The sequence below is a fragment of the Actinomadura meridiana genome (genome assembly GCF_039537545.1).
Taxonomy (GTDB): Bacteria; Actinomycetota; Actinomycetes; order Streptosporangiales; family Streptosporangiaceae; genus Spirillospora; species Spirillospora meridiana.
In genome coordinates this window covers 565,166-621,273 of record NZ_BAABAS010000005.1, presented here as the reverse complement: position 1 = coordinate 621,273, position 56,108 = coordinate 565,166, and the positions used below count along the sequence as shown (strand labels likewise).

At 71.7% G+C, this 56,108-nt stretch carries 55 protein-coding genes and 1 riboswitch (2 of these 56 running past the window's edge); of the genes, 24 read left to right on the top strand and 31 right to left on the bottom strand.

Annotated features, from left to right (window positions below):
* A protein-coding gene (locus tag ABD808_RS12100; RefSeq protein WP_344894566.1) for a metallophosphoesterase family protein crosses the window boundary here: on the bottom strand, positions 1–375 show its 5' end (the start). It extends 393 nt beyond the left edge of the window; 375 of the gene's 768 nt are visible here — the first part of the coding sequence; it begins with the start codon at positions 373–375; its stop codon lies beyond the left edge, outside the window.
* 103 nt (positions 376–478) lie between these two features.
* Positions 479–1,174 (bottom strand): copper homeostasis protein CutC, encoded by a 696-nt coding sequence (locus ABD808_RS12095; protein ID WP_344894563.1) that lies wholly within the window; start codon positions 1,172–1,174, stop codon positions 479–481.
* A gap of 280 nt (positions 1,175–1,454) precedes the next feature.
* Here ABD808_RS12095 and ABD808_RS12090 point away from each other — a divergent pair, with 280 nt between their 5' ends.
* Complete coding sequence (locus ABD808_RS12090) at positions 1,455–3,260, top strand: AMP-dependent synthetase/ligase (protein ID WP_344894560.1); 1,806 nt, start codon at positions 1,455–1,457, stop codon at positions 3,258–3,260.
* 104 nt (positions 3,261–3,364) lie between these two features.
* Here ABD808_RS12090 and ABD808_RS12085 read toward each other — a convergent pair whose 3' ends face one another.
* The 6 genes from ABD808_RS12085 to ABD808_RS12060 form a co-directional block, all read right to left on the bottom strand.
* Complete coding sequence (locus tag ABD808_RS12085; RefSeq protein ID WP_344894557.1) at positions 3,365–4,543, bottom strand: DUF1996 domain-containing protein; 1,179 nt, start codon at positions 4,541–4,543, stop codon at positions 3,365–3,367.
* Between the two features lie 68 nt (positions 4,544–4,611).
* The gene (locus ABD808_RS12080) at positions 4,612–5,175 is read right to left on the bottom strand and encodes a DUF4142 domain-containing protein (protein WP_344895380.1); all 564 of its coding nucleotides are present in this window, start codon (positions 5,173–5,175) and stop codon (positions 4,612–4,614) included.
* A gap of 179 nt (positions 5,176–5,354) precedes the next feature.
* On the bottom strand, positions 5,355–6,869 hold the full coding sequence (locus ABD808_RS12075) for a ferredoxin (RefSeq protein WP_344894554.1): 1,515 nt from the start codon (positions 6,867–6,869) through the stop codon (positions 5,355–5,357).
* On the bottom strand, positions 6,866–7,702 hold the full coding sequence (locus tag ABD808_RS12070) for a ferric reductase-like transmembrane domain-containing protein (protein WP_344894551.1): 837 nt from the start codon (positions 7,700–7,702) through the stop codon (positions 6,866–6,868). Before ABD808_RS12070 ends, ABD808_RS12075 begins: the two co-directional genes overlap by 4 nt.
* Positions 7,703–7,712: 10 nt before the next feature.
* Positions 7,713–9,599, bottom strand: coding sequence for a hypothetical protein (locus tag ABD808_RS12065; RefSeq protein ID WP_344894548.1), 1,887 nt, complete (start codon positions 9,597–9,599; stop codon positions 7,713–7,715).
* Between the two features lie 231 nt (positions 9,600–9,830).
* On the bottom strand, positions 9,831–10,442 hold the full coding sequence (locus ABD808_RS12060) for a TetR/AcrR family transcriptional regulator (RefSeq protein WP_344894545.1): 612 nt from the start codon (positions 10,440–10,442) through the stop codon (positions 9,831–9,833).
* 73 nt (positions 10,443–10,515) lie between these two features.
* On the opposite strand from ABD808_RS12060, the gene ABD808_RS12055 reads away from it, so the two are divergent.
* On the top strand, positions 10,516–11,706 hold the full coding sequence (locus ABD808_RS12055; protein ID WP_344894542.1) for an MFS transporter: 1,191 nt from the start codon (positions 10,516–10,518) through the stop codon (positions 11,704–11,706).
* On the opposite strand, the gene ABD808_RS12050 is transcribed toward ABD808_RS12055, so the two are convergent.
* The 6 genes from ABD808_RS12050 to ctaE form a co-directional block, all read right to left on the bottom strand.
* The gene (locus ABD808_RS12050) at positions 11,707–12,201 is read right to left on the bottom strand and encodes a penicillin-binding transpeptidase domain-containing protein (RefSeq protein ID WP_344894538.1); all 495 of its coding nucleotides are present in this window, start codon (positions 12,199–12,201) and stop codon (positions 11,707–11,709) included.
* Between the two features lie 256 nt (positions 12,202–12,457).
* Positions 12,458–13,582, bottom strand: coding sequence for a glycosyltransferase family 4 protein (locus ABD808_RS12045; protein WP_344894535.1), 1,125 nt, complete (start codon positions 13,580–13,582; stop codon positions 12,458–12,460).
* A 67-nt stretch (positions 13,583–13,649) separates the two neighbouring features.
* Positions 13,650–15,284 (bottom strand): cytochrome bc1 complex cytochrome b subunit, encoded by a 1,635-nt coding sequence (qcrB, locus tag ABD808_RS12040; protein ID WP_344894532.1) that lies wholly within the window; start codon positions 15,282–15,284, stop codon positions 13,650–13,652.
* The gene (gene qcrA / locus ABD808_RS12035; RefSeq protein ID WP_344894529.1) at positions 15,281–16,408 is read right to left on the bottom strand and encodes a cytochrome bc1 complex Rieske iron-sulfur subunit; all 1,128 of its coding nucleotides are present in this window, start codon (positions 16,406–16,408) and stop codon (positions 15,281–15,283) included. The genes qcrB and qcrA overlap by 4 nt, the downstream gene beginning before the upstream one ends.
* A complete protein-coding gene (gene qcrC / locus ABD808_RS12030) occupies positions 16,405–17,316 on the bottom strand; it encodes a cytochrome bc1 complex diheme cytochrome c subunit (protein WP_344894526.1) in 912 nt (303 codons plus the stop codon). Before qcrC ends, qcrA begins: the two co-directional genes overlap by 4 nt.
* A gap of 85 nt (positions 17,317–17,401) precedes the next feature.
* Positions 17,402–18,055 carry an aa3-type cytochrome oxidase subunit III gene (ctaE, locus tag ABD808_RS12025; protein WP_344894523.1) on the bottom strand — a complete coding sequence of 218 codons (654 nt, stop codon included), beginning with the start codon at positions 18,053–18,055 and terminating at the stop codon, positions 17,402–17,404.
* 93 nt (positions 18,056–18,148) lie between these two features.
* Here ctaE and ABD808_RS12020 point away from each other — a divergent pair, with 93 nt between their 5' ends.
* The gene (locus tag ABD808_RS12020) at positions 18,149–18,571 is read left to right on the top strand and encodes a hypothetical protein (RefSeq protein WP_344894520.1); all 423 of its coding nucleotides are present in this window, start codon (positions 18,149–18,151) and stop codon (positions 18,569–18,571) included.
* Positions 18,572–18,595: 24 nt separating this feature from the next.
* Positions 18,596–19,645 carry an anthranilate phosphoribosyltransferase gene (gene trpD, locus ABD808_RS12015; protein WP_344894516.1) on the top strand — a complete coding sequence of 350 codons (1,050 nt, stop codon included), beginning with the start codon at positions 18,596–18,598 and terminating at the stop codon, positions 19,643–19,645.
* Between the two features lie 3 nt (positions 19,646–19,648).
* Here the strand turns inward: trpD and ABD808_RS12010 are convergent, their stop codons facing one another.
* From ABD808_RS12010 to ABD808_RS12000, 3 genes are all read right to left on the bottom strand, one after another.
* The gene (locus tag ABD808_RS12010) at positions 19,649–19,936 is read right to left on the bottom strand and encodes an Lrp/AsnC family transcriptional regulator (protein WP_344894513.1); all 288 of its coding nucleotides are present in this window, start codon (positions 19,934–19,936) and stop codon (positions 19,649–19,651) included.
* A 222-nt stretch (positions 19,937–20,158) separates the two neighbouring features.
* Positions 20,159–20,908 carry a rhomboid family intramembrane serine protease gene (locus ABD808_RS12005; RefSeq protein WP_344894510.1) on the bottom strand — a complete coding sequence of 250 codons (750 nt, stop codon included), beginning with the start codon at positions 20,906–20,908 and terminating at the stop codon, positions 20,159–20,161.
* Positions 20,909–20,913: 5 nt separating this feature from the next.
* Positions 20,914–22,752: a DEDD exonuclease domain-containing protein gene (locus tag ABD808_RS12000; RefSeq protein WP_344894508.1), complete on the bottom strand. Its 1,839-nt coding sequence runs from the start codon at positions 22,750–22,752 to the stop codon at positions 20,914–20,916.
* Between the two features lie 279 nt (positions 22,753–23,031).
* Here ABD808_RS12000 and ABD808_RS11995 point away from each other — a divergent pair, with 279 nt between their 5' ends.
* From ABD808_RS11995 to ABD808_RS11980, 4 genes are all read left to right on the top strand, one after another.
* Complete coding sequence (locus ABD808_RS11995; RefSeq protein WP_344894505.1) at positions 23,032–24,309, top strand: NYN domain-containing protein; 1,278 nt, start codon at positions 23,032–23,034, stop codon at positions 24,307–24,309.
* Between the two features lie 319 nt (positions 24,310–24,628).
* A complete protein-coding gene (locus tag ABD808_RS11990; protein ID WP_344894502.1) occupies positions 24,629–25,549 on the top strand; it encodes a C40 family peptidase in 921 nt (306 codons plus the stop codon).
* A gap of 348 nt (positions 25,550–25,897) precedes the next feature.
* A riboswitch (cyclic di-AMP (ydaO/yuaA leader) is annotated at positions 25,898–26,092 on the top strand.
* 107 nt (positions 26,093–26,199) lie between these two features.
* Entirely contained in the window at positions 26,200–27,510 is a 1,311-nt protein-coding gene (locus ABD808_RS11985; protein WP_344894498.1) for a gluzincin family metallopeptidase, read from the top strand.
* Complete coding sequence (locus ABD808_RS11980) at positions 27,507–28,937, top strand: M48 family metallopeptidase (RefSeq protein WP_344894495.1); 1,431 nt, start codon at positions 27,507–27,509, stop codon at positions 28,935–28,937. The genes ABD808_RS11985 and ABD808_RS11980 overlap by 4 nt, the downstream gene beginning before the upstream one ends.
* A 16-nt stretch (positions 28,938–28,953) precedes the next feature.
* Here the strand turns inward: ABD808_RS11980 and ABD808_RS11975 are convergent, their stop codons facing one another.
* The 4 genes from ABD808_RS11975 to ctaC form a co-directional block, all read right to left on the bottom strand.
* Positions 28,954–30,246, bottom strand: a complete 1,293-nt coding sequence (locus ABD808_RS11975) for a L,D-transpeptidase (RefSeq protein ID WP_344894492.1) — start codon at positions 30,244–30,246, stop codon at positions 28,954–28,956.
* 134 nt (positions 30,247–30,380) lie between these two features.
* Positions 30,381–30,791 carry a cytochrome c oxidase subunit 4 gene (locus ABD808_RS11970; RefSeq protein WP_344894489.1) on the bottom strand — a complete coding sequence of 137 codons (411 nt, stop codon included), beginning with the start codon at positions 30,789–30,791 and terminating at the stop codon, positions 30,381–30,383.
* A gap of 3 nt (positions 30,792–30,794) precedes the next feature.
* Positions 30,795–32,462, bottom strand: a complete 1,668-nt coding sequence (ctaD, locus tag ABD808_RS11965; protein ID WP_344894487.1) for an aa3-type cytochrome oxidase subunit I — start codon at positions 32,460–32,462, stop codon at positions 30,795–30,797.
* Complete coding sequence (ctaC, locus tag ABD808_RS11960; RefSeq protein WP_344894484.1) at positions 32,459–33,250, bottom strand: aa3-type cytochrome oxidase subunit II; 792 nt, start codon at positions 33,248–33,250, stop codon at positions 32,459–32,461. Before ctaC ends, ctaD begins: the two co-directional genes overlap by 4 nt.
* Positions 33,251–33,431: 181 nt before the next feature.
* On the opposite strand from ctaC, the gene ABD808_RS11955 reads away from it, so the two are divergent.
* Positions 33,432–34,610 (top strand): cysteine desulfurase family protein, encoded by a 1,179-nt coding sequence (locus ABD808_RS11955; protein ID WP_344894481.1) that lies wholly within the window; start codon positions 33,432–33,434, stop codon positions 34,608–34,610.
* Positions 34,607–34,921: a sulfurtransferase TusA family protein gene (locus ABD808_RS11950; protein ID WP_344894478.1), complete on the top strand. Its 315-nt coding sequence runs from the start codon at positions 34,607–34,609 to the stop codon at positions 34,919–34,921. Before ABD808_RS11955 ends, ABD808_RS11950 begins: the two co-directional genes overlap by 4 nt.
* A 49-nt stretch (positions 34,922–34,970) precedes the next feature.
* Here ABD808_RS11950 and ABD808_RS11945 read toward each other — a convergent pair whose 3' ends face one another.
* Together ABD808_RS11945 and ABD808_RS11940 are read right to left on the bottom strand one after the other, a co-directional pair.
* Positions 34,971–35,957, bottom strand: a complete 987-nt coding sequence (locus tag ABD808_RS11945; RefSeq protein ID WP_344894475.1) for a carbohydrate kinase family protein — start codon at positions 35,955–35,957, stop codon at positions 34,971–34,973.
* 163 nt (positions 35,958–36,120) lie between these two features.
* A complete protein-coding gene (locus ABD808_RS11940) occupies positions 36,121–36,483 on the bottom strand; it encodes a HesB/IscA family protein (protein WP_344894472.1) in 363 nt (120 codons plus the stop codon).
* 217 nt (positions 36,484–36,700) lie between these two features.
* Here ABD808_RS11940 and nadA point away from each other — a divergent pair, with 217 nt between their 5' ends.
* Entirely contained in the window at positions 36,701–37,855 is a 1,155-nt protein-coding gene (gene nadA, locus ABD808_RS11935; RefSeq protein WP_344894469.1) for a quinolinate synthase NadA, read from the top strand.
* On the opposite strand, the gene pspAB is transcribed toward nadA, so the two are convergent.
* From pspAB to ABD808_RS11915, 4 genes are all read right to left on the bottom strand, one after another.
* Entirely contained in the window at positions 37,852–38,418 is a 567-nt protein-coding gene (pspAB, locus tag ABD808_RS11930) for a PspA-associated protein PspAB (protein WP_344894466.1), read from the bottom strand. The genes nadA and pspAB overlap by 4 nt on opposite strands.
* A 3-nt stretch (positions 38,419–38,421) precedes the next feature.
* A complete protein-coding gene (gene htpX / locus ABD808_RS11925) occupies positions 38,422–39,339 on the bottom strand; it encodes a zinc metalloprotease HtpX (RefSeq protein WP_344894463.1) in 918 nt (305 codons plus the stop codon).
* A gap of 99 nt (positions 39,340–39,438) precedes the next feature.
* Positions 39,439–39,717, bottom strand: a complete 279-nt coding sequence (gene pspAA / locus ABD808_RS11920; RefSeq protein ID WP_344894460.1) for a PspA-associated protein PspAA — start codon at positions 39,715–39,717, stop codon at positions 39,439–39,441.
* The gene (locus ABD808_RS11915) at positions 39,714–40,499 is read right to left on the bottom strand and encodes a PspA/IM30 family protein (protein WP_344894457.1); all 786 of its coding nucleotides are present in this window, start codon (positions 40,497–40,499) and stop codon (positions 39,714–39,716) included. Before ABD808_RS11915 ends, pspAA begins: the two co-directional genes overlap by 4 nt.
* A gap of 150 nt (positions 40,500–40,649) precedes the next feature.
* Between ABD808_RS11915 and ABD808_RS11910 the strand changes: the two genes are divergently transcribed.
* Together ABD808_RS11910 and ABD808_RS11905 are read left to right on the top strand one after the other, a co-directional pair.
* The gene (locus tag ABD808_RS11910; protein ID WP_344894454.1) at positions 40,650–41,219 is read left to right on the top strand and encodes a DUF3043 domain-containing protein; all 570 of its coding nucleotides are present in this window, start codon (positions 40,650–40,652) and stop codon (positions 41,217–41,219) included.
* A gap of 253 nt (positions 41,220–41,472) precedes the next feature.
* The gene (locus ABD808_RS11905; protein ID WP_344894451.1) at positions 41,473–42,474 is read left to right on the top strand and encodes an aldo/keto reductase family protein; all 1,002 of its coding nucleotides are present in this window, start codon (positions 41,473–41,475) and stop codon (positions 42,472–42,474) included.
* A gap of 54 nt (positions 42,475–42,528) precedes the next feature.
* Here ABD808_RS11905 and ABD808_RS11900 read toward each other — a convergent pair whose 3' ends face one another.
* Positions 42,529–42,735: a hypothetical protein gene (locus tag ABD808_RS11900; RefSeq protein WP_344894448.1), complete on the bottom strand. Its 207-nt coding sequence runs from the start codon at positions 42,733–42,735 to the stop codon at positions 42,529–42,531.
* A gap of 37 nt (positions 42,736–42,772) precedes the next feature.
* Complete coding sequence (locus tag ABD808_RS11895; RefSeq protein WP_344894445.1) at positions 42,773–43,660, bottom strand: DsbA family protein; 888 nt, start codon at positions 43,658–43,660, stop codon at positions 42,773–42,775.
* 64 nt (positions 43,661–43,724) lie between these two features.
* Here ABD808_RS11895 and ABD808_RS11890 point away from each other — a divergent pair, with 64 nt between their 5' ends.
* The 8 genes from ABD808_RS11890 to lipB all read left to right on the top strand — a co-directional run bounded on the left by ABD808_RS11890 (position 43,725) and on the right by lipB (position 52,879).
* The gene (locus ABD808_RS11890) at positions 43,725–44,669 is read left to right on the top strand and encodes a bifunctional adenosylcobinamide kinase/adenosylcobinamide-phosphate guanylyltransferase (RefSeq protein ID WP_344894442.1); all 945 of its coding nucleotides are present in this window, start codon (positions 43,725–43,727) and stop codon (positions 44,667–44,669) included.
* Positions 44,666–45,430 carry an adenosylcobinamide-GDP ribazoletransferase gene (locus tag ABD808_RS11885; RefSeq protein WP_344894439.1) on the top strand — a complete coding sequence of 255 codons (765 nt, stop codon included), beginning with the start codon at positions 44,666–44,668 and terminating at the stop codon, positions 45,428–45,430. The genes ABD808_RS11890 and ABD808_RS11885 overlap by 4 nt, the downstream gene beginning before the upstream one ends.
* 56 nt (positions 45,431–45,486) lie before the next feature.
* Positions 45,487–46,965 carry a leucyl aminopeptidase gene (locus ABD808_RS11880; RefSeq protein WP_344894436.1) on the top strand — a complete coding sequence of 493 codons (1,479 nt, stop codon included), beginning with the start codon at positions 45,487–45,489 and terminating at the stop codon, positions 46,963–46,965.
* Between the two features lie 198 nt (positions 46,966–47,163).
* Positions 47,164–48,555 (top strand): dihydrolipoyl dehydrogenase, encoded by a 1,392-nt coding sequence (lpdA, locus tag ABD808_RS11875; RefSeq protein WP_344894433.1) that lies wholly within the window; start codon positions 47,164–47,166, stop codon positions 48,553–48,555.
* 36 nt (positions 48,556–48,591) lie between these two features.
* Complete coding sequence (gene sucB, locus ABD808_RS11870; protein WP_344894430.1) at positions 48,592–50,103, top strand: 2-oxoglutarate dehydrogenase, E2 component, dihydrolipoamide succinyltransferase; 1,512 nt, start codon at positions 48,592–48,594, stop codon at positions 50,101–50,103.
* 228 nt (positions 50,104–50,331) lie between these two features.
* Positions 50,332–51,219, top strand: a complete 888-nt coding sequence (locus ABD808_RS11865; protein ID WP_344894427.1) for a TIGR01777 family oxidoreductase — start codon at positions 50,332–50,334, stop codon at positions 51,217–51,219.
* Positions 51,220–51,319: 100 nt separating this feature from the next.
* On the top strand, positions 51,320–52,057 hold the full coding sequence (locus tag ABD808_RS11860; RefSeq protein WP_344894424.1) for a Type 1 glutamine amidotransferase-like domain-containing protein: 738 nt from the start codon (positions 51,320–51,322) through the stop codon (positions 52,055–52,057).
* Between the two features lie 45 nt (positions 52,058–52,102).
* Positions 52,103–52,879 carry a lipoyl(octanoyl) transferase LipB gene (gene lipB / locus ABD808_RS11855; protein WP_344894421.1) on the top strand — a complete coding sequence of 259 codons (777 nt, stop codon included), beginning with the start codon at positions 52,103–52,105 and terminating at the stop codon, positions 52,877–52,879.
* Here the strand turns inward: lipB and ABD808_RS11850 are convergent.
* Positions 52,852–53,361 (bottom strand): YfbM family protein, encoded by a 510-nt coding sequence (locus ABD808_RS11850; RefSeq protein WP_344894418.1) that lies wholly within the window; start codon positions 53,359–53,361, stop codon positions 52,852–52,854. The genes lipB and ABD808_RS11850 overlap by 28 nt on opposite strands.
* Positions 53,362–53,588: 227 nt before the next feature.
* On the opposite strand from ABD808_RS11850, the gene lipA reads away from it, so the two are divergent.
* Together lipA and ABD808_RS11840 are read left to right on the top strand one after the other, a co-directional pair.
* The gene (gene lipA / locus ABD808_RS11845; RefSeq protein ID WP_344894416.1) at positions 53,589–54,515 is read left to right on the top strand and encodes a lipoyl synthase; all 927 of its coding nucleotides are present in this window, start codon (positions 53,589–53,591) and stop codon (positions 54,513–54,515) included.
* A gap of 103 nt (positions 54,516–54,618) precedes the next feature.
* Positions 54,619–55,314, top strand: coding sequence for a DUF4191 domain-containing protein (locus ABD808_RS11840; RefSeq protein WP_344894413.1), 696 nt, complete (start codon positions 54,619–54,621; stop codon positions 55,312–55,314).
* A 26-nt stretch (positions 55,315–55,340) separates the two neighbouring features.
* On the opposite strand, the gene ABD808_RS11835 is transcribed toward ABD808_RS11840, so the two are convergent.
* Positions 55,341–55,814, bottom strand: a complete 474-nt coding sequence (locus ABD808_RS11835) for an RDD family protein (RefSeq protein ID WP_344894410.1) — start codon at positions 55,812–55,814, stop codon at positions 55,341–55,343.
* 143 nt (positions 55,815–55,957) lie between these two features.
* Between ABD808_RS11835 and glnA the strand changes: the two genes are divergently transcribed.
* A protein-coding gene (glnA, locus tag ABD808_RS11830; RefSeq protein ID WP_344894407.1) for a type I glutamate--ammonia ligase crosses the window boundary here: on the top strand, positions 55,958–56,108 show its beginning. The gene runs 1,274 nt beyond the window's last position; 151 of the gene's 1,425 nt are visible here — the first part of the coding sequence; its start codon is at positions 55,958–55,960; the stop codon falls past the right edge of the window.

The following is a 56,108-nucleotide window of genomic DNA, read 5'->3' as shown; positions in this document are numbered from 1 at the left end:
CAGGTGCGGGGCCCACAGGCGCGGGACGTCGACGTTCCCGTAGGTGAGGTACGCGGGTTCGGGCATGGCGGCGAACAGCTCGGCGTACTGGCGGTCGACGGCGCGTTCGATGTGCGGCCACGCCTCGCCGTCGAGCGACGCCCACAGGCCGCGGGAGAACTCGCGGGCCTCGTCGAAGCGCTTGCGGGTCCGCAGCGCGATGAAGCGGTCGGCGTTGTCCTGTCCGAACAGGTCGGCGAAGATGCCCTGCCCGTGGTCGTGGTAGTCGACGAACAGGATCAGGTCGCCGAGGCAGATGAGCGCGTCGGCCCCGGTCGCGGCGCCCGGCAGCGCGTCGGCGCGGCCGTGCACGTCGCTCACCACATGGATCCTCATGAACCGACTCTAATAAGACACTTCACCCGGCGGGGTGGGAGGGCCGTGCGCCGATCCGGTCTCCTGTGGGGGGACGACACCCCACACCCCCCGAACGGTCTGGTCAGCCGGTGGCGGCCGACACGAGCGAGCGCCACTCGCGGACCAGGGCCGGGTCGACGGGCGCGTCCCAGGCGCCGTCCGGGCGGACGGCGGTGCCGACGTGGAACGCGCCGATCCCGGCGGCGGCGAGCAGCGCGACGTGCTTGCGCCGCAGCCCGCCCCCGGCCATGATCATCCCGGCCGCGTCGCGGTTCTCGGCGGCGCGGCGGACGAGCACGTCGACCCCGGTGTCCACACCCCGAGGCGACCCGGCGGTGAGCACGGTGTCGAGACCGCCGCCGAGGCCGCGCACGACGCCCCACGCCTGGACGGGGTCGGCGGCGTGGTCGAGCGCGCGGTGGAACGTCCAGGGCAGCGGGGCGGCGTCGGTGGCGAGCTTGCCGGTGGCGACGGCGTCGACATGGCCGGACGGTTCGAGGAACCCGAACACGAACCCGTCGGCGCCCGCCTCGGCGAGGTCGGCGGCGGCGCCGCGCAACCGGTCGAGTTCGCTGGCGGACGTGCCGAACCCCGCGTTCGCGCGCAGCATCACGCGGATCGGCAGGGTCGTCACGCGCCGCACAGCGGCGACCACGTCCGGGTCGGGGGTGAGGCCGTCGGCGGCCATGTCGGCGACGACCTCCAGCCGGTCGGCGCCGCCGTCCTGCGCGGCCCGCGCGTCGTCGGCCGTCAGCGCGATCACTTCGAGCAGCGACATCCTGGTTCCCCTTCGGACCGCGGTCGGGTGCGACCGGCTCAAGCGTAGGCGACCGGAGGACGCGCGCCGTTCGCGACGTGCGGCCTTTGCCATGCCATGACTGACAGGTGCCGTGCCGGCCACGACTGACGGGTGCCGTGCCGTGACCGACCGGTCGCCGCCGGGTGCGACATGCCCGGCGCTCAGGGCATTTCCGCTACTCACGGGTATCATGCCTGTCCGGAGAAGCCGCCGTCGGACTTCCCCGCCGACCTCCGAGAACGACGATGAGGAGCAGGCCGTGCGCGAGTTCAGCGTCCCCGCGATGGTGGAGGTCCCCGAGTCCACCACCCTGACCGACGCGCCCTTCACCCGGGCGGCCGAGGAGCCCGGCGCGATCGTCGCGCGGCGCAGGAGCGGCCCCGCCGACGCGCGCGCGTGGAGCGCCGTCACCGCGTCCGAGTTCGCGGCGGAGGCGGTCCGGCTCGCCAAGGGTCTGGTCGCCGCCGGGATCGAGCCCGGCGACCGGGTCGGGCTCCTGTCACGGACCCGCTACGAGTGGACGATGCTGGACTACGCGATCTGGACGGCGGGCGCGGTCTCCGTCCCGATCTACGAGACGTCCTCCGCCTCGCAGATCGAGTGGATCGCGGGCGACTCCCGCGCGAAGGCCCTGTTCGCCGAGACGGACGAGCACGTGCAGACGGTGGCGGGCATCCGCGAGCAGCTGCCCGACCTCGCGCACGTGTGGTGCATCGACAGGGGCGCCGTGGAGGAGGTCACCGCGCTCGGCGCCGACGTCGACGACGCGGTGGTCGAGGAGCGCCGCCGGTCCCGGACCGCGTCGGACGTCGCGACGCTCATCTACACCTCGGGCACCACCGGACGTCCCAAGGGCTGCGAGATCACCCACGGGAACCTGGTGTCCACGGCCCGCAACGGGGTGGCGGGCGCGATCGCCGAGGTCGTCGTCGAGGGCAGTTCGACGCTGCTGTTCCTGCCGCTGGCGCATGTGTTCGCCCGGTTCGTCCAGGTCGCCGCGATCGAGGCCGGTCTGGTGCTCGGGCACAGCGACGTCCCGAACCTGTTGCCCGACCTTGCCACGTTCCATCCGACGTTCCTGCTCTCCGTCCCGCGCGTGTTCGAGAAGGTCTACAACGGCGCCGAGCAGAAGGCCGACGCCGACGGCCGGGGCAAGGTCTTCCGGGCGGCGGCCGACACCGCCGTCTCCTACAGCCGCGCCCTTGACACGGGCGGTCCGGGCCTCGCGCTGAAGGCCAAGCACAAGGTCTTCGACGTGCTGGTGTACCGGAAGCTGCGCGCGGCGGTCGGCGGCGAGGTTCGGTACGCGATCTCCGGCGGCGCCGCGCTCGGCGAACGGATCGGCCACTTCTTCCGGGGCGTCGGCATCACGATCCTGGAGGGCTACGGCCTCACCGAGACGACGGCGCCCGCGACCGTCAACCGGCCCACCCACATGAAGATCGGCACGGTGGGACGGCCGCTGCCCGGGGTGGACGTCCACATCGCCGAGGACGGCGAGATCCTCGTCCGGGGCGTCAACGTCATGCACGGCTACTGGAACGACGAGACCGCCACCAAGGAGGTCCTGGACGCGGACGGCTGGTTCCACACCGGCGACCTCGGCTCCCTCGACGACGACGGCTTCCTGAAGATCACCGGCCGGAAGAAGGAGATCCTCGTCACGGCGGCGGGCAAGAACGTCGCGCCCGCGCCCCTGGAGGACAGCATCCGCGCGCACCCGCTGGTCAGCCAGTGCCTCGTGGTCGGCGACGGCCGCAAGTTCGTCGCCGCGCTCGTCACCCTGGACGAGGAGGCGCTCGGCCCGTGGAAGCAGCGGCACGGCAAGCCCGCGGAGATGACGCTGGACGAGGTGCGCCGCGACCCCGACCTCGTCGCCGAGATCGACGCGGCGGTCGCGGCCGCGAACACCTCGGTCAGCCACGCGGAGGCGATCAAGAAGCAGGTCGTCCTCGCCGTCGACTTCACCGAGGACAGCGGGCACCTGACGCCGAGCCTCAAGGTCAAGCGCAACGTCGTGCTGAAGGACTTCGCCGCCGAGATCGACGCCATCTACACGACCTGAGGCCGGTGGGGAGCGGCGTTCGAGCCCGTGGCGGGCACGCCGCTCCCCACCGCCGCGCGTCCGGGTCGCCCCAGGGCGGACCGGGCGTCCGGACGCGGGTCCGGTCAGTGGCGCCGACCGGAGTTGATGGCGCCGACCACCCGCCGCATCTGCCGGTCGGTCATCACGTTGATGAAGTCGCCGTGGTCGGTCACCGGGTTGTGCCCCTGCTCGGGGAACGAGTCCAGCGCGAACGCCAGCGCCTTGGCGGGCACGCGGTAGACCAGCGTCATCCGCAGCTGCGGGACGGCGCGCGTGCCGCTCGGGCACTGGCCGGTCCGCTGGTCGGGGAACCGGATGTGGTCGCGGTGGTTGGCGCTGTCGGTGTTGCGGCCGTCCCAGCAGCTCGCGAAGTTCAGTACACGGACGACGTCGCTGCCGCGCGGGCACAGCGGGTACTTGTCGGTGAACGCGCGGTCCTCGGAGCCGGTGCACGTCCACTGGGCGTGGGCGTTGGCCCCGCCGTTCGTCGCCGACTTGGCGTCACCGGTCGCCATCCGGATGAACCGGGGCATCGCGGTGACCCTGGCGCGCGGGTTGCCGAGGAACTGGATGCGCGCCTTGGACGGTTCGACGACGCTGCCGACGTTGCCGTCCTGCGTGCTCTGCCCGGCGCGGTCGGACCCGTCCTTGCCGGACCGCAGCCGCAGCACCGGCCAGAAGTAGGTGGACTTGTCGCCGTTCGTGCAGGTCGTCCCGGCGGCGGCGAGGGTCTCGTCGGTGGAGAACGCGTCGGTGTCGAGGTTGCCGACGTAGTCGTGGATGTGGTGCGCGCCGTTCACGACGCCGGGCGCCGCGACGACGTTGTCGGGGTTGCTGTGCGCCTGGCCCTTGTTGGTTCCGCAGCTGACCGAGAACACGCCGCGCGAGCCGCTGCGGCTGCGGCGCGGCTCGCGGACGCGCGGCGCCCTGCGGATGCTGACGTACTGGTCGGGCGTCGGGCCCGTCGCCTGTCCCCCGCCGTTCTGGCCGCCCCCGCCATTCTGTCCGCCGCCGCCGCCCTGGCCGCCGCCACCGGTGGGCTCGCTGGTCGGGTCCCGGGTCGGGTCGTCCGTCGGATCGGCGGACGGGTCGGCGCTGGGGTCGGCGGGGTCCGCCGACGGGTCGGCGCTCGGATCGGCCGTGTAGGTCCGGACGCCGCCGACGTTCCCGGCCGTCACGGCGGCGGGCGTCGCCTGGCAGGCCGACGAGGCAAGGGCCAGCGCCGGAATGATCACGGCGAACGCTTTCTTCTTTCGTCCCATGGAAAGGTGCTCCCTCTTCCGGGTCGGGATGTGCGTCAGTGCTGCTTCAACGCTGCGTCAGTGCTGCGTCAATGCAGGGCGCGTCTGGGGACCAGGCCGGTGCTCTCCAGCAGCGACATGTGCGTGTTGACGAATTTCAGGCACCGTTCGGCGAACGCGCGGATCTCGGTGTTCTCGCTCTGCGCGCGCACCTTCGCGATGATCGTGAAGACCTGTCCGTGCGCGGCCCGCAGCCGCAGCACGAATGTCTTGTCATAATCAATTCCGTACTTGCCCGACATTTCGCGGAGCCAGCTCTTCTGGCTTCCGTTGGGCGCGTTGGGAAGTAGCACGCCGAGCCGTTGCGCGGTGGCGCGGGTGTCGGCGTCCAGCTGCATGTGCTGCTGCATGATGATCTGGCCGACTTCCCGGACCCGGGGCCTGACCGCTCGCTGCTGTGCCTGCTGGCCTGCGGGAATCTCCCACAGGCCGGCCTGTCGGACCTTGACGAGCAGTTGCCTGTCGAGCGTGCTCAGCCGTCCCCAGCGGGTGTTGACGGTGCCGCCGAGATTCGCCGCGCCACTGGCCGGCACGCCGACCGGATTCATCACGACCGCGAACGCGGCCGCGACGGCGCCGACGGCCGCCAACACCAACAGGGCACGGCCCCAGCCGAGACGCCGGCGGCGCCATGGGCGCTTTTCGGCGTATCCGTAGGATTTCCTCAAGGAACTTCTTCCCCCTTTCGAGGATCTCTCGACGGACCCGGCACGGATTCAGTGGGAGATACGCACCGGGCCGCCGCGCGGTTCAACGACGTCCACCTGTTTCCCTATTTTCTTGACGCCCCAAAACCGGGGACTCCCCCGACGACGCGCAGCGCCAACGCCGGGCACATCGCGACCGCCTTCTGCACGTCCTTCTCCATCCAGGACGGGATGTCGGAGCCGAGCACGACGGGGAACCCGTGCCGGTCGAGCTGGATCAGCTCGGGGACGAGGTAGGCGCACAGCCCGTGCCCGTCGCAGCGGCTCCAGTCGATCGCGACCCGCCCCTCGGTGCCGTCCGGCACCGGCAGCGGCAGCACCCCGTAGGTCGACAGGCCGCAGCCGCCGCCCCACCGGTGCGCGTCGATGTCGGCGCCGAACGCCTCCATCGCCGACAGCACGAACTTCGCGGTGCCGTCCGGATGGGTGCAGGCGCCCCGCCCCCGGCCGACCCCGGCGGCGCGGCGGACGTTGTCGACCGTCCCCGCCCCCTCGGTGAGGGCGTTCAGGGACCGGACGACGTCGGGCAGCCCGAGCCGGCACGGCCCGCACTGCCCGGCCGACTGGGCGGCCAGGTAGGCGGCGATCCTGGTGACCTCGCCGAGCGGGCAGGTGCCCTGCGTGAGCGGCAGGATGATGCCCGCGCCGACCGTCCCGCCGACGCTCCGCATCCCGGCGCGCGACAGCACGGCCCGCGCCACGTTGGCCGGGTCGAGCCACATCCCGTGGTAGCCGCCGACGAGCACGCCCGGCGACGGCGGCACCTGGCACTGGTCCAGGACGGCCTGGAGCGGCGTGCCGAGCGGCGCCTCCACGACCTGCGTGCCGCCGACGGTGAGCAGCGTGGTGCCCGGCTCGTCCGGCGTCCCGGCCGACGCGTACAGGTCGGGGCCGAGCGAGACGAGCACCGCGAGCTGCGCGAACGTCTCGGTGTTGGACAGCAGCGTCGGGTAGCCGTCCACGCCGGACTCGGACGCGCGGACCTTGACGCCCGGCGGGATCGGCGTCTCGCCGTTGATCGCGCGGATCACGGCGCCGCTCTCCCCGGAGATGAACCGCTCGGTCAGCCGGACGACCCGCGCGGGCATCCGCCGTTCGCTGATCGCGGCGCGGACCGAGCGGGCGGCCTCGTCGTCCTCGACGGCCACGACCACCCGCCGCGTGCCGATCGCTGACGCGGCGATCTGCGCGCCGTCCAGCACGAGGTGCGGGGCCCGGCCGAGCAGCACCTTGTCCTTGGCGCTGCCGGGCTCGCCCTCGGCGCCGTTCACCACGACGACGACGTCCTCGCAGGATCCGCGCTTGTCGCTCTTCTCGCCCGGCAGCAGCGCCGGGGGGTCGGTGGTCGTGTACTTCACCCGCGCCGCCACCGCCATCAGCTTGCGAGCGAAGGGGAAGCCCGCGCCGCCGCGTCCCCGCAGGTCGACCTGCTCGCACGCGCGGACCAGGTCGTCCAGCGCGGGGGCGCGGAGCTTGCCGTGGACGGCGAGGTGCCGATCGAGGTCCAGCCGGTCGAACCGGTCGAACCCGAGCGTCAGCCGGGGGCCGTCGATGCCGGAGACGGTGACGGTCGAGGTCATCGCAGGACCTCGGGGTCGCGATCACCGTAGCCGTCGCGATCACCGTACCCATCACGTTCGCCGTAGCCGTCACGTTGGCCGTAACCGTCGCGGGGACCGTAGCCGTCGCGGGCGGCGGCGGCCGCGCGGGCCTCCTCGTGTTCGCGGTCCGCCATGGCGCGCCGGTCGCGGCGCCGTCCCGCGCCGTCCGGCAGGCCGAACGGGTCGACCGGGTCACCGGCGCGGGCCAGCTCGCGCGGCTTGACCACGACGATGACGCGGGTGATGAGCGCGAGGACGACGAACACCACGCTCATCACGTAGGCGAGCACCACCCATGGCGCGGCGGCGCGTCCGGCGATCAGACCGTGCACGATCGCCATCGGCCACGACACGTACGCGAGGACGTGCATCGACCGCCACACCCAGGCGTTGCCGCGGAACGCGAACCGCGACCGCAGCGCCCCGGTGATCACGATGACGATCATCAGATCGGCCGCGATCGTGCCGAGCCCGACCGCCCCGAGGGACGGGACGACGACCTGCGTGGGCAGCGCCAGCCCCGCCATCACCTTCACCGCCATGTGCGCGACCAGCATCGCGGTCGCCACGACGGCGGAGGCGCGGTGCAGGGCCTGCGCGAGCACCCGGTGCCGGATCTGGAGGATCAGCCGCTCGGTCGCGAGCAGCCCGCTCATCACGGCGGTGGTGTAGGCGACCAGCGAGAACACTCCCGCGTAGAAGTTGAGGAAGTACTGCACGTTCGCGACCGCGACGGCGCCCTGCGGGGTCGCCGCGCCCGCGAGCACGGCCACCGCGCCGACGAGCAGCACGCGCAGGACCCATCCGGGCACCGCGGGATCATCACTGTTGCGAATTCGCACCGATCGGACTCCTCTTCTGGGTTGCGGGCGGCGCCGGAATGGCCGCCGATCCTGCGACGCCCTTCAGCGGAAGGCCGGGGGACGGCGGTGACGACGGGGTGTCGTCCGCCGGTGGGTCGTCCGCCGGTGGTTCCTCCGCCGGGGGGACGGGCCCGAGGTTGGCGAGCAGCCCGCCGGGGAGCACCTGGAGCGCGCCGCGTTCGGCGTAGCCGAGGAGCGGTTCGGCGCGTTCCCGGAACGTCCAGCCGCCGATCCGCGCGCCGTCGAGCGGGACCGTTCCCGCTCCACGGCGCACCCCGAACGCGACCTCCGCGTCGGGCGCCGGGGCCCCACCGCACGGCCGGTCGGTGCCGGTGCGGCCGAGCGGGTCCCCCTGCGCGACGGCGGCGCCGTCGCGCAGTTTCGCCGGGATGTCGGTGAGGCGGTGGTAGATCGTCGCGACACCGCCCGGATGGATGACCATGAGCATCGCGTGCCCGGCGGCGTCGGCGCAGAAGCGGTACAGGCGGCCGTCGCCGGACGCGAGGACGCGGCCGTCGCCGCCCGAGAACGCCACCGACGCCAGCGGGCGCGGCGACCCCGACGCGTCCGGGGTCGTCATCGACCAGGCGTCGCCGACCTTCCACGGCAGCATCAGCCGGTCGCCGCCGCCGTCGCCGCCGACCAGCGTCGCGGCCCGGTCGGCGGTGACCGTCGCGTAGCCGCGCAGGGCCTTGGCCTCGGCGACCGGCATGACGGTCGCGGGGACGGCGCCGAGCAGGTCGCCGAACAGGCGGCCGCCGGAGAGTCCGACCTGCCAGTCCTCGCCCGTCCAGCGTGCCGCGTAGAACGCGACCTCGGGGCCGGCGGTGCTGGAGTCCGGGACGGGGATCGCGGTGGTGCCGAACACCCAGGTCCTGTCGGCGCTCGTCCGGGTGGTGTTCACGATCGGCGCCCCGCCGGGCGCGGCGCCGTAGGCCTCCCGGGCGGCGGCGCCGCGTTCCGTCAGGGTCAGCTTCCTGACCTGGGCGGTCAGCGCCCGCGGGTCCGGGCCGGTCTCCGTGCCGGGCGCGCCGCTCTGGCCCGGGCGCGGCGACTGCCGGGACGGCCGTCCGGGGCCGCCGCCGGGCTTCGGCGGCGTGATGGCGTCCTGGGAGCCGATGGGGCCGGACGATCCGCCGATCGGGCCGCCGTCCAGCAGCGCCCGCTCGACGATGCCCAGCAGGGACAGGCCGACGGCGGTGGACAGCACGATCGCGCCGATGCTGAGCCGGTCGTTGCGGCCCCGGCCGCCGCGCGGCCTCGCCTTCGGCCCCGGGCGTGGCGGCGCGCCGTGCCGGGCCCGCCGCTCCCCGCGCCCCTCGCCGCGCCCATCGGGACGCCGCTCTGGGCGGGGCCGCTCCGGGCGGGGCCGGTCCTTGCGCGGTCCGGGGCCGCCCACGCGCGCGTCGTGCTGCTCGGGCATGGCGCCCAAACGCTCGGTACGCGCGTCGGACGGCCGGGCCCGCGCCCCCGGTGGCTCGTTCCGAAGGTCGGACGGCTCGTTCCGTGGCCGCGGTGGCCTGTTGCGAGGGCCGAACTGGTCGGCACGCGCGTCATCTCGCCGCGCTCGTTCTGGTGGTCTCTCCTCGCGCGCCGGGGAGCGTTCCGTCCGGGCCTTCTCCTGCCGCTTCATCTCCCGGCGGCTGGGCCCGCGGCGGGACGATCGTCCGCCGCGCTCGGACCAGTCGGGTTGCTCCGACCACCAGGACCCGTCGGGCCACTGCGGCTCCTCGGACCCCTGCCCCTGCCGGGGCCCGGGTCTCGACGAGGGGCGCGCGGGCGTCTCCGCCCACTGTTCGGCATGCGTGGTGTTCCGGGACGCATGCCCCATATCGCGTCGCGCCATGCCCTCTCCTGTGGAGGAGACGGAGGGCTCGGCGAACGCCGGTCGGCTCCGGGCCGCCGGACTCATCGTCCGACGGCGATCCCGCTGAGACATCGGGGGCCGCGGTGCGGGAGCCCGCTCGCTCCAACCGCGTTCCCCGAACGGATTCTTTACGAATCCGCTCGATCACTCCCGGAGCATACGCCCCACGAGCCACTCAGATGCGAATTGGTGCCAAAAACGCGAAAACCCTTACTCCGCGGTCGTTCTGTTCTCCATGGCAGTACGTGCGAAAGCCATGACATGTTCACGCATCTGGGCGATGGATTCTGGCGTGTCCATCGAGGCGCCGAAGAGCGCGGCGATCTGTGGCATCACCATCGGCATCAGGGCCAAGCCCTTGAGGGTCAGCACGGTACGGCCGATCTCGTCGGACGGCTCCTCGCCGAGCCGGTCGGCCAGCGAGACGACCTTCTGCCGACACCGGTCGACCCGCCACTGCTGCTCGGGCAGCGTGTTCGTCCGGTGGTACAGGGACTCCCACAGCAACAGCCGCAACAGCACCGGGTTCCGCACGTAATAGTCGAACAACTTGCCGACATAGTCGACCGGGTTGTCGCCGGGCATCGCCGTGACCTCGACCAATTCGTCCATCGCCGCCTTCATGACGGCATCGAACAGCTTCTCCTTGTTGCCGAAGTAGCCGTAGATCCGTTCCTTGTTGACACCGGCGCGTTTGGCGATCCGGTCGACGCGCGCTCCGGCGATGCCGTGCTCGGCGAACTCGTCGCGCGCGGAGTCGAGCAGGGCCTGCTTGGTGGCCGCGGCGGACGATCGGGCGCGGGGACCGGGACTGTTCGGCATGTCCCGTAGCATAGCCGGTAGCGTCCAACCGGTTGGTTGACAACCAACTGTTTAGTTGGCTACCGTCCTCGGCATGCCCACCGCAGTAGATCGTCCGTCCTCCGCGACCTCCGCCACCACCGGATCGTCCGGCCCCGAGTACGCCCCCTTCGGCCGGACGGTCATCGCCCTGGCCGTCACCGCCCTCCTCGCCACCGGCCAGCTGTACGGGATGATCCCCCTGCTCGGCCGGGCCGCGTCCGGGTGGCATGTCGCCCCCGCGTCCCTCACCTGGCTGGTCAGCGCGTTCGGATTCGGGTACGCCGCCGGGTTCCTGCTCCTCGGCCCCCTGTCGGACCGTCTCGGCCGCCGCCGCGTCATCGTCGCCGGGGTCGCCGCCACCGCGATCACCACCGCGCTCGTCGCGGCCTCCCCCTCCCCCGGCGCCGCGCTGGCCCTGCGCGTCCTCCAGGGGTTCACGATCGGCGCGTTCCCGCCCGTCGCGATGGCGTACATCGGTGAGCGGGTCGCGCCGCACCGGCGGCTCGTCACCGTCACCTCGATGACCACCGGGTTCCTGGCGGCGGCCGTCTTCGGCCAGCTCGCCGCCCAGGGCCTGGCGGCGACGCTCGGCTGGCGCTGGTTCTTCGTCGCGGGCGCGTTCGCGTTCGCCGCCGCCGCCGTCGTGCTGCGCTGGGCCATGCTGCCGGACGGCCCGTCCACCGGCGTGTCACCGCTGGCCGCCTACCGCGCGATGCCGCCGCTGCTGATCGCGCCCTCGCTGCGGCTGCTGTTCCTCGCCGTCCCGGCCGTGCTGGGCTCGTTCGTCGCGATCTACACCGGGCTCCAGCTCACCGGGACGACCGGCCTGCTCGGGCTGCGGGCCAGCGCGCTGCCGGTGATCCTCGCCATCCCGTTCCTCACGCCCCGGCTGGCGCGGATCCCCGGCCCGGCCCGCGCCGGGATGGCGCTCGGGCTCGCCGCGCTCGGGACCGCGCTCGTCGGCCTGCTGGAGCCCGGCACGATCGTGCTCGCGCTGCTGCTCATGGTGGTCACCGCCGGAATCTCGATCGCCGCACCCGGCCTGATCGACATGATCGGCACCCGGGCCGGGGCCGCCCGCGCGCCCGCGATCTCGCTCTACAGCGCGCTGATGTTCGTGGGCGCGAGCCTGGGGCCGCAGGTCGCGTCCGCGCTGACCGGCGACGGGCTGCGGGCCCTCGGGCTCGTCCTCGCCGTCCTGCTCGCGGGGGCGGCGGCACTGGCCGCCACCGCCCGCCACTGATCAGCCGAGGGCTGTCAGGAAGCGGGCCGCCAGCGGCGCCGCGACCCGCGGGCCCGAGCCGCCCGCCTCGACGAAGACCGAGAACGCGACGTCGCCCCGGTAGCCGATGAACCAGGCGTGGGTCTGCCCGTCGCCCAGCTCGGCCGTGCCCGTCTTGCCCGCCGTCCCGTCCGGAAGCCCGGCCCCCGCCGCGGCGGCCACCGACGCCATCAGCAGCGGGCTCGCCTGGACGCGGCCCTGCCCGATCGCCGCCTCCGCCAGCTCGGCGCCGTTCTTCGGGTCGGGGAAACTTCCATCGGCGGCGTCCACACCCGGTGTGATCCGCGTCCCGAAACCGAAGCGGCGGGCGCTGGCCGCCAGCTTCGTCGGCCCGAGCCGTTCGACCGCGAGCCGCGCGAACGTCGTGTTGCAGGACGCCGCGAACGCCTCCTTCAGCGTCGTCCGGCCGAGCGCGTGGTCCTCGTCGTTGCGAATGGTGCGCTGCGCGGTGACCACCGAAGCCGTCCGCCACCGCGAGGACCTCGCCGTCGTCCGGGCGGACGGCCACGATCGCGGCCCGTCCCGGCGCGGCCGCCAGCGCCTTCTCCGCCGCCGCCTGCACCCGCGCGTCGAGCGTCGTCTCGATCTTCCGGCCCTTCTCGACGTCGAACAGCTTCACCCGCTGGGGCGGCCCGTCGTTCCGAGCACGCATCCCGCCCACCTCCACACGACCCGATGTGGGCATGATCATGCCACCGACGGGATCTCCGGGTCAGGGAGTCAGGAGGGCGGCCAGGCGGGCGGCCTGGATCTCCCAGCGCCACTCCCGTTCGACCCAGGCGCGTCCCCGCTCACCCGTCCGGCGGGCCCGGTCCGGGTCGGCGAGCAGGGTGGTGAGGGCATCGGCGACGCGGGCGACGGAGCGGCCCGGCACGACGAGGCCGGTCTCGCCGTCCAGGACGGCGTCGGGCGCGCCGCCGGAGTCCCCGGCGATCACGGGCAGGCCCGTCGCCGACGCCTCCAGGTAGACGATGCCGAGGCCCTCCACGTCCAGGCCACGGCGTCGGGTCCGGCACGGCATCGCGAAGACGTCGGCCGCGTCGTAGTGGGCCGGCAACTCCTCCCACGGGACGCCGCCGGTGAACACGACCGACTTGTCCACGCCCAAGGAGATCGCGAGGCGGGACAGGGGCGCGCGGTAGGGGCCGTCGCCAACGAGCAGGAGCGCCGCGTCCGGGACCTTGCGCAGGACGCGCGGCCAGGCGTGGATCAGAGCGTCCTGCCCCTTGCGCGGCACCAGCCGGGACACGCACACCGCCACGGGACGTCCCGCCAGCCGATGCCTGGCCCGGATCTCGTCGCCGCCCGAGCCCGGACGGAAGACCTTCTCGTCCACGCCCGGGGCGAGCCGGGCCATGCGCGCCGCCGCCCCCGGCGACAGGGCGGGCGCGATGCGGGACCGCGTGTAGTCACCGAGGTAGGTCAGCGCGTCGACGGAGTCCCCGATGCGGCCGAGCAGATCGCGCGCCACCGGCAGTGACGCCCACCCCGCCTCGTGGCCGTGGGTGATCCCGACCAGGCGGTCGGCGCCGCGCCGCCGCAGCGCCGGGGCCAACAGGCCGAGCGGCGCCGACGCCCCGAACACCACCGAGTCGCAGCCCTCCGCGCGGAGCACGTCCCCCGCCCGGCGCAGCACGCCCGGCACCGGCAGCATCAACGGGCCCGGATGCCGGACGACCGGGAACGGCTGCTCCGCGTCGAACGCGGCGGCGCCCTTCCACGCCGGGGCGTACACGACCACCGAACCCGGCGGGCGCCGCAGGGCGAGGCCGTGCACGAACGCCTGGATGCCGCCCGCCCGGGGCGGGAAGTCGTTGGTGACGAACAGGGTCCTCATCGTCCGCCCAGCATAGGAAGAGGCCCGGCGCCGCCGTGGCGGCACCGGGCCTCTCGAACGTCGCCGGTCAGCGGTTGACCTGGTGCGAGTCCGATCCGCTCTCGATCGCCTCGTGCTCCCCGTGCTCGTGCTCCTCGACGGGGATGTCGTCGAACGTCCACGCGCGGTTCAGCCGCGAACGCAGATGCCCGATCGGGCCCTTGGAACCGGGGGCGGGGATGCCGCTGGCGTCCCGTGCGGGCGCCTCCGGCCTGGCGTTCTCCTTGGACAGCAGGACGATCTTCTCCTCCTCGCGCGGCGCCTCGTGCCGCTCGGAGAACTTGCCGTCCGGAGACATCATGATGACGCCGCTCTCCACGCCGTGGCCGACGACGTCGGCGTCCTTGCGCTGGAGACCCAGGCAGATCCGCTTGGTGATGACGAACGCCAGGAACGGCCCGACGAAGACCGTCACCCGGAAGAACCAGGTCGTGGCGAACAACGACACGTGGAACTTCTCGGCGAGGACGTCGTTGGCGCCCGCGAGCCACAGCAGCCCGTAGAACGCCACCGCCGCGATGCCGGTCGCGGTGCGGATCGGGGCGTTGCGCGGCCGCGTGTTGACGTGGTGCTGGCGTTTGTCGCCCGTCACCCACGCCTCGACGAACGGCCACGCCATCGCGCCGCCGAAGATGATGCCGAGCGGGACCGTCGCGGGGATCAGCACGTTCAGGCTGAGCGTGTGGCCCCAGGCGGTGATCTCCCAGTTCGGCATGATCCGCAGCGCGCCCTCCAGGACGCCCATGTACCAGTCCGGCTGGGACCCCGACGAGATGGCGCCCGGGTCGTAAGGACCGAACAGCCAGATCGGGTTGATCTGTGCGAACGCCCCCAGCAGCGCGATGACGCCGAAGGTGAACATGAAGTAGGCGCCCGTCTTGGCCATGAAGACCGGGTAGAACGGGTAGCCGTACACCTGCTTCTCGGACTGGTTCTTGACCGGCATCGCCGTGTGCTTCTGATGCCACATGATCATCATGTGCGCGGTGACGAGGCCGAGGATCAGCGCCGGGATCAGCAGGATGTGGATCACGTACAGGCGCGGGATGATGTCCTGGCCGGGGAACTCGCCGCCGAACAGGAACATGTAGGCGTAGGTCCCGACGAGCGGGATCGACTCCAGCACGCCCTGCGTGATCCGCAGACCGGTGCCGGACAGCAGGTCGTCGGGCAGCGAGTACCCGAACAGGCCCTCCAGCATGCCCAGGATGAACATGTTGACGCCGATGAGGTAGTTCAGCTCACGCGGCTTGCGGTACGCACCGGTGAAGAACACCCGCAGCATGTGCGCCAGGATCGACGCCATGAACAGGATCGCGGCCCAGTGGTGGATCTGCCGCATCAGCAGACCGCCGCGCACGTCGAAGCTGATGTGCAGTGTCGAGGCGTAGGCCTCCGACATCTTCACGCCTTGGAGCTTGGCGTACGAGCCGTCGTACACGACCTCGTTCATGCTCGGCTGGAACCAGAGCGTCAGGAACGTCCCGGTCAGCAGCAGGATGATGAACGAGTACAGCGCGATCTCGCCCAGCATGAACGACCAGTGGTCCGGGAAGACCTTCTTGACGTTGCGTCGGAAGAAGGTCGTCGAGCCGAGGCGCTCGTCGATGAACCCGAGCGTGCCCTCGATCGCCTTCGGCGGCGGTGCGGTCGTGTCGCTCATCCGCGCTCCCAGAAGCTCGGTCCGACCGGTTCGTGATAGTCGCTGGTCGCGATGATGTAGCCGTCCTCGACCGACAGCGGAAGCTGCGGCAGCGGCCGCGCCGCCGGGCCGAAGATGACCTTCGCGGCGTCGGTGGCGTCGAACGTGGACTGGTGGCACGGGCACAGGATGTGGTGCGTCGTCTGCTCGTACAGCGCCGCCGGACACCCGACGTGCGTGCACACCTTGGAGTACGCCACGATCCCGTTGACGTGCCAGTTCTCGCGTCCCTCGGCGGGCTTGAACAGATCCTCGGGGATGTTGATGAGGATCGTGACCGCCTTGGCGTTCTGGGTGAGGACGTCGTCCTCGGGCACGTGCTCCTCGATGCCCTCGGGCAGCACGGTGATCATGCTGCCCGGGCTGGCGAAGTCGCTGACGCGCAGCGGGCGGTCGGTGCCGTCCACGACCAGGCGGACGCCCTTCTTGCCCTCGCTCTTCGCGCGCTTCACGGCGTCGCCCCAGTAGGTGTGGCGCAGCCGCTTCTCCGGCAGCGGGCCGAGGTCGCGCAGCAGCACCAGCGGCGCCAGCCCGAGCGGCGCGGCGGCCAGCAGCAGCGTGCGGCGCAGCAGCGGCCGCTTGGTGATGCCGCTGTCGTCGGCGCCCTCCATGAAGTCGCGGGCGAACGCGGTCCGCGACTCCTCGTCGGAGGCCAGCTCGTGCCGCTCCTGGATGATCGGCTTGCTGGTCATCAGGCGGCGCACCCAGATGGTGACGCCCGCCGCCACGGCCAGGAACGACAGCGCCATCGTCCCGCCGAGCCAGAAGTTGGACTCGCGGGCCCGCAGCACGCCGTGCATGCCGCCGTCGCGGCCGCTCCACCCGATGAAGTAGGCGATGAACGCCACGCTGGACGCGAACGCGACCAGGAACAGCGTCGCGACGATCCGCTCCGCCCGCTTCATCGACGCCTCGTCGAGCTGCTCCCCGACGCCCGCGGGCGCGGAGATGTCGTCCTCGGCGAGCAGCGCCCTGTCCCGCGCCGGGGACGGCGTGCCGACGATCCGCTCACGCCTGGCGCCGCGTTCGGCGCCGTCCTCGTCCGGGCCGGTGGAGCCCGGGGTGTCCTTGTTCTCGTCGCTCATGACTTCTTCAGCTTCTTCGGCTTCTTCGCGGTGATCCACATGGCCGCCAGCACCAGCAGGCCGATCCCGACCAGCCAGCCCGCCAGGCCCTCGCTCACCGGGCCGATGCGGCCGAGCCCGTTACCGCCCGGGTTCGCCTCCTCGCGCGTCTGGACGAGGTAGGCGATGATCGCCTGCTTGTCCTTCTGCGTGAGCGTGGTGTCGTTGAACACCGGCATCGCCTGCGGCCCGGTCAGCATCGCCTCGTACATCTGCGTGGGCGTGACGTCGTCGCCGGACAGCTTCGGCGCGTACTTGCCGCCGGTCAGCGCGCCGCCCTGGCCGGTGAAGTTGTGGCACTGGGCGCAGTTGGTGCGGAACAGCTTTCCGCCGAGCGCGACGTCGCCGTCCTTCGGGTCGACCGCCGACGCGGACGGGACCTCGGGGCCGCCGCCCAGCGACTGGATGTAGGCCCGCAGGTCGTGCAGGTTCTTCTCGGCCTCGGCCTTCTGCTTCTCGGCCGCCTCGCGCTTCTCCCGCTCCTCGTAGTCGGTCTTGATCGAGGTGTTGAAGGCGGGGATCGGCTCCTTGCGCGGCACCTGCGCGCCGGGGTTCATCGCGGGCATCCGGCCCGTGCTGACCTGGAAGTCGACGGACGCGGCGCCGACGCCGATCAGGCTCGGCGCGATCGGCTTGCCCTCGGCGTCCTTGGTGCCTTCGGCGTTCAGGCCGTGACAGCTCGCGCAGTTCTTGTTGAACAACTGCTGGCCGTGCTTGAGGTCCTGCGCTGCCTGGGCGCTTGTCTTCGCCTCGGCGCGGTCAGTCCGCGGCGAGAAGCCGGCGTAGATCACACCGATCGCCGCCAGGGCCGCCAGCACGACGGCGTAGCCCGCCCACGGGCGCCGTCGCCATGCGGTGATCCTTTTCACGGAAATCCCCGTTCGGGTCATGTCTGGTGGTGGGTCGGGCTGGTGGTGCGCGGTCGTCGGGCGCACGGTCGTCGGGCGGCGGCCACTAGTCGAGCAGGTAGACGGCCGAGAACAGGCCGATCCACACGATGTCGACGAAGTGCCAGTAGTAGGACACCACGATCGCGCTCGTCGCCTGCTCGTGCGTCCATCGCTTGGCGGCGTAGGTGCGCCCGAGGATGAACAGGAAGGCGACGAGGCCGCCGCAGACGTGCAGTCCGTGGAAACCGGTGGCCAGGTAGAAGATCGAGCCGTAGGCCGAGGACGAGAACGTGAGCCCGTCCTTGGTCACCAGGTTGTAGTACTCGAATCCCTGGCCCGCGACGAACCACGCGCCCATGAGGAACGACAGGACGTACCACTCGCGCAGGCCCCAACGTCGGAAGTTCAGGAGCCCGCCGTCGCGGCCGACCTTGCCGGCCTCCGCCTTGAACACGCCCATCTGGCAGGTCACCGAGGACAGCACCAGGATGGTCGTGTTGACCGACGACAGCGGCAGGTTCAGCGGGGCGCCGGGCCACGCCGACTGCCCGTCCTGGCCGATCGTCACGGAGCGGATCGTGAAGAACATCGCGAACAGCGCCGCGAAGAACATCAGCTCGGACGACAACCAGACGATCGTCCCCACGCTGACCAGATTGGGACGGTTCGCCCGTGCGTGAGGTGTTGTTTCTATCGCGGATGCTGTCACGGGCAGCATTATTGCGCCCCTATCCAGTGAGTGACGCATCACCCCCCATCTAGAGTTCCCGTTCGTGTCCCGCGGGCCCCCGACCGGGTACCCTTCACGTCCATGAGCACCACCCCGGATAGCCCCATGAAAGTCCTCGTCTACAGCGACGACGCGAACACCCGCGCACAGATTCGGATGGCGATCGGGCGCCGTCCGGCCGCGGGCCTCCCGAAGGTCGAGTTCGTCGAGATCGCGACGCAGCCCGCCGTCGTGTCGCGGCTGGACGAGGGCGACATCGACGTGCTGGTGGTGGACGGCGAGGCGCAGCCCGCGGGCGGCCTCGGCGTGTGCCGCCAGGCCAAGGACGAGGTGTACGACTGCCCGCCCGTCCTCGCGATCATCGGCCGCCGCGACGACGGCTGGCTGGCGACCTGGTCGCGCGCCGACGCCGTGGTGAGCCTCCCGCTCGACCCGATGGCCGTCGCCAAGGCCCTCGCCGGCCTGATGCGCGAACGCCTGGACACCCGCCTCCCGGTCCTGTAGGGCCGTCAACACCCGGTAGGGGACATGGACGCGCGCACCACCTGGCCCGCACTGCTCAACGCCCTCATCGCGGGTGACTCGCTGACCAGCGAGGAGACCGCCTGGGCGATGAACACCATCATGGCCGGGGAAGCCACCGACGTGCAGATCGCGGGCTTCGCGGTCGCGCTGCGCGCCAAGGGCGAGACGGTCGAGGAGGTCACCGGCCTCGCCGAGGGCATGATGGACAACGCCAAGCCCATCCACGTGCCCGGCCCCATCGCCGACCTCGTCGGGACGGGCGGCGACCAGGCCCACACGGTGAACGTGTCCACGATGGCGGCCGTGGTCGCCGCCGCCGCGGGCGTCCGGGTCGTCAAGCACGGCAACCGGGCCGCGTCCTCCTCGTGCGGCGCCGCCGACCTGCTGGAGCACCTGGGCGTCGCCATCGACCTGCCCCCCGAGGCGACCGCGCGCGTCGCCGAGGAGGTCGGCATCACCTTCTGCTTCGCGCCGCTCTACCATCCCGCGCTGAAGCACGCGTCGCGGACGCGCGGCGAGCTCGGCACGCCGACGGTGTTCAACTTCCTCGGCCCGCTGACGAACCCGGCGCGTCCCGGCGCCCAGGCGGTCGGCGTGTTCCACCCGCGCATGGCGGGCGTCGTCGCGGGCGTCTTCGCCTCCCGCGGCTGCTCGTCGCTGGTGTTCCGAGGCGACGACGGCCTCGACGAACTGACAACAACCGGCACCTCAACCGTATGGGTGGTCCGCGACGGGACGGCGACGCAGACGACGTTCGACCCGTCCGACCTCGGCATCCCCCCGGCCCAGCCGGGCGACCTGCGCGGCGCCGACGCCGAGTTCAACGCCCGCGTGGCCCGCGAGACCTTCGGCGGCGAACTGGGCCCCGTCCGCGACATGGTCCTCCTGAACGCCGCCGCCCTGATCACGGCCTACGAGGGCGCCCCCGCCCCGAAGGACCTGACCCCCACCCTCCGCGAGACCTACCACCGAGCCGCCACGGCAATCGACTCCGGCGACACAGCCGCCCTTCTCGACCGCTGGATAGCCACGTCCCAGCGCCTGCGCCCCTGACGCTCAGTCGGCGTCGGGAAGGCCCAGCGAGAAGGCCTGCTCCAGGTCGTGCTGGGAGTAGGTGCGGAAGGCGATGTGGGTCTCGGTGCTGACGACCCCGGGGACCTTGTTGATGCGGCCCGGAATGACGTCGTTCAGCGTGTCGTGGCGGCGGACGCGGACCATCGCCATGAGGTCGTGGTCACCGGTGATGGAGTAGACCTCGCTGACGCCCTCCAGCCCCGCGATCGTCTCGGCCACCTCGTGGATGCGCGCGACGTCGGCCTTGACGAACACGATCGCAGTGACCACTGCACCCTCCCCGGAGATCGTTACGGTCCGACCCTACGGGACCCCCGCACTAACCACGGGTCAGGGGGGCGGACAAAACCCCAGCCACCGTCACGGGTCGCGCGACCCGACGACGCAGGCGACCGCAGCGACACAAACGAACCGCGACAGGCCCCAAAAACCGCAACACGTCGTGAGGATCGCCTGCGTCGCAACGGGGGTTCCAGGGGGTCGCCCCCTGGGCTAACCGCGCGCCAGGGCAGCCAGTCGGTGGGCGGGGCCCGCGCGGCGGGCCAGTATGGCGAACAGGACGCCGGTGACGAAGCCGTAGATGTGGGCCGTGTAGGCCACGTTGCTCTCGTTGTCCCCTAGGGACAGCCATTGCAGGACGAACCAGTATCCGAGGACCACCCAGACCGGGAGGCGAACCACGATCACCGGCGGGACGTAGCTGACGACGCGGCCGCGTGGGTTGAGGATGACGTAGGCGCCCATCACTCCGGCGATGGCTCCGGACGCCCCGATCAGGGGGACGGTGGAGTCGGGTGACGTCCAGGCGAAGCCGTAGACGGCGACGAGCCCGAAAAGCAGGTAGGCGAGCAGGTAGCGGAGCCGTCCGAGGCGGTCCTCGACGCCCATGCCGACGACGAACAGCGCGACGAGGTTGCCCAGCAGGTGCAGCGCGCCCGAGTGCAGGAACATGGAGGTGAACGCGGACGTCCACGGCTTCTTGTGGAAGGCGGCGGGGCCGCAGTCGTGGGCGATGTCGGACGGGAGCGGCCGCTGGTCGCCGGTCGTCAGCTCCTTCGGCACGGCGCCGTACTGGTAGGTGAAGTGCGCGGCCCGGCACTCGCGGACCCGGCCGTGGCCGTACCAGGTGGCGAAGTTCGACATCGGCGTGAGCAGGAACACCACCACGTTCGCCGCGACCAGCAGGTACGTCATCCAGGGGACGCGCCGGGTCGGCTGGCTGTCGTAGAGGGGCAGTGCCACCCGCGTCACCTTAGCGGGCGGTTGTTCCTCGGGCGGGACGGCTCGTGCGACCCGTCGTGGCCGCTCTCATAGGCGCGGTCGATCCATTCGCGGAGGCCCTCGGCGCCGTGGACGGGGCACGTCCAGACGCCGTCCAGCTCGACGAGGCGGACACCGGGCAGGTCGAGCCAGCGCAGCACGCACTCCATCTCCTCGGCGGTGGCGCCCGTGGACGGCGGTTCGCCGAGCGCGACGCCGCCCGGCGCCTCGCCCGAGGGTGGGAAGACCGTCTCGGCGGTGGCGATGAGCGCGTCGACGTAGGGGCGCGGGCGGGCGCCCCGCGGAACGGTCCCCGCGGCGGCGAGCCGCCCGTAGCGCACGACGGCCAACTCCCAGCCGCCGTCGAACGCGGGACGGGCCGCGACCAGCTCGGGCAGCCGCGCCAGCCCGGCGAGGCGCTGCCCGCGCGCGGCGGCGCGAACGAACGCGGCCAGCCGGTCGCGCTGCGCGGCGGCCTCCTCGTAGCGCAGCTCGGACGAGAGCCGGTCGATGCGGACACGCGCGGCGGCGACGACGGGCCGCGCGTCGCCCGCCATGACCGAGCGGGCCGTCCCGACATGCAGGGCGTAGGCGTCGGCGGACTCGCGGCCGTCGCAGGGGGCGCCGCAGCGTCCGATCTCGGCCAGCGCGCACGCACGAATGTTCGCCGCCCCGGCTTTGCCGCGTTCGATCAGCCGGAGCGTCAGCCGCTGGGTGCACTGCCGCAGCGGGACGGCCTCGTGCAACGCGGCGCGCGCCTCCTCGGCCTGCCGCCGGGACGAGATCGGCCCGAGGTAGCGGGCACCGTCGGCGCGACACTCCCGGACGATCGACAGCCGTGGGAACGGCTCGACGGTCAGCTTCAGCCAGATCGCCCGTTCGGGGAACTTGGAGCGGCGGTTGTAGCGGGGTTTGTGCTCCGCGATGAGGCGCAGCTCGCGGACCTCGGCCTCCAGGGTGGTGGCGCACACGATCGTCCGGACGCTCTCGGCGATCCCGACCATCTCGCGGGCGCGCCAGCGGGTCTCCGAGCCGGTGAAGTAGCTGCGCACACGAGAGCGCAGGTCGCCGCTCTTGCCGACGTACAGCACCTCGCCCGCGTCGTCCTCGAACAGGTAGACGCCGGGCGCGCTCGGCACGTCGTCGGCGAGGTGCCGTTTGCGGCGCTGCTCGGGCGTGGGGGCGCGGGCGAAGCTGCGCATCTCTTCGAGCGAGGTGACGCCGAACGATCCGAGCCGCTCGATCAAGCCGTGCAGGACCTCGACGGTGGCGCGGGCGTCGGCGAGGGCTCGGTGCGTGGGTTCGTTGGTCGTCCGGAAGAAGCGGGCGAGTGTGCCGAGCTTGCAGTTGGGGACCTCGTCCTTGGACAGGACGCGCCGCGCCAGGTCGACGGTGTCGACGACGGGGAACGCGGGCCAGGCGTAGCCGCCCGCCGCGCACGCGGCCTTGAGGAAGCCGATGTCGAACGAGGCGTTGTGCGCGACGAGGACGCAGCCGCGCGCGAACTCCAGGAACGCGGGCAGCACCGAGTCGATCTTCGGCGCGGCCGTCACCATCGACGTGGTGATGCCGGTGAGGGCGGTGATGAACGGCGGGACGGGCCCCCCGGGGTCGACCAGCGTGCCGAGCTCGCCGAGCTCCTCTCCCCCGCGGACCTTCACCGCGCCGATCTCGGTGATGGCCGAGTCGGCGGCCGAGCCGCCCGTGGTCTCCAGGTCGACCACCACGAAGGCGACCTCCGCCAGGGGCGTGCCGAGATCGTCCAGGGTGCCCTGAACGCCCGCGCCCCGACCACCGGCCCCCTGGACACCGTGCACAGCCGTCATGAGCTGGACCGTAGAGGACCCCACCGACAGAAGCCGGGGCCGCTAGGGTTGGGGGGCGCCGGTACGTCCCGCCGGGCGGGGGCCGCGGGGACGGTTCGGGGAGGCCGGGCGCTATCCGTCCCAACGCACGTCCGCCCTGGTTAGGGCGCGGACGGCTCGGGAAGACACAGCCCACCGGCGGCGCAGCCCGGAAGGAGCGGGATCATCGACAGCGGCCCCGAAGCGACCCCCGGCGGCGAGGACACCGAGCGCAGACTGAGCCGACCGCTTCCCGAGGCGGTGCGCCAGGCGGTCGTGGAGGTCGCCGCCGAGGTGATCGGGGGCCTGCCCCTCGACGACGTCCCCGCGCCGCTGCGCCGGTTCGCGCGGTTCGAGCGGCGCAAGCGCGCCAAGCTCGCCGGGCAGCACATCGCGGCGGCCCTGGAGAAGGATCCCGACTTCCGGCGGCGCGTCGCCGCGCCGCTCCGGGAGAGGCAGGCCGACCTGGTGGAGGCCGTGGAGGACGGGGCCGTCCCGCCCGCCGCCGACCCGGTGCGGGTCGCGGTGCTGGCCTACCTGCTGCGCCCCGAGGGGTGGACGGATCTGGTCGAGGCCGCAAGAGCCGACCTGGAACGCTCCGCGTCCGCCTCTGAGGAGGAGGCCGCCGAGCGCCGGATCACGGCGCTGAAGGAGGAGCTGGCCACGGCCCGCGCCGCCCGCGCCGCCGAGACCGACCGGCTGCGCGCCGAGCTGCGCGAGGCCAAGACGGAGGTCGCGGATCTGCGCCGCAAGCTGCACGAGGCGCGGTCCCGGTTCCGGGCGGCGGAGAAGCACGCCGGGTCGATGGAGGCCGCCGCCGAACGTGAGCTGGCCGCCGCGCGCGAGTCGACCGCCGCGTCCGAGAAGGAGCTGCGCAGGCTGCGGGCCCGCGCCGCCCAGGCCGAGGCCGCCGCCGAGGCCGCCAAGCGGGCCGCGCGGGAGGGGCGCAACGTCGAGGACGTCCGGCTCCGGATGCTGCTCGACACGCTCGTCGACGCGGCGCAGGGCGTGCGGAGGGAGCTGGCGCTGCCGTCCACCATCGGGCGCCCGGCGGACGCGGTCGGCGCCCTGGAGCCGGACCGGCTGGCCCACCGCGCGCTGCCGGGCCGGGCACTGTCCGACAGCGACCCGCAACTACTCGACCGGTTGCTGACGCTGCCGCGCGTCCACCTCGTCGTGGACGGCTACAACGTCACCAAGACCGGCTACGGCGACCTGCCGCTGGCCGACCAGCGCAGCAGGCTGCTGTCGGGGCTCGGCGGGCTCGCCGCGCAAACCCGCGCCGAGATCACGTGCGTGTTCGACGGCGCGGAGCTGGACGCGCCCGTGGCGATCGCGGCGCCGCGCGGCGTCCGGGTGCTGTTCAGCCGTCCGGGGCAGACCGCGGACGAGCTGATCGCCGACCTCGTCCGGGCGGAGCCGCAGGGCCGCGCCATCGTCGTGGTGTCGTCCGACCGGGAGGTGGCGGACGCGGCGCGCCGGGCGAGCGCCCGCCCGTGCCCGTCGACGCTGCTGCTGCGGCGGCTCGGCCGCTCGTAGGGCGACCAACCGGCCGTGGGCGATTAAGACGCGGATAAGGCCGTCATAAGGAGCGGCTCGCGGTCCGTGACCTGCCTTTCACGGAGAGTGGACACTTTTCCCCCGATGTCGATCAAAGAGAGACGAATCGGTTGTGACGGGTGTTGACCCTCGCTAGTGTCGTCCGCTGACGTCGTGGACGAGAGGGGCGAAACCGACCGTGGCCAAAGATCTCAACGGGACACCAGCGCAGCGGCGTGACCGGAGAGGCGGCCTGGCGAGCAGAGGCGTATCCCGCCGCCTGGCGGCCGTCACCTGCCTGACCCTGACGGCTTCACTCATGTCTCCGCTGGCGGTGGCGCACGCCAAGCCGAAGCAGAACAAGGCGGAGGAGCAGAAGAAGCTCAACAAGCTCAACGAGGAGATGGACCAGAAGGTCGAGAAGTACAACCAGAACCGCGAGCAGCTCAAGGTCGCCAAGAAGAAGCTCGACGCCGCGACGAAGGCCTCCAAGAAAGAGGAGACGGCCTTCGAGGAGCAGCGCGCCAAGATCGCCCAGATGGCCGCCACCGCGTACAAGAACGGCGAGCAGACGGACGTGACCGGCTTCGTCGGCAGCAGCGACCCGCAGGCGGTCCTCGACCAGGCGGCGGTCCTGTCCCATCTGTCGCGGGACCGCGGCTCCCAGCTCACCCAGTTCCTCGCCACCACGCAGCGGCTGCGGCGAGAGCAGTCCGTCGCCAAGACCGCCTATGACGAGGTGAAGACCAAGTCCGACGACCTGAAGAAGCAGAAGGCGGACCTGGACAAGAAGGTCAAGAAGCAGGAGGCGGTCGTCCGGAGGCTCGGCGGCGGCACGTCCTCCTCCGGGGGCGGCATCGGCGGTACCTACAACGGCCCGGCCAGCGGCTCGGCCCGCGCGGCGCTCAACTTCGCCTTCGCGCAGAAGGGCAAGCCGTACCAGTACGGTGCGGAGGGTCCCGGCTCCTACGACTGCTCCGGCCTGACCATGAAGGCGTGGGCGGCGGCGGGCGTGAACATCACCCGCACCACCAACTCGCAGTACGCCGCCACCAAGCGGGTCAACAAGAGCGACCTACAGCCCGGTGACCTGGTGTTCTTCAGCAGCCTCGGCCACGTCGGCCTGTACATCGGCAACGGGCAGATGATCCACGCCCCGCGCACGGGCAAGAACGTCGAGATCGTGAACATCACCTCGGGCTACTACCTGAGCAACTACTACGGCGCCGGGCGTCCCTGACGTTCGGACGGCTCGTCTTCCGGCAACGGACCAGGCTTTGACCTGGTCCGTTGTTAATTTTGTAGGGGTTTGCCTTCTCTTGGGGCTTTGGTACCTTGTACCACTCACGGCGCCGGCCAGGCGCCGGGTGCCCGCGACGCCCACCAGGCGCCGCGTGACGGCGGCGCGAGCCACGTGCCGCCTTCCCCCCCGGCCGGACCCGGCCCACCGTGCGCACGCCGAAGCGTGCATGGCGCTGAGCGCGCTGCCACGGCGGTTCCACGGGCCGTCCGCGCACGACAACAGGCGCCGCTCTTTCGCACGCGGGAGACAGGTTCCGCGCACGGGCCCCATCTCGCCCCCAGGATCGCAGCGGCAGCGCCGAGTCCGCCGAACGGCGGAACCGGGGACCCACAGCGCCGGAGTCCAGGGACCGTTCCTGGACGACCCCCGGCGCCCGGGGTGAATCGGTGCGCCTCTCCGGAGAACCGGTGAGGGCCCACCGCAGGGCCACTTCCTCGCCCGAACCCGTCAGCTAACCCGGTAGGCGTCTAGGAAGAACGAAGGAGTGAATTCCGCAGCGTTACCTGGGCGTGGTCGCCCCGTGCGGCCACGCCCTCTTTCGGCTTCGCATCGGCATGCCCATCCGCTGGCTGCATAGGATCGCGCGCATGGAGGACGGCTCCGCCCACAGCGACAGGCACAGAGGCACGCAGGGCGGCACCCACGGCGGGCCCGTCACGCGGCGCAGGGCGCTTGCCCTCGGCGCGGGCGGGGCGGCCGCGCTGCTCGCGGGCGGCGCGGGCCTCGTCCGCGCGCGGTCCGGCGGCGAGACGCCCGACGCACGCGCCATCGGCGGGAACGGTGCTGCCGCCGCGTTCACGCCCGGCGACGCCGCCACCGTCCTCGACAGCCGCGCGCGGGCCGTGCGGACCGGCGACCGGACGGCCTTCCTCACCACGGTCGGCTCCGCACCCACCGCGTTCCGGGACGCCCAGTCCCGCCTGTACGGCAACATCCGCGCGCTTCCCCTCGACGGCTGGCGGGAACGCGCCGTCGCCACCCAGACCGTGGACGGCGCGAAGGACGTCGCGATCCTCCGCGTCGAGACCCGGTACCGGCTGCGCGGCTTCGACCACGGCGACGTCGCCCGCACCCGGTACCTGGCACTGGCCCCGCGCTCGGGCGCCTGGACGATCGTCGGCGACGGCTCGTCCCACAACCTGCACGACGACGCCGAGATCTGGGACGGCGGCCCACTGTCGGTGGTCAACGGCCGCGCCAGCCTCGTCATCGGCGACGCCACCGGGCTCGACGAGATCGCCGGACGCCTCGACGCGGCCGTACCCGTCGTCAGCGGCGTGGTCGGCGGCACCTGGGCGCGGCGGGTCGTCGCGCTGGTGCCCGCCTCGGCGTCCCTCGCGGCCGCGCTCGCCGGTCCGGGGCAGCGGCTCGGCGAGATCGCCGCGCTCGCGACCCTCGCGCCGTCCGCCGAAGGGGGCGCCGGGGAGGACCGCGTCATCATCTCCCCCGGCACGTTCGGCCGCCTCAACAGCCTGGGACGCGACGTCGTCCTGACCCACGAGCTGACCCATGTCGCCACCGGCGGCGCCCGCGACCGGACGACGCCGCTGTGGCTCATCGAGGGCTTCGCCGACTACGTCGGCTACCGGGGCGCGAAGATCTCCGTCCGGTCGGCGGCCGGGGAGCTGCGCCGCGAGGTGACGGCCGGACGGATCCCCGCCGCGCCGCCCGCCGCCGCCGCGTTCTCCGGCGGCTCGCCGCGTCTGTCCCAGGCCTACCAGGAGGCATGGCTCGCCTGCCGCATGATCGCCGCCCGATACGGTGAGGCGACGCTCGTACGGCTCTACCGGACCGCCGGGCGCGTTCCGGAGGAGACCGCGCTGCGCGACGTGCTGGGGCTCACCCGGGACCGTTTCATCGCCCTGTGGCGCGACTATCTGAAGAAGGAACTCGCATGAGTGAGCGCAGCGAGGCGGGAGGCGCGGGGAGCCGTCCCCTCACGGAGGACAGGAGCGAGGAGGCGGACGGCGGCACGCGGACGCGACGGCCCCGGACGGCCGCCGCCATCACCGCCGCCGTGCTGTTCACCGCGGTCGGGGTCGTCCTCGCCCTGACCACGCCGTGGAACCCGCTGCCCGGCGACGTCCCCGGCGGGCGGGTGCGGCCCGATCCGGCGCTCGACTTCTCCCCCGCCGAGATCGCCCGGTCCCGGGCGTTCGACTCGGCCATCAACCCGCCCGCCTACGCGGGCCTCGTCGTCGGCCTCCTGGTGATCCTCGCGCTGGGGCTGAGCCCGCTCGGCGCGCGGCTCATCGGCCTGGTCACGGGCCGTGTCCGCCGCCGGTTCCTGCGCGTCGTCATCGCGTCCGCCGCGCTCGCGACGCTGCTGCGCGTCGTCGGGCTCCCGTTCGACATCTGGGGCGAGTCGGTGCTGCGCCGGTACGGGCTGTCCACGCAGACGTGGCCGGAGTGGCTCCTGGACCAGCTCAGGTCACTCGGCGTCAGCTGGGTCATCACCACGATCGCGTTGCTGCTCCTGTACGCGGTGGTACGCCGCTTCCCCCGCTACTGGTGGACGGGCGCCGCCGCCGGGGGCTTCGTCCTCGTCGTCCTGGTGTCGTTCATCTACCCGATCGCCGTCGAGCCGGTGTTCAACAAGTTCCACTCGCTGCCGCAGGGGCAGTTGCGCAGCGACCTGCTCGCGATGGCGCGACGGGACGGCGTGCCCGTCAAGGACGTGCTCGTCGCGGACGCCTCCAGAAGGACGACGTCGCTGAACGCCTACGTGTCGGGGTTCGGCTCCACGCGCCGGATCGTCCTGTACGACACGTTGCTGAAGTCGCCGCGCCCCCAGGTGGAGTCGATCGTCGCGCACGAGCTGGGCCACGCCAAGCGCGACGACGTCCTGTACGGCACGCTCGTGGGCGCGCTCGGCATCGCCGGGGCGATGTGCCTGCTCTACCTCCTGATGACCTCTCCATGGCTCCTGCGCCGCGCGGGAGTCGCCCCTACCGGTCCCCCCGGGGAACCCAGAGAGCCCGGGGAACGTGAACGCGGTGGGGCGGCGGATCCGCGGTCCATCGCGCTCGTCCTCGCGCTGGTGGCGGCCGGGACGCAGCTCGGCGCGCCCGTCCAGAACCTCGTGAGCCGTCGCATCGAGGCACGGGCCGACGCGCACGCGCTGAACCTCACCCGCGACCCGTCGACGTTCGTGTCGATGCAGCACGAGCTGTCGGTGCGCAACATCTCCGACCTGAAGCCCGACGCCCTGGAGTACCTGCTGTGGATGACGCACCCGTCCGGGCCCGACCGGATCGCCATGGCCCGCAACTGGGCGCGCATGCACCACGTCCCGGAACCCCCGCCGCTGCGCCGAGCACCGTGACGGGCGAGGCGCGCTGTCAGTGGCCCTCGGCGCGCGGCTTGTCCGGCTGCTGGGAGCCCTGCCGCTGCGCGGACAGCGTCGCCGCGTCCTCGCGCGGCGCGGTCGTCACCGACCGTTTCAGGGCGCTGCCCTTCACCCAGTCGTTCCACTTGAGCTGCCAGTAGCCCCAGCCGTTGTCCGGTTCGAGTTCCCGGTCAGTGCCGGTCACGGTCACCACGTCACCGCGCTGCGACAGCCGGTAGAACCACGCCGCGTCGGACGGGCTGACATTGATGCAGCCGTGGCTGACGTTCTCGCTGCCCTGGGCGCCGACCGACCAGGGCGCGCTGTGGACCCACTCGCCGCTCTCGGAGATCCGCACCGACTTGTACACGGTCAGGCTGTAGCCGCCGGGGCCTCCGGGGCTGACCCCCATCCACTCCGACGTCATGACGGTGGGGTCCTGCTTGTCCATCGTCAGGTGGACGCCGTTGGTGGTGGTGAACATGCGGGCCCCGCCCCTGCCCATGCTCGTCGGAATGGTGCGGGCCTTCTTCCCGTTGACCTTCACCACCATGTGGTGGGTGTCCTCACCGGCCGTGGAGATATGCGAGTCGCCGATCTTGAAGTTGACCGCATAGTTCTTTCCGCCGTACGCGTTCCCGCCAGTGCGCACACCACTGAGATGGGCCCGGAACGACACATTGGTGTGGGCGGGCCAGTACTGCTTGGTCCGGAACACGACCTGCTGGTCGTCGAACCAGTGCCAGGCCCCCTCCACCGTCTTGTCGGACCGCACCTCCAACGCGCGCTCGACCGCCTGCCTGTCCTTCACCGGACTGTCGAACCGCATGATGATGGGGATGCCGACGCCGACCGTCTCCTTGTTGTACGGGGCCTCGACCGTCGCCTTGTTCGTCTGCTGGACCTGGGCGGTGGTGAAGTGGCTGTCGACCGTCCTGGTCTTGCCGTCCGGGCCGATCGCCGTGGCGCCGACCGTGTAGGTCTTGCCGGGTTCGAGCGACCAGCGCGACGTCCAGTGCGTCCGGTCGACGTTCAGGTCGCCCTCGACCGGCCCCTTCCCGGCCGACACCGTCACGTTCGCGATGGTGCCCCGGTTCGCCTGGACGGCGATGGGGCTGTCCGGCCGGAGCGCTCCCCCGCCGCCCGCGGGCGACACCGTCAGCTTCACGGCGTTCGCGTCGTCCTCCCCGCCGCCTCCGGAGCACGCCGCCGCGCCCGCCATCATGCTCGCCACCGTCCCGGCGCCGACGAGCGCCGCCGCCGTCCGCCGTCCCCGGTCACCCGGCCCTGAACCGCCCACCCGCATGTGGTCCCCCCGGTCGTGCCACTGGGCGATCGGTCCGCGCTCCCAGCCCCGTCGCTGGAACGGCGCCCAGTATGTGAAAGGGCCGGTACCCGCAAAAAAGCGGACACCGGCCCCTCATGGGGTTCTTTTACCGATCAATGAGCGAAATGACCCCGGTAGTACTCGAAGACCAGACCAATCGTCGACAGCAGCGCCGCGGCCACACCGAGAATGACCAGCCACCAGCCGAACACGATGCCGAGCGCGACCGCCGCCGCCGACAGGCCGACGAACAGCGGCCACCAGCTGTGCGGGCTGAAGAAGCCCAGCTCCCCCGCCGCGTCGGCGACGTTCCCCTCCGGATCGTCCTCGTACAGGGGGCCGCCGTTGGCGTCCTCCAGACGTCGGACGGTGAAGTGCACGTAGAACCCGATGAGCCCGGCCAGCCCGACCGCCAGCGCCAGCGCCGTCGTGCCCGTCCAGTCGCCCGACCAGAACCAGTACACGAGGTCGGTCGCGAGGAAGAACAGCGCGGACCCGTAGAACATGAACGCCTGGACGCGCATCGTCTACTCTCCCTTCGTCCCGGCCAGCTCGCCCGCCGCGCCCACATGGGGATGGTGCAGGTCGAACGCCGGCCGCTCGGAACGGATCTTCGGAATCGAGTTGAAGTTGTGCCGTGGCGGCGGGCAGGACGTCGCCCACTCCAGCGAGGAGCCGTAGCCCCACGGGTCGTCGACCTCGACGCGCTTGCCCCGCTTCCACGTGATGTACACGTTGTAGAAGAACGGCAGCATCGACGCTCCGAGCACGAACGAGAAGATGCTCGACACCTCGTTCAGCCCGTGGAACTCGTCGGCGTAGTCGGCGTACCGGCGCGGCATGCCAGCCGCGCCCAGCCAGTGCTGGACGAGGAACGTCCCGTGGAAGCCGATGAACAGCAACCAGAAGTGCACCTTGCCGAGCGTGTCGTTCAGCATCTTCCCGGTCCACTTCGGCCACCAGAAGTAGAACCCGGCGAACATCGCGAACACCACGGTGCCGAACACGACGTAGTGGAAGTGCGCGACGACGAAGTAGGAGTCGGACAGCTGGAAGTCCATCGGCGGGGAGGCCAGGATGACGCCGGTCAGCCCACCGAACAGGAACGTCACCAGGAAGCCCAGCGCCCACAGCATGGGCGCCTCGAACGTGAGTTGTCCTCGCCAGATGGTCCCCACCCAGTTGAAGAACTTCACCCCCGTGGGCACCGCGATGAGGAACGACATGAACGAGAAGAACGGCAGCAGCACCTGGCCGGTGACGAACATGTGGTGCGCCCACACGGTGATGGACAGGCCCGTGATGCTGATCGTCGCGAACACCAGGCCGATGTAGCCGAAGACGGGCTTGCGGCTGAACACCGGCAGGATCTCCGTCACGATCCCGAAGAAGGGCAAGGCGATGATGTACACCTCGGGATGCCCGAAGAACCAGAAGAGGTGCTGCCAGAGCAGCGCGCCCCCGTGCGCGGCGTCGAAGATGTGCGCGCCGAGCTTGCGGTCGGCCTCCAGCGCCAGCAGCGCCGCGGCGAGGACCGGGAACGCGATCAGCACGAGGATGGAGGTCAGCAGGACGTTCCAGGTGAAGATCGGCATCCGGAACATCGTCATGCCCGGCGCCCGCATGCACAGGATCGTCGTGATGAAGTTGACGGCGCCCATGATGGTGCCGAACCCGGACATCGCCAGGCCCATCACCCACATGTCGCCGCCGATGCCCGGCGAGCGAACCGCGTCCGACAGCGGGGCGTAGGCGAACCAGCCGAAGCTGGCGGCGCCGTCCGGGGTCAGGAAGCCCGCGATGACGATGAGGCTGCCGAACAGAAACAGCCAGTACGCCAGCATGTTCAGGCGCGGGAACGCGACGTCCGGCGCGCCGATCTGGAGCGGCATGATGACGTTGGTGAACCCCGCGAACAGCGGCGTCGCGAACATCAGCAGCATGATCGTGCCGTGCATCGTGAACAGCTGGTTGAACTGCTCGTTGCTGACGATCTGCCGGCCCGGGTCGAACAGCTCCGCGCGCATGATCAGCGCGAGGACGCCACCGAACAGGAACATGAAGAACGAGGTGATCAGGTACAGGTAGCCGATCACCTTGTGGTCGGTGGACGACAGCCAGGACGCGATGATGCGCCCCTTGGTCGTGCGCGGCGGCGCGGCGGGCGCGCTCGGTGCCGCACTGGTCGTGGTCACTTGGCACCTCCCGCGGCCAGTGCGGCCTTGGAGTTGGCGATGTAGGCGGCGTACGCCTCGGGCGTGACGACGCGGAGCTGGAACAGCATCCGGCTGTGGTCGACGCCGCAGAGCTCGGCGCAGCGGCCCTCATAGGTGCCGAGCTTGTTCGCCGTGAACTCGAACTCGTTGGTGTAGCCCGGCATGACGTCCTTCTTGTAGATCAGGGCGGGCACCCAGAACGAGTGGATGACGTCGTTGGCGTGCAGTCGCACGCGGACGGTCTTGCCCGAGGGGATCGTCATCACCGGCTTGGCGGGCGCGGGCCCGTTGGGGTTGACGGGCTGCCCCACGACGGAGGCGACGAGCTGCTCCTTACCCGTGGCGTCCTTCTCCTTGTAGTCGAACTGCCAGCTCCACTGGAACCCGGTCACGTCGACGACGACCGCGGGGTTGGCGCTGGTCGTCTCGACGTAGTCCTCGTCCCTGGCGGTGAAGTAGAACAGGACCGCGATGATGACGAACGGGACCGCCGTGTACAGGATCTCGATCGGCATGTTGTAGCGGACCTGCGGCGGCAGGTCGTCGGAGCGCTTGCGGTGGAACAGAATCGCCCAGATGATCAGGCCCCAGACGACTCCCCCGACCGCGAACGCCGCGATCCAGGAGCCCTGCCACAGGTGGAGCATGCGCTCGCCCTGCTCGCTGATCGGCTCGGGCATGCCCAGGCGGCTACCGCTGCACGCGGTGGCGGACAGCGCGAGCAGCCCCAGCGCGCCCGTGCTCTTCAATGCGCGAGCGCTTTTCATTGCGCGGCGACTGCGCACAGGCGTACGCCGCTCCCTAGAGCGGGTCGGACTCACGGAATGCCTTCCCCACGGATGAAAGCCCGGTCTGCCGGGCGGAGAGATCAGTTGTCACACGTGTGCTGGACACCCTAGCGCGAGGGTCGCGGTATCCCCCGATCGGGTGCCCGGTTAGTGTTTCCGCGTGGCCGAAAAGAGCGCGCCCGGCGTCTACCTGGACGCCGCGTCCACCGAGCCGTTGCATCCCAATGCCCGATCCATGCTGCTGACCGCCCTCGACAACGCGTGGGCCGACCCGGCCCGCCTGTACGGGACGGCCCGCGGCACCCGCATGCTGCTCGACAGGTCCCGCGAGATGGTCGCCATGGTCATCGGCGCCCGTCCCGACGAGGTGTCGTTCACGTCGTCGGGGACGCAGGCCGTCCACCTGGCGGTCCTCGGCGGGCTGCGGGCGCGGCGCCGGGTCGGGCGGCACCTGGTGGTGAGCGCGGTCGAGCACTCCAGCGTCCTGCACGCCGCCGAGGCCCACGAGCGCGACGGCGGCGAGGTGGCGATCGTCGGCGTCGATCTGATGGGCCGCGTCGACCCCGCCGAGTTCGCGGCCGCACTGCGTCCGGACACGGCGCTCGCGTGCCTCCAGTCGGCCAACCACGAGGTCGGCACCGTCCAGCCCGTGGAGGAGGTCGCGCGGGCGTGTCGCGACGCGGGCGTTCCCCTGTTCGTGGACGCCGCGCAGTCCCTCGGCCGGATGGAGGTCCCCGGCGAATGGTCCCTCCTCGCGGGCAGCGCCCACAAGTGGGGCGGGCCCGCGGGCGTCGGCGTGCTCGTCGTCCGCAAGGGCACCCGGTGGCGTTCCCCGCTGCCGGACGACGAGCGCGAGGGGCGCCGCGTCCCGGGGTTCGAGAACGTCCCGTCCATCGCGGCGGCGGCATGGTCGCTGAACGCGTTCCGCGTCGAGATGCACGAAGACGCCGAGCGCGTCTCGGCGCTGGTGGACCACATTCGCACCGAGGTGCCGCGGATCGTCCCCGACGTGGAGGTGGTCGGCGACCCCGTCTGGCGGCTGCCGCACCTGGTCACGTTCTCGTGCCTGTACGTGGAGGGCGAGGCGCTGCTGACCGAACTCGACCGGTTGGGTTTCGCGGTTTCTTCCGGAAGCTCGTGCACGGCGGATACGCTGCGACCAAGCCATGTGCTGGAGGCGATGGGAGTGATTACCCACGGGAACGTGCGGGTATCGCTGCCGCGTGGCGTCGTTTCGGCGGACGTCGACGGTTTCCTGGCAGTCCTGCCCGAGGCCGTCGCGCGCCTGCGCCGGGCGGCGCTGACCGACGTCGAGACAGGGAGGCGGTCGCGCCCATGAGGTTCCGAGGCCGCGCCAGGAGCGGGGCGCCCGCCACCGCTCCGCCCCCGCAGGCGCCCGCCGACCAGGCCGTCGCTCCGCCGCCCACGCTCGTCATCGACGCCCTCGGCCGCAAGTGCCCCATCCCGATCATCATGCTGGCCGAGCGGATCCGCGAGGTGCCGGTCGGGCAGATCGTCGCGGTCCTCGCCGACGACGCCGCCGCCCGCACCGACGTGCCCGCCTGGTGCCGCATGAAGTCGCAGGACTTCGTCTGGGAGGAGACCCTCCCGCAGGGCGGCTGGGGCTTCCACATCCGCCGGACCTACTGAACGACAAGCCGAAGGGCCGCGCCGTCGACGGCGCGGCCCTTCGACGTTGTCACGGGTTGGGGCAGGTGATGTGCGGGGCGACGTCGTCGGCGGCGGACGCGCCGTAGGCGGCGGCGAAGCGGTCGATGAACGCCTGACGGCCCAGCGTGTACTCCTGCGGGCCAGCGGACTCCAACGCGTGCGCAGCGATCGTGTGACCGACCTGCGCGGCGCGTTCGACGGGCAGCTTCCACGAGAGCGCCGACAGGAACCCGGCGCGGAAGGCGTCACCGACGCCGGTCGGGTCGACGACGTTCTCGACGGGCACCGACGGGACGTGCAGGCCCTCGGCGTCCTTGCGGTCGATCACGACGCCCTTGGCGCCGAGGGTCGTGACCCGGCTCCCGACGCGGGACAGGATCTCCTCGCCGGACCAGCCGGTCTTCTCCTCGGCGAGGGCCTTCTCGTACTCGTTGCTGAACAGGTACGCGGCGCCGTCGATGAGGCGGCGGACGTCCGCGCCGTCCATCCGGGCGAGCTGCTGCGAGGGGTCGGCGACGAACGGGATCCCCCGGTCACGGCACTCGTCGGTGTGCCGCAGCATCGCCTCGGGGTCGTTCGGGCTGATGATGACGAGGTCGAGCCCGCCCACCCGGTCGGCGACCGGCCGCAGCTCGATGGAACGGGCCTCGCTCATCGCCCCGGCGTAGAACGTGGCGATCTGGTTCTGGTCCTGGTCGGTGGTGCACAGGAACCTGGCGGTGTGGTGCACCTCGGAGACGCGCACGGACGCGGTGTCGACCGCGTGCCGTTCGAGCCAGGACCGGTAGTCGGCGAAGTCGTCGCCGACGGAGCCGACGAGGATCGACTGCTCACCGAGGCTGCCCATGCCGAAGCAGATGTTGGCGCCGATCCCGCCGCGCCTGATCTCCAGCTCGTCCACCAGGAAGGACAGCGACACCCGATCCATCTGGTCGGGCAGGAACTGGTCGGTGAATCGTCCTGGGAAGGTCATCAGATGGTCGGTCGCGATGGACCCGGTCACGGCGATGCGCACGGCGTCGCTCTCCTCGTCGTGGTCGTCCGGCTGTTCACCGGCTTTTTCGAACCCGGAAAGAGTACTTACCCATCGCATCACAGATTCGCGCCGGGCGAGCCGAAGAAGGGGCGGGACGGGCCCCGTGATGAGTGCCCGTCCCGCCCCTTCTGGACGTCGCGGTCTAGTTGAAGGAGTCGCCGCAGGCGCAGGACGAGCCCGCGTTCGGGTTGTCGATCGTGAAGCCCTGCTTCTCGATCGAGTCGACGAAGTCGATGGTGGCGCCGGTGAGGTAGGGGGCGCTCATCCGGTCGACGCGCACGTTGAGGCCGCCGAAGTCCTGGATGAGGTCGCCGTCCATCTCCCGCTCGTCGAAGAAGAGCTGGTAGATCAGGCCGGAGCAGCCGCCCGGCTGCACGGCGACACGCAGCGCAAGGTCGTCGCGGCCTTCCTGCTCAAGGAGGCCCTTGGCCTTCTCGGCGGCGGCGTCGGTGAGAACGACGCCCTGCTGCGTGGTCTCCTGCGTGGTCTCGCCTGAAACCGTCATGTGTTCAGCTCCCGGGTCTCGCTGTTCGCTTGTCCTCGAGGACGCGTACGCCCCTTCCCGTAGGACAACGTACCTCGCCACAGGGCCATTCCGCTTATCGGCCATGTCTAACACCGAGACCCGGTGCGGTCTACGTCACACCGCCGGTGGCCGCCGGATGTGCCATGATTAGTCGTCAAAGCGACGATAAGTCCGGTGTCACCGAAGGGAGACCGCCGTGACAACCCCAGTTCGGGACCTTCCATTGCTGCTGCTGGGCAGCGGCGCCGACCCGGCCAGCGAGCGCGGCGTGGACTGTCCGGGCGACCTGCCCCCCGCGTCCGACCCCGCCCTGGTCGACCGCGCCCGTGCCGCCAAGGCCGCGCTCGGCGACTCGGTGTTCGTGCTGGGCCACCACTATCAGCGCGACGAGGTCATCCAGTTCGCCGACGTCACCGGCGACTCGTTCAAGCTGGCCCAGATGGCGGCGGCCCGGCCCGAGGCCCCCTATGTCGTGTTCTGCGGCGTCCACTTCATGGCGGAGTCGGCCGACATCCTGACCGCCGACCACCAGCGGGTGATCCTCCCCGACCTCGGCGCGGGCTGCTCCATGGCCGACATGGCGACGTTCGACCAGGTCGAGGAGTGCTGGGACGTCCTGGCGGACGCGGGCGTCGCCGACGACGTCGTCCCCGTCACCTACATGAACTCCTCCGCCGACATCAAGGCGTTCGTCGGACGGCACGGCGGCGTGGTGTGCACCTCGTCCAACGCCAAGCGCGCTCTGGACTGGGCCTACGCGAAGGGCAGGAAGGTGCTGTTCCTGCCCGACCAGCACCTGGGCCGCAACACCGCCGTCCTGGAGATGGGCTTCTCCCTGGACGACTGCGTCGTCTACAGCCCCCACCGCCGCGAGGGCGGCCTCACGGCGGAGCAACTCCGCGACGCCAGGATGATCCTCTGGCGGGGCCACTGCTCCGTCCACGGCCGCTTCAGCAAGAAGTCGGTGGACGACGTGCGCGCCCGCGTCCCCGGCGTGAACGTCCTCGTCCACCCCGAGTGCAGGCACGAGGTCGTCACGGCCGCCGACCAGATCGGCTCGACGGAGTACATCATCAGGACCCTGGAGGCGGCGCCCCCCGGCTCGTCCTGGGCCGTGGGCACCGAACTCAACCTCGTCCGCCGCCTGGCCGACGCCCACCCGGACAAGAACGTCATGTTCCTGGACAAGACCGTCTGCTACTGCTCCACGATGAACCGCATCGACCTCCCCCACCTCGTCCTCACCCTGGAGTCCCTGGTCGCGGGCAGAGTCGAGAACGTCATCGAGGTCGAAAAGGAAACGGCCCACCAGGCCCGCAAGGCCCTGGACCAGATGCTGGCGCTCCCCTAGAACACAGCGCCCCAGACGGGGAACCAGCGGCCCAGGTCTTCTTCGAAGGGGAGGTCGGCGCCTACTGCCCCTCGAATCTGGAGTTCCAAGGCGTTGTCTCGTTTGTCGCCCGGGAGAGGGGCGAAGGGGTAGAACGTGCCGCGTTTGTAGAGGTAGATGAGGGCCAGGCGTTGGTCGTCGGGGCCTCGGAAGCCGACCAGGGAGCACAGAAGGTGGGGGCCGAAACCGCCCGACTCCAGGGTGGCGTTGACGGCGTGCAGGTCGGTGACCAGGGCGGGCAGGTCGTCAGGGGTGTGCTTGGCGAGCAGCCATGTGTAGCCGTACGAGTCGTTGCTGATCTCGACCTTGGGGCCCTCGTCGGCGTCCAGGAGTTCCTGGACGTCGCGTTGCAGGCGGGCGAACGCCCCTCCCTCGGCGGCGCGGAAGCACACCGAGCCGAGGCCCGTGGGGACGAAGCCCGCCGCGGCCTCCAGGGTGAGGGCGGCCGTCGAGAGGGCGAAGAGGCGGTCGAGGTCGGGCTTGGCGGGCTTGGAGCGGCCCAGGAGGGTGTCGAGGAATCCCACGGATCAGGCTCCCTGGCTCAGCTGCGCGGAGATCTTCGAGAGCTGGGCGAGGCGCTTGTCGAGGGACGGGTGGGTGGAGAACAGCGACGAGACGCTGAAGCCCTTGCCGAAGGCCGGAGTGAAGAAGAAGGCGTTGAACGCCTGGGCGGTGCGCAGGTCGTTGGTGGGGATCCGCGCGATCTCGCCGTGGACCTTCGTCAGCGCGCTGGCCAGCGCGGACGGGCGGCCGGTCAGCAGGGCGGCGGCCCGGTCGGCGGACAGCTCGCGGTAGCGCGACAGCGCGCGGGTGAGCATGAAGCTGACGGCGTAGGCGAGGGCGCTGGCGGCGATCACGGCCAGCAGGATCAGGCCGGTGTTCTGGTCGTTGCTGCGGCGGTTGAACCCGCCGAACAGGCCGATCTGGAGGCCGAAGCGGGTGACCAGGCCCGCGCAGATGCCGAGGAACGACGCGATCGTCATAACGGCGACGTCCCGGTGCGCGACGTGCGCCATCTCGTGGGCGAGGACGCCCTCCAGCTCGACGGGGTCGAGGCGGCGCAGCAGGCCGGTCGTGACGCAGACGACGGCCTTCTTCTGGTTGCGTCCGGTGGCGAAGGCGTTCGGCACGTCGGTGTCGGCGATCGCGACCTGCGGCTTCGGGGCGTCCGACAGCGCGCAGATGCGGTCGATGACGCCGTGCAGTTCGGGCGCCTCGTCCGGGGTGACGATCCGGCCGTGCATGGCGAACAGCGTCATGCGGTCGGAGAAGAAGTACTGGGCGAGCAGGAACACGGCCGCTACGGCGAGCGCGAAGAACGCCCACTGGGGAACGAACACGAAGAAAGCCCCCACGGCCACGACATAGACGAGCCCCAGCAGGAACATCGTCACGAGCATCCGCGAGGTGAGCCCCCGGTCGGAGGCATATCGCGTTCTGGCCATGCGGCCACCCCCTGTACTTCTTAGGTATTCAGTTGTTCAACGTTCCAGACCCGGTTTTTGTGCCTGGCTGTCCAATTCGGCCGGCGCGGGCCCACCGGGTCAGTCGGGGATCAGCCCCTCGTCGCCCAGCATCGCGCGCACCTCGTCGATGTGCGCGTCGGCGGGCGGCAGGATCAGCTCGGACGGCGCCAGGCTGTCCGGCGCCAGCGGCGTGCCCACCTTGCGGACGTTCTCCAGCAGCGCGTGCAGCGCGGCGCGGAACGCCGTCTCGTCACCCGACTCGATCGCCGACTCCAGCTCGGCGTCGAGCGTGTTGAGGGACGACAGATCCTCGTCGGCCACGTCGAGCTGGCCTTCGCCCATCAGGCGGACGATCACTTCGCACCCCCGGGGTTCTGCGGCCACTGGGCCTGCTGGGGGGTGTCCTGCTGCTGCGGCTGGGCGGTCGGCGAGCCCTGGTTCAGCTCCTTGGGCCCGGGGCCCTGGCCCAACTCGGCCTTGAGCTGCTCCAGTTCGACGTCGACGCCGGGGCCCGAGCCCATCCGGTCGAGCTCTGCCTGGATGTCGTCGCGGGGGCCGGAGAAGTCCTCAAGGGCGCCGGAGGCCAGCAGTTCGTCGATCGCGCCCGCGCGGGCCTTCATCGTGTCGGTCTTCTCTTCGGCGCGCTGGATCGCGAGGCCGACGTCGCCCATCTCCTCGGAGATGCCGGAGAACGCCTCGTTGATCTTGGTCTGCGCCTCGGCGGCCGTGTAGGTCGCCTTGATCGTCTCCTTGCGGGTGCGGAAGGAGTCGACCTTGGTCTGGAGGCGCTGGGAGGCGAGCGTGAGCTTCTCCTCCTCGCCCTGCAACTGCTGGTACTGGCCGCGCAGGTCGTTCAGCTGACTCTCCAGCCCGGCGCGCCGGGTCAGCGCCTCGCGGGCGAGGTCCTCGCGGCCGACCTGCAACGCCTTCTTGCCCTGGTCGGTCAACTTCGACTGCTGCTGTTCGAGCTGGTTGATCTGGAGTTCGAGACGCTTGCGCGAGGTGGCGACGTCGGCGACCCCCCGACGGACCTTCTGCAGCATCTCCAGCTGTCGCTGGTAGGAGTAATCGAGGGTCTCGCGGGGATCCTCCATGCGGTCCAGGGCCTTGTTCGCCTTGGACTTAAAGATCATCGACATTCGCTTCATCACGCTCATCGCGCGGCGCCGGTCCCTTCGTGCTGTCGCCTCAGTCGTGAACTGGGCTCAATGACCACTGCTGGGGTTCTTATCACCCTACGCGGTAACGCGCGAGGCAGCCACGATGTTCGCAGCCGGTAGTCTGATCCCGTGTTCAAGCGTCGTACCCCGGAGGCCCCGGCGAATCCTCCTCAGGTAGTAAAGCCGGGAGGAAAGGGCCGTCCCACGCCCAAGCGCAGGGACGCCGAGAAGAATCGCCGCCAGCCGATCACGGCACCGGCCAACCGCAAGGAGGCCTACCGGAAGGTCAGGGAGCGGCAGTCCACCGAGCGCACCACGGCGCGCAAGGGTATGGCCAAGGGCGACGAGCGGCACATGCTCAAGCGCGACAAGGGCCCCGTCAGGAAGCTCGCGCGCAACTACGTCGACTCGCGTCGCACGGTGGGCTCGTACCTGATGTACGCCATGTTCGCGATCGTGCTGCTCAGCATGCTGCCGATCCCGGTGGCGCGGCTGCTGGTGCTGTTCGCGCCGCCGCTGCTGCTCGTCGCGGTGTTCGGCGAGGGCCTGATGCTCAGCCGGGGGATCAAGAAGCTGGCCGCCGACCGGTATCCGGACGAGGACGCCAGTGGCGTCGGCCTGTACGCGGCGATGCGCGCCATGCAGATCCGTCGGCTGCGCGTCCCGAACCCGCAGGTCAAAATCGGCGAGAAGCTCTGACTGGTTGTCTATTGGGGGGGCGACCCCCCATACCCCCCGGCTGCGCGGCACGGGTCTCCTCACTCCGCTAGCGCTCCGTTGCGGGGACGCGGCGCGCCGGGTGTGCCCGCTCCGCTCGCTGAGCTCGCTCCGCGTGCCCACCCGTAACCGGCAGCCGGGCCTAGAACCTGGTGGCTGGGCTTAGAGCCCGGTGGCTGGGCTTAGAGCCCGGTGGTCGGGGTTAGTACCCCTTGGTGTGGCTAGGGTCGGGAGCATGGAGTTCCGAAATCTTGGCCGGAGCGGTCTGAAGGTCAGCGAGATCGCGTACGGCAACTGGCTCACCCATGGTTCGAGCGTCGAGGAGGAGGCCGCGCGCGCCTGCGTGCACGCCGCCCTCGACGAGGGGATCACCACCTTCGACACGGCGGACGTCTACGCCCAGACCCGTGCGGAGGAGGTTCTCGGACGCGCGCTCAAGGGTCAGCGCCGCGAGGGGTTGGAGATCTTCACGAAGGTGTTCTGGCCCACCGGGCCCGGGGTGAACGACCGGGGGTTGTCGCGCAAGCACATCGTCCAGTCGATCGACGGTTCGCTGCGCCGCCTCGGGACCGACTACGTGGACCTCTACCAGGCCCACCGGTTCGACCACGAGACGCCGCTCGAAGAGACGATGCGGACGTTCGACGACCTCGTCCGGCGCGGCAAGGTCCTGTACATCGGCGTCTCGGAGTGGCGGGCCGAGGAGATCGAGCGGGCCCTCGCGATCGCCGACGAGATGGGGTTGGACCGGATCGTCTCCAACCAGCCGCAGTACTCGATGCTGTGGCGGGTCATCGAGGACGAGGTCGTCCCCGTGTGCGAGCGCGAGGGCGTCGGCCAGATCGTCTGGTCGCCGATCGGGCAGGGCGTGCTGACCGGCAAGTACCGGCCGGGGCAGCCCCTGCCGGAGGGGTCGCGCGCCACCGACGCCAAGGGCGGCGCCGACATGATCAGCCGCTATATGGACGACGACCTTCTGACCCGCGTGCAGGAACTGAAGCCCATCGCGGACGATCTCGGGTTGTCGATGGCGCAGCTCGCGATCGCGTGGACGTTGCAGAACCCGAACGTGGCGGCGGCGATCGTGGGCGCGTCCCGTCCCGAGCAGGTCGCCGACAACGCCAAGGCGGCCGGGGTGACGCTGGACGCGGACGTGCTGAAGCGGATCGACGACATCCTCGGCCCGGTCGTCGTCCGCGACCCGGCCAAGACCGTCAGCCCGCCCCGGCGGCCCTGACCCCCGGGGACCCCGGCCGACCGGAGGAGCGCCCAGCGGCGGGCGGTACTCCGGTCAGCCGGGGTCGCCCGGTTCGTGCAGGCTCATCCCGTAGACGACCGCCTCGCCGTCCAGCAGCGTCACGGTGTCGACGGTGTCGGCGCGCAGTCCCCGCCAGTTCTCGCCCAGCCAGCTCTCCGCGTCCGCCTGGGTGGAGAAGGTCTCCTCCGACATCCCGACCGTGCGCCCGTCCGTCTTCTCCAGACGCCAGCTCCACGCCATCGCCCTCGACCTCCCTCGTCGCGGTGAGACTAGCCGGTCACGACGCGGCCTCGATGGCGCGACGCAGCGCGTCCGGGCTGTCAGTGTCCGATTGGGCCAGTGCGCGGCCGTTCACCCGCACACTGGGTGTGCTCTGGACGCCGGAGGATATATAGCCCTGGCTGACCGTGTTCACGCTCCCGGCGTAGCGCTGGTCTTGGACGCATGACGTGAAGTCGTCGCCAGTGAGGCTGAGAGGGCCGGCGTAGGAGACCAGATCCGTTGTCGCGTAACCCTCGCTGCTGAGGCTCGCGGGCTGGTGCTCGTACAGGGCGTCCTGGTAGGAGAGCCAGCGCGAACCGTCGCCGACGCAGCGCAGCGCCGCCGCGGCCCGTAGCGCGTTGTCGTGCGCCGGTTGGTTGCTCGTGCTGAAGATGACCATCGGGTGGAAGACGACCTTGGCGCGTCCGGAGACGGCGAGTTCTTTGAGCAGCGGGTCGTGCATGCGGTCGAATGTGCCGCAGTGCGGGCAGGCGAAGTCCTCGTAGACGTCGACGACGGGACTCGTGACACCGGGACGGGCCATGGCCAGGCTGCCGTCGGCGAACGGTCGCGCCTCCGCGCCCCCGGCGATCTGCCCGACCACCAGCTGGAGATCACCGCCGCCGTCGTCGCCGCCCCCTCCCCCGTCGTCGTCGCCGCTCTGGACGACCAGGACGACGATCGCGACCACGGCCAGCACCACGACGAGACCGCCGCCGAGCAGGGCGATCAGCAGGCCGCCGTTTCCCCCGCGTCCAGGCGGGGGCGGGCCCGGCGGTCCGGGCGGGGTCGGCTGCCAGCCGAGACCTCCCGGCGGCGGGCCGCTCGGCGGGACGGCGGGCGGGCCGTAGGGCGGCCCCGCGCCGGGCCCACCCTGCCACGGAGAGTTCGGGGGGATGCTCACCTGAGCCTCCTGACAGGACGTCGTGAGCCTTCCCGCCGAGCGTAACCGTAGAGTTCCGACCACGATGGACATCGAGCTTCGCGGCACCGCCGCTCCCGGAGGCTGGCCCGCGCCGGGATGCCACTGCGCGTCGTGCGGCCGTCTGCGCTCCGCCGGGCTGCGGCACGAGCCCGTGAGCGTCGTCGTCGACGGCCGCCCGATGGACGACCTTCCCCGGACGGACGTCCCGGGCGGCTTCGAGGTTCGCGGCCCGCACGGCGGAAGGGCGCTGGTCGCGACCGGTCCCGGCAGCAGGCCGGAGCCGCCGCCCGGTGTGGAGTACGACGCCGTCCTGCTCGATCTGGTCGGTTCTCCCGAACATCTGGGCCATCTGCGGCGGGTCGAGGCGGTGACGTCCCAGACCGCCGTCATGGCGATCCACGTCGACCACCGGCTTCCGTCACCGGCGGAGCTTGAGCGGCGCATGACCTTCTGGAACGGCCCCGGACATGGCCCACATCGGACGCTGCTCCTCGGCGGGTCGCGGTCGGGCAAGTCGGCGGAGGCCGAACTCCGGCTGGCCGCGTGCCCGGAGGTCCGATACGTCGCGACCGGGCCCGTCCGCGACGACGACCCCGAGTGGACGGAGCGGATCGCCGCCCACCGGCTGCGCCGTCCGGCCTGGTGGCGGACGGTCGAGACGACCGATCTCGCGGACGTCCTGACACGGGAGACCGGCGCGCTGCTCGTGGACGGCATCGGCACCTGGCTCGCCGCCGCGATGGACGAGGCCGCCGCGTGGGACGACCCGTCCCGCGCCCACCCGCTCCTGGACGACCTGGTCACGGCATGGCGGAACACGCGGGCGCGGGTGGTCGCGGTGACCGACGAGGTCGGCCTGTCACTGGTGCCGACGACGCCGTCCGGCCGGGCGTTCCGCGACGCGCTCGGCTCCCTCAACCAGCGGCTCGCGGCCGAGTCGGAGGACGCGGCGCTGGTCGTGGCGGGCCGCGTCGTGGAGCTCGGGTGATCGCCGGGCTCCGGCTGGCGGTCACGCTGCTCACCGTCGTCCCGCTGGGAACGTCACGCGTGGACCGGCGCACGGGGCGCTGGGCCATGCTGCTGGCGCCGTCCGTCGGGCTGATCACCGGGGGCGCCGCCGCGCTCGTCGTGCTGGCGTGCGACCTCCTCGACATGAACGGCCTGCTGACGGCCGCGCTGGCGGTGGCCGCGATGGCGGCGATCACCCGGGGCCTGCACCTGGACGGCCTGGCCGACCTCGCGGACGGCCTCGGCAGCGGCCGTCCCGCCCCGGACGCCCTGGCGATCATGAAGCGGTCCGACATCGGCCCGTTCGGCGTGGTCACGCTGCTGCTGATCCTGCTGGTCCAGGTCAGCGCCGTGGCCGCCGCGCCGGAACCCGCCGTCGCCGTGCTCGTCGCGTCCGTCGCCGGGCGCCTCGCGCTGCCCTGGGCCTGCCGCACCGGCGTGCCCGCGGCGCGTCCCGGCGGGCTGGGCGCACTGGTCGCGGGGACGGTCCCGGTGCGGGGCGCGCTGGCCGCCACCGCCGCCGTGCTGGCGGGCGCGGTGCTCCTCGGCGCCGCGTCCGGCGGTCTCGGCGGCGCCCTGCACGCGGCCGGGGCGGTCGGCGCCGCTCTCGTGGCGGCGCTCCTCCTGCTCCGCCACGCCGTCCGGCGCCTGGACGGCGTGACCGGAGACGTCCTCGGCGCGCTGGTCGAGACCGCCGCCACGGCCGCTCTGATCTTGCTCGCGGCACTCCCACCGGACTAGGCAGGGCTTGCCCAAAGGGGCGAAACCGGTCACCGGTACGACTAACATCGTGCTACGTGACGAGTATCGGCCTTGACGGCACAGCCCTGGCAAGCATCGACGTAGACGCGATCGTGATCGGCGTCGCACCGGCCGGGACGGGTGTCGCGCCGGTCGCCGGCTCCGAGGATCTGGACCGCGCGCTGGACGGCCGGCTCGCCGAGGCGCTCACCGCGCTCGGTGCCACCGGCAAGGTCGGTGAGGTCACCAAGCTCCCCGCGCTCGGCGCCGTCACCGCCACGGTGATCGCGGCCGTCGGGCTGGGCGAGTCGCCGTCCGCCGAGGACGTGCGCCGCGCCGCGGGCGCCGCCGTCCGCTCCCTCGCCGGGACCGCCCGGGTCGCCGTCGCGTTGCCGACCGCGTCCGCCGCCGACGTCGAGAACGTCGCGCTGGGCGCGCTGCTCGGCGCCTATTCCTTCGACACCTACCGCACCGGCGACGACCACAAGGCCCCCGTCCAGGAGATCCGGCTGGTGGCCGCGGCGTCCGAGGAGGCGGCCGTCGAGCGGGCGCGGATCCTCGCCGACTCCGTGAAGCTCGTCCGCGACCTGGTCAACACGCCGCCGTCGCACCTCGCGCCCGAGGGTCTCGCGGCCGAGGCCGCGCGGGTCGCCGCCGACACCGGCCTCACCATCGAGGTGCTGGACGAGAAGGCGCTCGCCGAGGGCGGCTACGGCGGCATCACCGGCGTCGGGCAGGGCTCGGTCAACCCGCCGCGCCTCGTCCGCCTCGCCCACACGCACCCGGAGGCGTCCAGGACGCTCGTGCTGGTCGGCAAGGGCATCACGTTCGACTCCGGCGGCCTGTCGCTCAAGCCGTCCGAGGCCATGGACTGGATGAAGTCCGACATGGGCGGCGCGGGCGCCGTGCTGGGCGCGCTCGCCGCCATCGCCCGCCTCGGGGTCAAGGCCAACGTGGTCGGCTACATGGCGATCGCGGAGAACATGCCGAGCGGCACCGCGCAGCGCCCGTCCGACGTGCTGCGCATCTACGGCGGCAAGACCGTCGAGGTCCTCAACACCGACGCCGAGGGCCGCCTCGTGCTGGCCGACGCCATCGTCCGCGCCGGGGAGGACTCCCCCGACCTGCTCGTGGACATCGCGACGCTGACCGGCGCGCAACTCGTCGCGCTCGGCACCCGCACCACCGGAGTGATGGCCAACGACGACGACGTCCGCGCGAAGGTGGTCGCGGCCGCCGACCGCGCCGGTGAGCCGTCGTGGGGCATGCCGCTCCCGCCGGAACTGCGCAAGGGCCTCGACTCGACGGTCGCCGACATCGCCAACATCAGCGGCGACCGGTGGGGCGGCATGCTCGTCGCCGGGACGTTCCTCAGGGAGTTCGTCCCGAACGGCGTCCGGTGGGCGCACCTCGACATCGCCGGACCGGCCTTCAACAAGGCCGAGCCGTACGGCTACACGCCGAAGGGCGGCACCGGCGCGGCGGCCCGGACGCTCGTCCAGATCGCCGAGGATCTCGCCGAAGGTGTCCTGTAGGCCTGCGGATCACCGGAGTTACGGCCAGAATCATCAGGGGACCCGGACGTCGTCACGGATGGCGGACAGAATAGATTTTCTCGTGGCGGCGGGGGCCCGCGCGTCGGCGCGCCCGCCCGGTCCTCCACCTGAAGGGCCTGCAACACCTGACGGGGCGCCCCGGACCACGCGGCGCCACAACCGGAAAGGGAGCGTCCAGTGGCTGACAACGGCCCCTTCGACATCGTCGTCCTGGGTGCCGGCAGCGGCGGTTACGCGTGCGCGTTGCGCGCCGCCGAGCTCGGCAAGTCCGTCGCCCTGATCGAGAAGGACGAGTCCCTCGGCGGGACGTGCCTGAACCGCGGCTGCATCCCCACGAAGGCACTGCTGCACGCGGCCGAGATCGCGGACCAGTCCCGCGAGGCCGCCAAGTTCGGCGTGAAGGCGACGTTCGAGGGCATCGACGTCGAGGGCGTGAACGCCTACAAGGACAGAGTCGTCACGACGACCGTCAAGGGTCTCACCGGGCTGATCAAGTCCAGGGGCATCGAGGTCGTGCACGGCACCGGCCGCCTCACCGGCCCGACCACCGTCGAGGTCACCGGCGCCGACGGCGCCCGCACCATCGAGGGCGGGCACATCGTCCTCGGCACCGGGTCCGGGCCGAAGACGCTGCCCGGCCTGGAGATCGACGGGGAACGCGTCATCTCCAGCGACCACGCGCTGCGGCTCGACCGGATCCCCGGCTCGGTCGTCGTCCTCGGCGGCGGCGTGATCGGCGTCGAGTTCGCCAGCGTCTGGCGCTCGTTCGGCGCGGAGGTCACGATCGTCGAGGCGCTCCCGCACCTGCTGCCGCTGGAGGAGGAGTCCAGTTCCAAGCGGCTGGAGCGCGCGTTCCGCAAGCGGGGCATCAAGTTCGAGGTCGGCACCCGGTTCGAGAGCGTCAAGACCACGCAGGGCGGCGTGTCCGTCACGCTGGAGGGCGGCAGGACCGTCGACGCGGAGCTGTTGCTGGTCGCGGTCGGGCGTGGACCGGTCTCCGACGGCATCGGCCTGGCCGAGGTGGGCGTCGAGACCGAGCGCGGGTTCGTCAAGGTCGACGAGTACTGCCGGACGAACGTCCCCACGATCTCGGCGGTCGGCGACCTGATCCCGACCCCGCAGCTCGCCCATGTCGGCTTCGCGGAGGGCATCCTCGTGGCCGAGCGGCTGGCCGGGCTGAACCCGGCGTCGATCGACTACGACGGCGTGCCCCGCATCACCTACTCCGATCCCGAGGTGGCCTCGGTCGGCATCACGTCGGCGGTGGCCCGAGAGCGCGGGTACGAGATCAAGGAGGTCGTCTACGACCTGGCCGGCAACCCGAAGAGCAAGATCCTCGGGACGCAGGGCGAGGTCAAGGTGATCGCGGCCGTGGACGGTCCCGTCCTCGGCCTGCACATGGTCGGGGCGCGCGTGGGCGAGCTCATCGCGGAGGGGCAGCTCATCTACAACTGGGAGGCCCTGCCGAGCGAGGTCGCCCAGTTGATCCATCCGCACCCGACCCAGTCCGAGGCGGTCGGCGAGGCTCATCTCGCCCTCGCCGGTAAACCACTGCACGTACACGGCTGACAAGCCGCCACAGTATTTCGAAGGAGTCGCTGAGACATGCCGGTCTCCGTCACCATGCCCCAGCTCGGCGAGAGCGTCACCGAGGGCACCGTCACCCGCTGGCTCAAGAAGGAGGGCGAGCGCGTCGAGACCGACGAGCCGCTCCTGGAGGTGTCGACCGACAAGGTCGACACCGAGATCCCCTCGCCCGCGTCGGGCATCCTGACGAGCATCACCGTCGCCGAGGACGAGACCGTCGAGGTCGGCGCCGAACTGGCCGTCATCGGGGACGAGGGCGACGCGCCGTCCGGTGGCGGTGCCCCCGCCGCGGAGGAGCAGGAGGCGTCCGCCGCCCCGCAGGCACCCGCGCAGCCCCCGGCGCAGCAGGGTCCGCCGCCCGCCGCGTGGCCGCCGCCCGCGCAGGAGCAGCCGCCCGCGCCGCCGTCCCCGGCGCCCGCCCCGCCCCAGCAGGCACCGCAGCAGGCACCGCCCCAGCAGGCACCGTCGGCGGCACCGGAGTCTGCGCCCGTCGCGCAGCAGCCGCCCGCGCCGGAGCGGTCCGAGGCGCCCGCCGACGGCCCGTACGTGACGCCGCTGGTGCGCAAGCTCGCCGCCGAGCACAACGTCGACCTCGCCACGGTCAAGGGCACCGGCGTCGGCGGACGCATCCGCAAGCAGGACGTCCTGGAGGCCGCCCGCGCCGCGCAGCAGCAGGCCGCCGCCGCACCGGCCCCGGTCGCTGCACCGCCCGCCGCCGCGCCGCCCGCCGCCGCCGCTCCGCAGGCTCCGACCGGTCGGCACGCGGCCCCGGCGCCCGCCGGTGCCCCGGCCGAGCAGCTCGCGCTGCGCGGCCGCACCGAGAAGATGTCCCGGATGCGGCAGACGATCGCCCGCCGCATGGTGGAGTCGTTGCAGGTGTCCGCGCAGCTCACCACCGTCGTCGAGGTGGACATCACCAAGATCGCGCGGCTGCGGGACGAGGCGAAGGCCGACTTCCAGTCCCGCGAGGGCGTCAAGCTGTCGTTCCTGCCGTTCTTCGCGCTGGCGACGGTCGAGGCGCTCAAGGCGCACCCGAAGCTGAACGCCGTCATCGACGCCGAGACCAACGAGGTCACCTACCACGAGGTGGAGAACCTCTCCATCGCGGTGGACGTCCCCGAGCGCGGCCTGATGGTCCCGGTCGTGCACAACGCGGGGCAGCTCAACCTCGGCGGCCTCGCGCAGCGGATCGCCGACATCGCCGAGCGCACCCGCACCAACAGGGTGAGCCCGGACGAGCTGGCGGGCGGCACGTTCACGCTGACCAACACCGGCAGCCGGGGCGCGCTGTTCGACACCCCGATCCTCAACCAGCCGCAGGTCGGCATGCTCGGCACGGGCGCCGTGGTGAAGCGTCCCGCCGTCATCGACGACCCCGACCTCGGCGAGGTCATCGCGGTCCGGTCGATGGTGTACCTGGCGCTGACCTACGACCACCGGCTGATCGACGGCGCGGACGCGGCCCGCTTCCTCGCCACGATCAAGCACCGGCTGGAAGAGGGCAACTTCGAGTCCGAACTCGGTCTCTGACCGGCTCCGTCCGGTACCCGGACCCCGTCGCGCCCCGTGTTCCGCGGGCAGGCGCGGCGGGGTCCGCACGCGTCCGGGGCCCGCGTCCGCGCGGGCGGGGCCCGGGTCAGCGCGTCCGGCGGCGGGCGTCCGCGCGGGCGGGTGGCTGGCCCGTTCGCGAAGTGCGCTGACCCGGAAACGCGCTGAGATTCCCAGCAGCCGGTGGCGTCGTCGGCCTACTGTGGTGTCATGAGGGTCACCATCACGGGCTCGTCGGGCCTGATCGGCTCGGCGCTGGTGCGGTCGCTGCGCCGGGACGGGCACCAGGTCGTCCGGCTGCTCAGGCGGGAGCCGTTCACCTCCGACGAGGCGCGATGGTCGCCCGCCGACGGCTGCGTCGAGGCGGCGTCGCTGGACGGCGTGGACGCGGTCGTGCACCTGGCCGGGGCCGGGGTCGCCGACCGGCCGTGGACGCGCGCGTACAAGCGGAAGATCCGGGAGAGCCGCCTCGCCGGGACCCGGACGATCGCCGAGGCCATCGCCACCGCGGTCCAGCGGCCGCCCGTGCTGGTCTGCGGGTCCGCGATCGGGTTCTACGGCGACACCGGCGGCCGGGAGGTCGACGAGAAGGCCCCCGCCGGGTCCGGGTTCTTCGCCGCCCTCGTCCGTGAGTGGGAGGCCGCCGCCCGGCCCGCCACCGACGCCGGGGTCCGCGTCGTCCAGCCGCGGACGGGCGTCGTGCTGTCCCGCGAGGGCGGGCTGCTGGGCACCGCGCTCCCCCTGTTCCGGCTCGGGCTCGGCGGCAGGCTCGGCGACGGCGGCCAGTGGACGAGCTGGATCTCCATCCACGACCAGGTCGCGGCGCTGCGGTTCCTCATCGACCACGAGATCGCCGGGCCGGTGAACCTGACCGCCCCGAACCCGGTGACCAACGACGTGTACACGCGGGCGCTCGGCCGTGTCCTACATCGGCCGACGCGGGTGACCGTCCCGAAGGTCGCGCTGCGGACGGCGCTGCGCGAACTCGCCGACGAAGGGCCCCTGATCAGCCAACGCGTGGTGCCGAAACGGTTGGAGGAGGCCGGGTTCCGGTTCGCGCACGAGGACGTCGACGCGGCTCTGCGCGCCGTCTTGTGAGCGCCAAGAAACGGCCAAGTCCCCGACGCCGTCCGCCGCCCGCCGTACGGTGACGCTGAGACGGCACGCGCCGAGATGGCACGGCCCACCAGGAGGGTGAATGAGCACCGACGGACAGCCGCACATCCTCGCGATCGGCGGGGGGTCCCTCGTTTCCGACGGGCGGGAGGGGCGCGCACCGAGCCCGCTGCTGCGTTACGCGTTCGACCTCACCGGGCAGGACCGGCCGCGGATCTGCTTCCTCGCGACGGGCATCGGCGACTGCGCCGAGTACGTCGCCCGCTTCTACGCCGCGTTCTCCACGATGGACGCCGAGGTCAGCCATCTGGCGCTGTTCCCGATGCCGAACGTCCCCGACATCCGCGCGCACCTGCTCAACCAGGACCTCGTGTACGTGTCGGGCGGCAGCGTCGCGAACCTGCTGGCCCTGTGGCGGCTGCACGGGCTGGACGAGATCCTCGCCGACGTCTGGCAGGCGGGCGTGGTCCTCGCCGGGCAGAGCGCGGGCGCGCTGTGCTGGCATGTCGGCGGCAACACCGACTCCTACGGCCCGCGGCTGCGGCCGTTGACCGACGGCCTCGGGTTCCTGCCGTATTCGTGCGGCGTCCACTACGACAGCGACCCGCAGCGCCGCCCGCTGTTGCAGCAGCTCGTCGGCGAGGGGACGCTGCCGAGCGGCTACGCGGCCGACGAGGCCGTCGCGCTGCACTACGTCGGCACCGAGTTCGTGCAGGCGGTCTCCTACCGCAAGGACGCGGGCGCCTACCGCGTCGAGCCCGACGGGCAGGGCGCGGCGAAGGAGTCCCGGCTGGAGCCCCGGCTGCTCGCGTCCGGGTAGGCCCGCCCGGTTCCGGACGGTTCGGCACGGCTTAAGCTGGCTCGTGTGAGCGATGCGGGCGTAGAAGCGAACACGGGCGAGCTTGTGGTGGTGCACGCGGGGTTCGGGACGGCGGCCGTCCCGTACGAAGACGGCTGGGACTTGCAGCGCCGCGCGCACGCCCTTCGGGTGGACGACGCGATCCCCGACACCGTCCTGCTGCTGGAGCATCTCCCGGTCTACACGGCGGGCAAGCGCACCGCGGCCGTCGACCGGCCGTTCGGCGACCCGGGCGCCCCGGTCGTGGACGTCGACCGCGGCGGCAAGATCACCTGGCATGGTCCGGGGCAGCTCACCGGCTACCCGATCGTCCGGCTGGCCGACCCGAAGGACGTCGTCGGGTACGTGCGGCTGCTGGAGCGGATGATGATGGGCGTCTGCGCCGACCTCGGCCTGGCGACCGCGACCGTGGAGGGACGCAGCGGCCTGTGGGTGCGCGGCGCCCCCGACCGCAAGATCGGCTCGATCGGGATCCGGGTGTCGCGGGGCGTCGCGATGCACGGGTTCATGCTGAACTGCGACAACGACCTGGACTGGTTCGACCGGATCATCGCCTGCGGGATCCCGGACGTCGGCTCCACGAATCTCAGCCGGGAACTCGGCCGGGACGTCACCGTCGCCGAGATCGTCCCGCTGGTGGAGCGGCACCTGGCCACGGCGCTCGGCGCCCCCGGCACCCTGCACCGCACGAGGGCACAGATGGAAGCGCTGGGGAACGCCGAACTGGAAGCGCGAGCGGAGGCACGGGCGGACGCTCAGCGTCCGGCGGCCATCACCTTGTAGACGGCCTGCCCCTCGGTGGCGGCGGCGCGGAAGAACTCCGTCAGCCCCTGGTAGGCGGGATTGAAGACCTTGTCGCGGGCGGCGTCGTCCAGGCGCCGCGCGTCCTGCACCCCGGCCTCGACCATCGCCGGGAGGTCGTACCGTGGCGCGATCTTCGCGAACGGCGTCCCGGCCAGGAAGTCGGCGGCGGGCTTCACCCGGTCCGGGGACAGGTAGATCACGTCCATGCCCAACTCGTCGGTGCCGTCCTCGGTGAGGAGCCGTCCGCCGCACACGACGTCCGCCTCGGGCTGCCGCCCGTCCCACGGGTCGCCGGTGCACAGGTAGTGCATCGCCTGCCACGCCCAGCCGATGTCGAACAGGTACGCCGCGCCGCGGCGGCGCCATTCGGAGTCGCCGAAGACATGGCGGGCGATCCGTCCGGGATCAGGCTCACCCTCCAGCACCGGCGGCACCCTGAGGTACGACATTGCCAGGCCCACGGCGGTCCTCCTGCTGACGGTGTTGCGTGACGACAGGGAGTCACATTAGAGATGTCCACTGTTGTCCACGTGCGAAAAAGACGAATCGGCGGCGCGGAGAAGGGTTCTGTCATACGTTCGATATCGCTCCGATACGGCATTGAGCCCCATGACGGGCGGATCCGGTGTCGGCGGCGGCGCGGCGGCCGGTGTGTCGAGGCCGGAGATCGCGACGTACGCTGGGTCTCGTGACGACGGTGACCCCTGAGGGGCGCAAGCTGCTGCGCGTCGAGGCGCGCAACAGCCAGACCCCCATCGAGCGCAAGCCCGACTGGATCAAGACGCGGCTGAAGATGGGCCCGCAGTACCGGGAGCTGAGCGGCCTGGTGAAGGCGGAGGGCCTGCACACGGTGTGCCAGGAGGCCGGCTGTCCCAACATCTTCGAATGCTGGGAGGACCGCGAGGCCACGTTCCTCATCGGCGGCGACCAGTGCACCCGGCGCTGCGACTTCTGCCAGATCGACACCGGCAAGCCCGCCGAGTTGGACCGGGACGAGCCGCGCCGCGTCGCCGAGTCCGTCGCGACGATGGGCCTGAAGTACGCCACCGTGACGGGCGTCGCCCGCGACGACCTGGACGACGGCGGCGCCTGGCTGTACGCCGAGACGGTGCGGCGGATCCACGCGGCCGTTCCGGGCTGCGGCGTCGAGCTGCTGATCCCCGACTTCAACGCCGACCCGGAGCAGCTCGCCGAGGTGTTCTCGTCGCGTCCCGAGGTGCTGGCGCACAACGTGGAGACCGTCCCGCGGATCTTCAAGCGGATCCGTCCCGGGTTCCGCTACGAGCGCTCCCTCGACGTCATCACGCGCGCCCGCGAGGACGGCCTGGTCACCAAGTCGAACCTGATCCTCGGCATGGGCGAGACCCGCGAGGAGGTCTCGCAGGCCCTGCGCGACCTGCACGCCGCGGGCTGCGAGCTGATCACGATCACCCAGTACCTGCGGCCGAGCGCCCGCCACCACCCGGTGGAGCGGTGGGTGAAGCCCGAGGAGTTCGTGGAGCTGTCCGCCGAGGCCGAGGAGATCGGCTTCGCGGGCGTCATGTCCGGGCCGCTCGTCCGGTCCAGCTACCGCGCGGGCCGCCTCTACAAGCAGGCCGTCGAGGCGCGCGCCTAGCCGGGGTCTGATCGGGGCCTGGTCCAGGGGCTTGTCCGGGCCTGGTCCGGGAGCTTGTCCGGGGGCTGTCGGGACGGGGGTAACGCCCCACTATCCTGTAGGCATGTCGAAAACGCCCACGGACGGGGCCCAGGAGCGTCCGGGCCGCCTCAAGCAGATCCGCATGGTCGCGCAGGTGCTGCGGCAGGCCGACCCGAAGGCCCTGCCGATCGTGTTCGCCTCCGCGGTCGGCACCCTGGTCGTCGTCATCCTGATCGGGTTCATCCTCGGCCAGCTGTGGTTCTTCATCCCGTTGGGCGTCCTCGCCGCCGTCGCCGTCGGCATGATCGTCTTCGGTCAGCTGGCGCAGCGCGCGCAGTACAAGGTGATCGCCGGGCAGCCGGGCGCGGCGGCCGCGATCCTGAAGAACATGCGCGGCAACTGGACGGTCACCGAGGCCGTCAGCGGCAACCGCAACCTCGACATGGTGCACCGCGCGGTGGGCCGTCCCGGGGTGGTGCTGGTCTCGGAGGGCCCGCGCAGCCGCGTCGGCCAGCTCCTCGGCGGCGAGAAGAAGCGCATCTCCCGCGCCGCGCAGCAGGTGCCGATCTACGACGTGCAGGTCGGGACCGACGAGGGCCAGATCCCGGTCGACAAGCTGCAACGCCACCTGATGAAGCTTCCCCGCAACCTCACCAAGGGGCAGGTGGCCGAGCTGAACGACCGGTTGCAGGCGCTTCCGCGGTCGATGCAGATGCCGAAGGGCCCGATGCCGAAGGGCGCGAAGATGCCGAAGGGCCCCAAGCCCAAGATGCGCTGACGCTCCCGGCTGGCTGACGGTTCCGGCTAGAGGTTGACGACGGCGGTGTTGCTCGCGCGGTCGTGCAGGCCCCGGTAGTCGCGGTCCCAGATCAGCGCGGGAAGGACGAGGACGAGCAGCAGCGTCCTGGCCAGCGCCCAGCCGAGGCCGACCGGCCGCCCGTCCAGCCGGACGACGCGGATGCCGCACAGCCGCTTGCCGATCGTCACGCCGACGAACGCGGTCAGCAGCCACGCCTGGACGGCGAAGGCGACCAGCGTCCACGTGCTGCGCTCCGCCGGGTCCCAGCCGAACGGCCGCGCCAGCAGGCTCACCACCAGCAGGGACAGCCCCCAGTCGATGAACAGCGCGACCAGCCGTCGGCCGTAGGGGGCCACGGCGCCGCTGCCGCTCTCCGGGAAGCCCATCCGCTCCCCCGGCCTGCCGAGATCGACACCGGCCGAGGACGCCCCGCCGAGCCAGGTCTGCGTCCAGCGCGGACCGCCCTTAGCACTGCTCATGGCCACCACGCTATCCCGTCCACCCGCCTGCCCCGACCCGGCCCCCACCGGCCGCGTAACATGCCGGAAACATATGAGACACGGCCGGGAAACGGCGTCGTCCTAGCCTGCCAGGAGCCGAGTAATGCGCTCAAGGAGGCCCGATGTTCAGCAACGCCGAAGAGGTCCTGAGCTATATCAGGAACGAGGGTGTGCGATTCGTCGACTGCCGGTTCGTTGACCTTCCCGGCAAGATGCAGCACTTCACGTTCCCCGTGGAGAGCTTCGGCGAGAGCGTGTTCACCGAGGGGTTGA

Coding starts and splice junctions, on each gene's coding strand:
- ABD808_RS12095 (WP_344894563.1), bottom strand. CDS start 1,174: ATGTCGCTGCTCGAAGTGATCGCGCTGACGGCCGACGACGCGCGGGCC.
- ABD808_RS12085 (WP_344894557.1), bottom strand. CDS start 4,543: ATGGGACGAAAGAAGAAAGCGTTCGCCGTGATCATTCCGGCGCTGGCC.
- ABD808_RS12075 (WP_344894554.1), bottom strand. CDS start 6,869: ATGACCTCGACCGTCACCGTCTCCGGCATCGACGGCCCCCGGCTGACG.
- ABD808_RS12065 (WP_344894548.1), bottom strand. CDS start 9,599: ATGGCGCGACGCGATATGGGGCATGCGTCCCGGAACACCACGCATGCC.
- ABD808_RS12060 (WP_344894545.1), bottom strand. CDS start 10,442: ATGCCGAACAGTCCCGGTCCCCGCGCCCGATCGTCCGCCGCGGCCACC.
- ABD808_RS12055 (WP_344894542.1), top strand. CDS start 10,516: ATGCCCACCGCAGTAGATCGTCCGTCCTCCGCGACCTCCGCCACCACC.
- ABD808_RS12045 (WP_344894535.1), bottom strand. CDS start 13,582: ATGAGGACCCTGTTCGTCACCAACGACTTCCCGCCCCGGGCGGGCGGC.
- qcrB (WP_344894532.1), bottom strand. CDS start 15,284: ATGAGCGACACGACCGCACCGCCGCCGAAGGCGATCGAGGGCACGCTC.
- qcrA (WP_344894529.1), bottom strand. CDS start 16,408: ATGAGCGACGAGAACAAGGACACCCCGGGCTCCACCGGCCCGGACGAG.
- ctaE (WP_344894523.1), bottom strand. CDS start 18,055: ATGCTGCCCGTGACAGCATCCGCGATAGAAACAACACCTCACGCACGG.
- ABD808_RS12020 (WP_344894520.1), top strand. CDS start 18,149: ATGAGCACCACCCCGGATAGCCCCATGAAAGTCCTCGTCTACAGCGAC.
- trpD (WP_344894516.1), top strand. CDS start 18,596: ATGGACGCGCGCACCACCTGGCCCGCACTGCTCAACGCCCTCATCGCG.
- ABD808_RS12000 (WP_344894508.1), bottom strand. CDS start 22,752: ATGACGGCTGTGCACGGTGTCCAGGGGGCCGGTGGTCGGGGCGCGGGC.
- ABD808_RS11990 (WP_344894502.1), top strand. CDS start 24,629: ATGTCTCCGCTGGCGGTGGCGCACGCCAAGCCGAAGCAGAACAAGGCG.
- ABD808_RS11985 (WP_344894498.1), top strand. CDS start 26,200: ATGGAGGACGGCTCCGCCCACAGCGACAGGCACAGAGGCACGCAGGGC.
- ABD808_RS11980 (WP_344894495.1), top strand. CDS start 27,507: ATGAGTGAGCGCAGCGAGGCGGGAGGCGCGGGGAGCCGTCCCCTCACG.
- ABD808_RS11975 (WP_344894492.1), bottom strand. CDS start 30,246: ATGCGGGTGGGCGGTTCAGGGCCGGGTGACCGGGGACGGCGGACGGCG.
- ABD808_RS11970 (WP_344894489.1), bottom strand. CDS start 30,791: ATGCGCGTCCAGGCGTTCATGTTCTACGGGTCCGCGCTGTTCTTCCTC.
- ctaC (WP_344894484.1), bottom strand. CDS start 33,250: ATGAAAAGCGCTCGCGCATTGAAGAGCACGGGCGCGCTGGGGCTGCTC.
- ABD808_RS11950 (WP_344894478.1), top strand. CDS start 34,607: ATGAGGTTCCGAGGCCGCGCCAGGAGCGGGGCGCCCGCCACCGCTCCG.
- ABD808_RS11940 (WP_344894472.1), bottom strand. CDS start 36,483: ATGACGGTTTCAGGCGAGACCACGCAGGAGACCACGCAGCAGGGCGTC.
- htpX (WP_344894463.1), bottom strand. CDS start 39,339: ATGGCCAGAACGCGATATGCCTCCGACCGGGGGCTCACCTCGCGGATG.
- ABD808_RS11915 (WP_344894457.1), bottom strand. CDS start 40,499: ATGTCGATGATCTTTAAGTCCAAGGCGAACAAGGCCCTGGACCGCATG.
- ABD808_RS11905 (WP_344894451.1), top strand. CDS start 41,473: ATGGAGTTCCGAAATCTTGGCCGGAGCGGTCTGAAGGTCAGCGAGATC.
- ABD808_RS11900 (WP_344894448.1), bottom strand. CDS start 42,735: ATGGCGTGGAGCTGGCGTCTGGAGAAGACGGACGGGCGCACGGTCGGG.
- ABD808_RS11890 (WP_344894442.1), top strand. CDS start 43,725: ATGGACATCGAGCTTCGCGGCACCGCCGCTCCCGGAGGCTGGCCCGCG.
- sucB (WP_344894430.1), top strand. CDS start 48,592: ATGCCGGTCTCCGTCACCATGCCCCAGCTCGGCGAGAGCGTCACCGAG.
- ABD808_RS11865 (WP_344894427.1), top strand. CDS start 50,332: ATGAGGGTCACCATCACGGGCTCGTCGGGCCTGATCGGCTCGGCGCTG.
- ABD808_RS11860 (WP_344894424.1), top strand. CDS start 51,320: ATGAGCACCGACGGACAGCCGCACATCCTCGCGATCGGCGGGGGGTCC.
- ABD808_RS11840 (WP_344894413.1), top strand. CDS start 54,619: ATGTCGAAAACGCCCACGGACGGGGCCCAGGAGCGTCCGGGCCGCCTC.
- ABD808_RS11835 (WP_344894410.1), bottom strand. CDS start 55,814: ATGAGCAGTGCTAAGGGCGGTCCGCGCTGGACGCAGACCTGGCTCGGC.